Annotated in this window: 46 protein-coding genes and 1 pseudogene (1 of these 47 only partly in view); 29 read left to right on the forward strand and 18 right to left on the reverse strand. The window is 44.9% G+C overall.

Annotated features, from left to right (window positions below; genetic code table 11):
- The 3 genes from AAA939_RS08750 to AAA939_RS08760 form a co-directional block, all read right to left on the reverse strand.
- A protein-coding gene (locus tag AAA939_RS08750) for a hypothetical protein (protein WP_338209637.1) crosses the window boundary here: on the reverse strand, positions 1–361 show its 5' portion. Its footprint begins 296 nt before the window's first position; 361 of the gene's 657 nt are visible here — the first part of the coding sequence; its start codon is at positions 359–361; its stop codon lies off the left edge, out of view.
- A gap of 199 nt (positions 362–560) precedes the next feature.
- Complete coding sequence (locus AAA939_RS08755) at positions 561–1,217, reverse strand: hypothetical protein (RefSeq protein WP_338230844.1); 657 nt, start codon at positions 1,215–1,217, stop codon at positions 561–563.
- Between the two features lie 89 nt (positions 1,218–1,306).
- Positions 1,307–1,960, reverse strand: a complete 654-nt coding sequence (locus tag AAA939_RS08760) for a hypothetical protein (RefSeq protein WP_338209641.1) — start codon at positions 1,958–1,960, stop codon at positions 1,307–1,309.
- A gap of 144 nt (positions 1,961–2,104) precedes the next feature.
- On the opposite strand from AAA939_RS08760, the gene AAA939_RS08765 reads away from it, so the two are divergent.
- Positions 2,105–2,296: a hypothetical protein gene (locus AAA939_RS08765; RefSeq protein WP_338230845.1), complete on the forward strand. Its 192-nt coding sequence runs from the start codon at positions 2,105–2,107 to the stop codon at positions 2,294–2,296.
- 82 nt (positions 2,297–2,378) lie between these two features.
- Here AAA939_RS08765 and AAA939_RS08770 read toward each other — a convergent pair whose 3' ends face one another.
- Complete coding sequence (locus tag AAA939_RS08770; RefSeq protein WP_338209644.1) at positions 2,379–3,794, reverse strand: C69 family dipeptidase; 1,416 nt, start codon at positions 3,792–3,794, stop codon at positions 2,379–2,381.
- 372 nt (positions 3,795–4,166) lie between these two features.
- Here AAA939_RS08770 and AAA939_RS08775 point away from each other — a divergent pair, with 372 nt between their 5' ends.
- The 4 genes from AAA939_RS08775 to AAA939_RS08790 are packed head-to-tail and all read left to right on the forward strand — an operon-like array spanning position 4,167 to position 9,743.
- Entirely contained in the window at positions 4,167–6,008 is a 1,842-nt protein-coding gene (locus AAA939_RS08775; RefSeq protein ID WP_338209646.1) for a PTS mannitol transporter subunit IIBC, read from the forward strand.
- Positions 6,009–6,044: 36 nt separating this feature from the next.
- The gene (locus tag AAA939_RS08780; RefSeq protein ID WP_338209648.1) at positions 6,045–8,120 is read left to right on the forward strand and encodes a BglG family transcription antiterminator; all 2,076 of its coding nucleotides are present in this window, start codon (positions 6,045–6,047) and stop codon (positions 8,118–8,120) included.
- 14 nt (positions 8,121–8,134) lie between these two features.
- Positions 8,135–8,584: a PTS mannitol transporter subunit IIA gene (locus AAA939_RS08785; RefSeq protein ID WP_057706266.1), complete on the forward strand. Its 450-nt coding sequence runs from the start codon at positions 8,135–8,137 to the stop codon at positions 8,582–8,584.
- 1 nt (position 8,585) lies between these two features.
- The gene (locus tag AAA939_RS08790) at positions 8,586–9,743 is read left to right on the forward strand and encodes a mannitol-1-phosphate 5-dehydrogenase (RefSeq protein ID WP_338209651.1); all 1,158 of its coding nucleotides are present in this window, start codon (positions 8,586–8,588) and stop codon (positions 9,741–9,743) included.
- 373 nt (positions 9,744–10,116) lie between these two features.
- Here AAA939_RS08790 and AAA939_RS08795 read toward each other — a convergent pair whose 3' ends face one another.
- Positions 10,117–10,632, reverse strand: a complete 516-nt coding sequence (locus tag AAA939_RS08795; RefSeq protein ID WP_338209655.1) for a MerR family transcriptional regulator — start codon at positions 10,630–10,632, stop codon at positions 10,117–10,119.
- A 176-nt stretch (positions 10,633–10,808) separates the two neighbouring features.
- Here AAA939_RS08795 and trxA point away from each other — a divergent pair, with 176 nt between their 5' ends.
- The 4 genes and pseudogenes from trxA (at position 10,809) to AAA939_RS08815 (ending at position 14,809) form a co-directional block, all read left to right on the forward strand.
- Positions 10,809–11,144 (forward strand): thioredoxin, encoded by a 336-nt coding sequence (trxA, locus tag AAA939_RS08800; RefSeq protein WP_338209657.1) that lies wholly within the window; start codon positions 10,809–10,811, stop codon positions 11,142–11,144.
- A gap of 153 nt (positions 11,145–11,297) precedes the next feature.
- On the forward strand, positions 11,298–11,528 hold the full coding sequence (locus AAA939_RS08805) for a hypothetical protein (RefSeq protein WP_338209659.1): 231 nt from the start codon (positions 11,298–11,300) through the stop codon (positions 11,526–11,528).
- Between the two features lie 12 nt (positions 11,529–11,540).
- Positions 11,541–12,731 (forward strand): annotated as a pseudogene (locus AAA939_RS08810) (glycoside hydrolase domain-containing protein); the annotation flags it as partial.
- Positions 12,732–14,062: 1,331 nt separating this feature from the next.
- Positions 14,063–14,809: a hypothetical protein gene (locus AAA939_RS08815; RefSeq protein WP_338209661.1), complete on the forward strand. Its 747-nt coding sequence runs from the start codon at positions 14,063–14,065 to the stop codon at positions 14,807–14,809.
- A gap of 143 nt (positions 14,810–14,952) precedes the next feature.
- Here the strand turns inward: AAA939_RS08815 and AAA939_RS08820 are convergent, their stop codons facing one another.
- Positions 14,953–15,495 carry a hypothetical protein gene (locus AAA939_RS08820; RefSeq protein WP_338209663.1) on the reverse strand — a complete coding sequence of 181 codons (543 nt, stop codon included), beginning with the start codon at positions 15,493–15,495 and terminating at the stop codon, positions 14,953–14,955.
- A gap of 788 nt (positions 15,496–16,283) precedes the next feature.
- Here AAA939_RS08820 and AAA939_RS08825 point away from each other — a divergent pair.
- On the forward strand, positions 16,284–16,520 hold the full coding sequence (locus AAA939_RS08825; RefSeq protein ID WP_338209665.1) for a hypothetical protein: 237 nt from the start codon (positions 16,284–16,286) through the stop codon (positions 16,518–16,520).
- Positions 16,521–16,589: 69 nt separating this feature from the next.
- Here AAA939_RS08825 and AAA939_RS08830 read toward each other — a convergent pair whose 3' ends face one another.
- Together AAA939_RS08830 and ndk are read right to left on the reverse strand one after the other, a co-directional pair.
- Positions 16,590–16,976: a hypothetical protein gene (locus AAA939_RS08830; RefSeq protein ID WP_338209667.1), complete on the reverse strand. Its 387-nt coding sequence runs from the start codon at positions 16,974–16,976 to the stop codon at positions 16,590–16,592.
- A 167-nt stretch (positions 16,977–17,143) separates the two neighbouring features.
- Positions 17,144–17,599, reverse strand: coding sequence for a nucleoside-diphosphate kinase (ndk, locus tag AAA939_RS08835; RefSeq protein ID WP_338209669.1), 456 nt, complete (start codon positions 17,597–17,599; stop codon positions 17,144–17,146).
- Positions 17,600–17,796: 197 nt separating this feature from the next.
- Between ndk and AAA939_RS08840 the strand changes: the two genes are divergently transcribed.
- Both AAA939_RS08840 and AAA939_RS08845 read left to right on the forward strand, forming a co-directional pair.
- Positions 17,797–19,146, forward strand: coding sequence for a DUF2252 domain-containing protein (locus AAA939_RS08840; protein ID WP_338209670.1), 1,350 nt, complete (start codon positions 17,797–17,799; stop codon positions 19,144–19,146).
- 137 nt (positions 19,147–19,283) lie between these two features.
- Positions 19,284–19,832, forward strand: a complete 549-nt coding sequence (locus AAA939_RS08845; protein ID WP_338209672.1) for an NADPH-dependent FMN reductase — start codon at positions 19,284–19,286, stop codon at positions 19,830–19,832.
- A gap of 132 nt (positions 19,833–19,964) precedes the next feature.
- Here AAA939_RS08845 and map read toward each other — a convergent pair whose 3' ends face one another.
- Entirely contained in the window at positions 19,965–20,756 is a 792-nt protein-coding gene (gene map, locus AAA939_RS08850) for a type I methionyl aminopeptidase (protein WP_338209673.1), read from the reverse strand.
- A 387-nt stretch (positions 20,757–21,143) separates the two neighbouring features.
- Between map and pnuC the strand changes: the two genes are divergently transcribed.
- From pnuC to AAA939_RS08870, 4 genes are all read left to right on the forward strand, one after another.
- Positions 21,144–21,932, forward strand: a complete 789-nt coding sequence (gene pnuC, locus AAA939_RS08855; protein ID WP_338209675.1) for a nicotinamide riboside transporter PnuC — start codon at positions 21,144–21,146, stop codon at positions 21,930–21,932.
- Between the two features lie 201 nt (positions 21,933–22,133).
- The gene (gene treR, locus AAA939_RS08860) at positions 22,134–22,859 is read left to right on the forward strand and encodes a trehalose operon repressor (protein ID WP_338209723.1); all 726 of its coding nucleotides are present in this window, start codon (positions 22,134–22,136) and stop codon (positions 22,857–22,859) included.
- 24 nt (positions 22,860–22,883) lie between these two features.
- The gene (treC, locus tag AAA939_RS08865; protein ID WP_338209676.1) at positions 22,884–24,527 is read left to right on the forward strand and encodes an alpha,alpha-phosphotrehalase; all 1,644 of its coding nucleotides are present in this window, start codon (positions 22,884–22,886) and stop codon (positions 24,525–24,527) included.
- Between the two features lie 17 nt (positions 24,528–24,544).
- Positions 24,545–26,548 (forward strand): PTS sugar transporter subunit IIABC, encoded by a 2,004-nt coding sequence (locus AAA939_RS08870; protein WP_338230846.1) that lies wholly within the window; start codon positions 24,545–24,547, stop codon positions 26,546–26,548.
- A 97-nt stretch (positions 26,549–26,645) separates the two neighbouring features.
- On the opposite strand, the gene AAA939_RS08875 is transcribed toward AAA939_RS08870, so the two are convergent.
- Positions 26,646–27,428, reverse strand: coding sequence for a hypothetical protein (locus tag AAA939_RS08875; RefSeq protein ID WP_338209680.1), 783 nt, complete (start codon positions 27,426–27,428; stop codon positions 26,646–26,648).
- A 192-nt stretch (positions 27,429–27,620) separates the two neighbouring features.
- Here AAA939_RS08875 and AAA939_RS08880 point away from each other — a divergent pair, with 192 nt between their 5' ends.
- The 3 genes from AAA939_RS08880 (at position 27,621) to lpdD (ending at position 29,554) form a co-directional block, all read left to right on the forward strand.
- The gene (locus AAA939_RS08880) at positions 27,621–28,433 is read left to right on the forward strand and encodes a chitosanase (RefSeq protein WP_338209682.1); all 813 of its coding nucleotides are present in this window, start codon (positions 27,621–27,623) and stop codon (positions 28,431–28,433) included.
- A gap of 144 nt (positions 28,434–28,577) precedes the next feature.
- Positions 28,578–29,141 (forward strand): UbiX family flavin prenyltransferase, encoded by a 564-nt coding sequence (locus AAA939_RS08885; protein WP_338209683.1) that lies wholly within the window; start codon positions 28,578–28,580, stop codon positions 29,139–29,141.
- A 2-nt stretch (positions 29,142–29,143) separates the two neighbouring features.
- Positions 29,144–29,554 (forward strand): prenylated flavin chaperone LpdD, encoded by a 411-nt coding sequence (gene lpdD, locus AAA939_RS08890; protein WP_338209685.1) that lies wholly within the window; start codon positions 29,144–29,146, stop codon positions 29,552–29,554.
- Between the two features lie 101 nt (positions 29,555–29,655).
- Here the strand turns inward: lpdD and AAA939_RS08895 are convergent, their stop codons facing one another.
- Positions 29,656–30,099: an Rrf2 family transcriptional regulator gene (locus AAA939_RS08895; RefSeq protein ID WP_338209687.1), complete on the reverse strand. Its 444-nt coding sequence runs from the start codon at positions 30,097–30,099 to the stop codon at positions 29,656–29,658.
- A 183-nt stretch (positions 30,100–30,282) separates the two neighbouring features.
- Between AAA939_RS08895 and AAA939_RS08900 the strand changes: the two genes are divergently transcribed.
- A complete protein-coding gene (locus AAA939_RS08900) occupies positions 30,283–30,972 on the forward strand; it encodes a TetR/AcrR family transcriptional regulator (RefSeq protein WP_338209689.1) in 690 nt (229 codons plus the stop codon).
- 200 nt (positions 30,973–31,172) lie between these two features.
- On the forward strand, positions 31,173–32,534 hold the full coding sequence (locus AAA939_RS08905) for an Nramp family divalent metal transporter (RefSeq protein ID WP_338209725.1): 1,362 nt from the start codon (positions 31,173–31,175) through the stop codon (positions 32,532–32,534).
- Between the two features lie 36 nt (positions 32,535–32,570).
- On the opposite strand, the gene AAA939_RS08910 is transcribed toward AAA939_RS08905, so the two are convergent.
- The 5 genes from AAA939_RS08910 to AAA939_RS08930 all read right to left on the reverse strand — a co-directional run bounded on the left by AAA939_RS08910 (position 32,571) and on the right by AAA939_RS08930 (position 36,609).
- On the reverse strand, positions 32,571–33,212 hold the full coding sequence (locus tag AAA939_RS08910) for a hypothetical protein (protein ID WP_338230847.1): 642 nt from the start codon (positions 33,210–33,212) through the stop codon (positions 32,571–32,573).
- A gap of 19 nt (positions 33,213–33,231) precedes the next feature.
- Positions 33,232–33,522 carry a hypothetical protein gene (locus tag AAA939_RS08915; RefSeq protein WP_338209694.1) on the reverse strand — a complete coding sequence of 97 codons (291 nt, stop codon included), beginning with the start codon at positions 33,520–33,522 and terminating at the stop codon, positions 33,232–33,234.
- 41 nt (positions 33,523–33,563) lie between these two features.
- Positions 33,564–33,815, reverse strand: a complete 252-nt coding sequence (locus tag AAA939_RS08920) for a hypothetical protein (protein WP_338209696.1) — start codon at positions 33,813–33,815, stop codon at positions 33,564–33,566.
- 723 nt (positions 33,816–34,538) lie between these two features.
- Positions 34,539–35,918 (reverse strand): sensor histidine kinase, encoded by a 1,380-nt coding sequence (locus tag AAA939_RS08925; protein WP_338230848.1) that lies wholly within the window; start codon positions 35,916–35,918, stop codon positions 34,539–34,541.
- Positions 35,911–36,609: a response regulator transcription factor gene (locus AAA939_RS08930; RefSeq protein WP_338209699.1), complete on the reverse strand. Its 699-nt coding sequence runs from the start codon at positions 36,607–36,609 to the stop codon at positions 35,911–35,913. The genes AAA939_RS08925 and AAA939_RS08930 overlap by 8 nt, the downstream gene beginning before the upstream one ends.
- 165 nt (positions 36,610–36,774) lie before the next feature.
- On the opposite strand from AAA939_RS08930, the gene AAA939_RS08935 reads away from it, so the two are divergent.
- The 4 genes from AAA939_RS08935 to AAA939_RS08950 all read left to right on the forward strand — a co-directional run bounded on the left by AAA939_RS08935 (position 36,775) and on the right by AAA939_RS08950 (position 40,125).
- The gene (locus AAA939_RS08935; RefSeq protein WP_338209701.1) at positions 36,775–37,062 is read left to right on the forward strand and encodes a hypothetical protein; all 288 of its coding nucleotides are present in this window, start codon (positions 36,775–36,777) and stop codon (positions 37,060–37,062) included.
- Positions 37,063–37,142: 80 nt separating this feature from the next.
- On the forward strand, positions 37,143–37,874 hold the full coding sequence (locus AAA939_RS08940) for a MurR/RpiR family transcriptional regulator (protein WP_338209702.1): 732 nt from the start codon (positions 37,143–37,145) through the stop codon (positions 37,872–37,874).
- 323 nt (positions 37,875–38,197) lie between these two features.
- Positions 38,198–39,520, forward strand: coding sequence for a PTS cellobiose transporter subunit IIC (gene celB, locus AAA939_RS08945; RefSeq protein ID WP_338230849.1), 1,323 nt, complete (start codon positions 38,198–38,200; stop codon positions 39,518–39,520).
- A gap of 143 nt (positions 39,521–39,663) precedes the next feature.
- The gene (locus AAA939_RS08950) at positions 39,664–40,125 is read left to right on the forward strand and encodes a phage tail protein (protein ID WP_338209704.1); all 462 of its coding nucleotides are present in this window, start codon (positions 39,664–39,666) and stop codon (positions 40,123–40,125) included.
- A gap of 220 nt (positions 40,126–40,345) precedes the next feature.
- Here the strand turns inward: AAA939_RS08950 and AAA939_RS08955 are convergent, their stop codons facing one another.
- A complete protein-coding gene (locus tag AAA939_RS08955) occupies positions 40,346–40,657 on the reverse strand; it encodes a hypothetical protein (protein WP_338209708.1) in 312 nt (103 codons plus the stop codon).
- A 234-nt stretch (positions 40,658–40,891) separates the two neighbouring features.
- Here AAA939_RS08955 and AAA939_RS08960 point away from each other — a divergent pair, with 234 nt between their 5' ends.
- The gene (locus AAA939_RS08960; RefSeq protein ID WP_338209710.1) at positions 40,892–41,146 is read left to right on the forward strand and encodes a hypothetical protein; all 255 of its coding nucleotides are present in this window, start codon (positions 40,892–40,894) and stop codon (positions 41,144–41,146) included.
- A 377-nt stretch (positions 41,147–41,523) separates the two neighbouring features.
- Here the strand turns inward: AAA939_RS08960 and AAA939_RS08965 are convergent, their stop codons facing one another.
- Positions 41,524–42,552 (reverse strand): LCP family protein, encoded by a 1,029-nt coding sequence (locus tag AAA939_RS08965; RefSeq protein ID WP_338209712.1) that lies wholly within the window; start codon positions 42,550–42,552, stop codon positions 41,524–41,526.
- A 251-nt stretch (positions 42,553–42,803) separates the two neighbouring features.
- Here AAA939_RS08965 and AAA939_RS08970 point away from each other — a divergent pair, with 251 nt between their 5' ends.
- The 3 genes from AAA939_RS08970 to AAA939_RS08980 all read left to right on the forward strand — a co-directional run bounded on the left by AAA939_RS08970 (position 42,804) and on the right by AAA939_RS08980 (position 45,318).
- Positions 42,804–44,198 carry an FAD-binding oxidoreductase gene (locus AAA939_RS08970; protein ID WP_338230850.1) on the forward strand — a complete coding sequence of 465 codons (1,395 nt, stop codon included), beginning with the start codon at positions 42,804–42,806 and terminating at the stop codon, positions 44,196–44,198.
- 92 nt (positions 44,199–44,290) lie between these two features.
- Entirely contained in the window at positions 44,291–44,578 is a 288-nt protein-coding gene (locus tag AAA939_RS08975; protein ID WP_338209715.1) for a hypothetical protein, read from the forward strand.
- A gap of 47 nt (positions 44,579–44,625) precedes the next feature.
- Positions 44,626–45,318, forward strand: a complete 693-nt coding sequence (locus AAA939_RS08980; RefSeq protein ID WP_338209717.1) for a GTP pyrophosphokinase — start codon at positions 44,626–44,628, stop codon at positions 45,316–45,318.
- The last annotated feature ends 185 nt before the right edge of the window (positions 45,319–45,503 follow it).

A 45,503-nucleotide genomic window follows, 5' to 3' on the forward strand; every position in this document is an offset into this window, starting at 1 on the left:
GATGTTTAACCGTAGTTTGGCGAACGGTTTGGCCACCGCTGCCATTGACTAAGTATAAGGTATTAGACTTAGCACCGGTGACTTTATAAGGAGTGAAATATTGTTCACTGCTATAAGTGTAACTGTTTTTATTGCGCGTATGTCGATACTTAGAGGTACCAAATTTTTTGGCAGATACCTTAATCTTAGATGTCTTCCCCTTGATGGTTTGATACCAAGTGCCCCGAAATTTCTTTGGTATACTTTTCAGCTTGTGAGTTTTAACTGCGGCTTGTGCTGAGATTGGCTGTTGGCTAAGGCCAATAACGCCAACTCCCATGAGCGCAGTCGTAAGAGCGAGTTCTTTAACAAGTTTGTGCATGTGATCCCCTCCAATATAAATAACATTATAATTATAACTCTAAAAGTTATGTTTACATCATTAACTTCTAATGAGTTAACGTCATTGGATGGTGGCTTGATAGTTGATGAATCAGTTATAGGTAAGCTCAGAACAGAATACTACCCCGTAACTGCAAAAAAATGCCAGAAAACTTTTACAAGTTTCCTGGACAATTTGTTTATTTTAATTTCATCGGGTCTTTGATGAAAGTGTAATAAGTTACATTGATGTGTTTATATGGACCGTTCCCATGCATGGACTTTTTCTTAACGACTTTGCCAAAGTATTTTTTGATATACGGATTGATCTTAGCAAAATCGCGACGGTTCTGTTTAGCGGTTTTAACGCTAGTAACGCTCATTCCGTATGGGTTCCCAGCGCCCCAAGACTTTTGAACGGAACTCTTTTTGGATTTAGTCAAAGTATATACGGAGTTGCCGTGTTCCTGTTCATTGTAATAAATTAAAGCCTTATGGTGCTTAATCGTAGTTTGCCGCACCGTTTTACCACCAACGCCGTTGACTAAGTATAAGGTATTAGACTTAGCGCCAGTAACTTTATAAGGCGTGAAGTATTGTTCACTGCTATAAGCCGCACTATTTTTATCGCGAGTATGTCGGTATTTAGAAATACCAAAGCGCTTAGCTGACACTTTGAGCTTGTACGTTTTTCCCTTAGAAGTTTGATACCAAGTTCCCCGAAACCTTTTTGGTATACTTTTCAGCTTGTGAGTCTTAACTGCGGCTTGTGCTGAGATTGGCTGTTGACTAAGGCTAATAACGCCAACTCCCATGAGTGCAGTTGTAAGAGCGAGTTCTTTAACAAGTTTGTGCATGTGATCCCCTCCAATTATAAATAACTTTATAATTATAGCGCTAAATGTCGAATTAAAAATTAATTACTTGGGAAGGTGATCTAGCTTAGTTATCTGATATAAGAATCGTATTTAATGATATTGTAATACGTAATTTTAACGTGCTTCATTTTTCCGGATCCACGCAGAACTTTCTTTTTGACGGCTTTGCCAAAGTATTTCTTAATGTAGGGGTTGACCTTGGCGTATGAATTTCGGTTTTTCTTCATAACTTTTACGCTGTACATTAATCCACCAGGGCTAGCAGTAGCCCATGACTTTTGAGCGGAACTCTTCTTAGCCCTTGTCCATGTATTCAGCTGATAACCATGTTCTTGCTGGTCATACTCAATTAAAACTTTATGATGTTTAATTGTCGTTTGGCGAAGGGCTTGGGCACCTGAAAAGTTTATTAGGTAAAGGGTATTTGGTTTAGCGTGAGTGACTTTGAGTGGTGTAAAGTACCGCTCACTTCCGGCAACATCACCGTCTGGAACTTGAGCATGTCGGTACTTGGAAATACCAAAGCGTTTAGCTGACACTTTGAGTTTATACGTCTTCCCCTTGACGGTCTGATACCAAGTTCCCCGAAACTTCTTAGGTATACTTTTCACTTTATGGGTCTTAACTGCGGCTTGTGCCGATACTGGCTGTTGGTTAAGACCAACAACGCCGACTCCCATGAGCGCCGTTGTTAGTGCGAGTTCTTTCACCAATTGATGCATGTGATCCCCTCCAAATATTAATATCATTATAATTATAGTTCTAATTATCAACGCCGAATCATTAATTTACGCATAAATACCCATCGTCTGTCTTGCTAAATGCCGTGCGTAACCGCTAAAATTAAAGTAGCAAAAGAAGTCGGGGTGGGGAACATCGGAGTAACAGGCATACTATTAATATTGATTGTGGCACTGATTGCTATCGGGGGACTTGGTATTCGACGTCATCAGCCTCAATTGATCATCATTGCGAGCTTAGGGTTAGCTCTAATTGTGATTGGCATGATCTGGTTTATTTTGACACCAGATCCCAATGGCGCAGCAATCATGTTATAAAAGTAAAGACACCAATTAGATGGTACTAAAAAAGAAGCATTGCAGGAATTCTGCAGTGCTTCTTTGATTTTTAAAATGTGTTCTACAGGTTCTGGCCCTTTTCCCAAGTCGTTGCGGAAAGGAGTAGTCCTTGCTTAACCAGTTGGTCGAACAAGGTGTGAGTCCGTTTGGAAATTTCGCCGGCTGTTGCAGCGTTGGCTTTAGTCAAAAAGTCGGTCGCATCGCCAGTAATTGTGGCGTCGGCTTTGGCAACTTGTTCGCGGGCGAAGGATTGGCAACCGTCTTTGTAAGCGTTGACGGTTTCAGCAAATTCGTGCCAGTGGGGTTCGATGAGCACTGACAAGGTCTTGGACAACCAGTAAACGTTGTTAACGTCGACGTTAGCCGTTGTATTTTGGTAATCAAGCGGTGTGTCCTTGATATTAGTAAAGAATGGAACGTATGGTGCGTAGGCAAAGAAGCCCATGGCAACCCATTGAATCGCAGCTTGTTCTGCGGGAACGTCGTTGCGAATTTGCAAAATCGATGAACACTGGTTACGGTCCATTGCGATTGAACGGTAACGTTTTTGTTCCCGTTGATCACCAGAAGCAAAGGTGCCGAATGGATCGTACGGGGTGCCGTTGTAATGGGATGACAAGAAGAACTGAACGTCTTCAATCGCAAGCTTTTTGCTAGGTTGCCGGAACATTGGCATGTCTTGGTCGGTTGGTTGTTGTTCAATTTCAGGATTGAACAACTTTTGACCGTACCATGTCCGGGGCGTGTTGTAATAGGCGTCGGCTTCACTCTGCGTACCGAAAATTTCGCGGAAGTTAAAGTGGCCGGGATTAGGGTTTAAATGGTTCTTTTCGACGAATTCAGCTAAATCACTGGCCCCAAGAAAGTTATCAGTATCACTCAGGTCCATTTCTTGAACAACGGTTTGGTTAGGAACGATGGCGTAAGTGTCATCGGGAACGCGCACGGCGCCCCAACGGTGACCACCGGCCGTTTCGAGGATCCAGATATCATTCTGGTCGTTGAAGGCGATACTGTTGCTTTCGCCCGTACCGTATTTTTCAAGGAGGGCCCCTAAACGCTGAACACCTTCCTTAGCACTTTTAATGTAGGGTAATACTAAAGTGACCATGGCTTCTTCGTCCACACCGTCGTGGACTAACGGGTCGTAGCCGAGTACGCGGACGTTCGTTGCCGTAGTTTCAGTGGCACTCATGCCGACGTTTAGTTCGTTGATTCCGGCTTCTTCATATTGGCCGTCACTTTGATCTGCTTGTGGCGTTGCCGTGTAACGATAAGCGTGGTCTGGTAGTGGCACCGTCACACCGGTCGTTACGGAATGGTAGGTCGCGTTGGACTGGTCCTTAGCGGCGTGAACCACGAATTTAATGGGGTTGATCGGACCGTAACCATCTTCATTACGAGCAACGATCGTTGAACCGTCCATGCTGGCGGCTTTCCCGACTAATATTTCAGTACAATCAGAATCTTTCTTCATTGGATAATTCCCCCTTGGTAATTCCAGTATAGGAGTCTGAAAATGAATTTCAACGGCAAAACGGGGGGGTGACATCAGGGATGGACGTGGCGGGACTAACGCAGTAAGTGAAAAATAACAGCAAAATCAGTGATTTTTGTGATAATTCGCTTGTGAAAGCGTAATCATGAGGAACGAAATTTATGAATAATAAGGGCTTTCATTACCTATAAAAGGCCATTCTTACATTTTGTGCCAACTTTGTCACTTGTGAATGGTTGAGTTTAATTGTGGCACAGTTTGGTGTGCCAAGGGTCTGCCTAGAACTTCTTGAAACCGTTTTCCCGTCCCGATATGATAGAGACGTTAAGAAAAAGGAAGGAGCTTTATCAGATGAGTGAAAATGTAAATACAAATGCAACGCCAACCGCTCCCGCTGCAAAGAAAAAAGTGGGTCTCAAGGCGCGCGTTCAAAAATTTGGGAGTGCCTTAAGTAACATGGTTATGCCGAACATCGGGGCCTTCATCGCTTGGGGGCTAATTACCGCGATCTTTATGGCCGGTGGTTGGTGGCCAAACGCTGGATTAGCAAAGATGATTCAGCCAATGGTTCATTATTTATTGCCATTATTAATTGCCTTTACCGGTGGGAGTATGATTGCCGGGCATCGTGGCGGGGTCGTTGGGGCCATCGCAACGATGGGTGTCATCGTTGGTTCAAGCATTCCAATGTTTATCGGTGCCATGATTATGGGTCCTTTAGGTGGCTGGGTCATCAAGAAATGGGATGACGCCGTTTCCGATAAGATCAAGAGTGGTTTCGAAATGTTAGTCAACAACTTCTCAGCTGGGATTATTGGGATGTTGTTAGCAATCGTTGGTTACTTTGCCATCGGTCCAGTGGTTACCGGCGCAAGCGCCTTAATGGCCGCCGGTGTTAACTGGATCATTAAGATGAAGTTATTACCATTAGCAAACGTCTTCATTGAACCAGCTAAGATTTTGTTCTTGAACAACGCGATTAACCAAGGTATCTTGACGCCGCTTGGGATTCAAGCTGCAGCCAGTGCCGGTAAGTCAATCCTGTTCTTACTTGAACCAGATCCAGGTCCAGGTCTTGGAATTCTGTTAGCCTTCGCCTTATTCGGTAAGGGTACTGCCAAGGCTTCCGCACCAAGTGCAATCATCATTCACTTCTTCGGTGGGATTCATGAAATTTACTTCCCATATGTATTAATGAAGCCAGCATTGTTCTTGGCCGTTATCGCCGGTGGTGTTACTGGGACTGCAACCTTCAGTATTTTAAACGTTGGTTTGCGTTCAACCCCATCACCTGGTTCGATTATTTCATTATTATTAATGTCACCAAAGAGTTTACCAAACTATATCGGGTTACTTGTAGGGGTTACCTTAGCAACCTTAGCTTCCTTCATCGTTGCCGCAATCATCTTGAAGCGTGACAAGTCCGGCGCAACCGCTGACTTAGCTACTGCCCAAGGTCAAATGAGCGCAATGAAGAATGGTAATGCCGAAACTGCTGAAGGCAGCAATGCTGAACCAGCTGACGTGATTGCTTCTTATAAAGACGTTGATCACATCATCTTCGCCTGTGATGCTGGGATGGGTTCATCCGCAATGGGTGCTTCCTTACTCCGTGACAAGGTCAAGAAGGCCGGCATCAACATGTCCGTTACCAACACGGCTATCAGTAATTTGAAAGATGAACCAGGCTTATTAGTCATTACACAAAACGAATTAGCTGACCGGGCTACTCAAAAAGCACCACACGCCCTCCGGTTATCCGTTGATAATTTCTTAAGCAGTCCAAAGTACGACCAAATTGTTGTGAACTTAAAAGCGCGTGATCAAGTCAGTGCTGAACCAGCACCAGCTTCTGAAGCGCCCGCAGCGCCGAGTGATGACGCAAGCGATTTACCAGCTGGTTTGAATTTATCAGTTGTTGATGAAATTGTCTTTGTTCACCACGATGGTCATCTTGGTACGGCAACGATGGCAACATCATTGATGAAGGATCGCATTAAGAAAGCCAATAAACAAGTTAATGTTAAGAACTTAGGTATTGATGAATTAGCCGATGCCAACAGTCTGTTAGTTGTTTCTAGCCCAGAAGCTGCTAAGAACTTACGGACTCGTTACACGCAAGTTCAAATACTAGTCACTGATGATCTTTTGAGCTCACCTAAATATGATAAAATAGTATCAGGATTGAAATAAATCGATATAAATACTGTTATTGTATGAGGTGGCTCCATGGTTAAGTTCACGCAGCGTCAAGACGAATTATTACAATTGTTGTTAGCAAATCCCAGTGGCCTTTCAATGGGCCAGATTGAAACCGGTCTCAACAGTAGCCGGCGGACAATTTACCGCGAGTTTAGTAACTTAGAGCTGGTCTTAGAAAATGCCGGCTTGAAGGTAGTTAACGTGACGCACCGGTTTCAACTAACCGGGGCAGAAGCGGCCTTAGCTGAGTTTAAAAGTCAGCTAACGGCGGGACACGAAATTGCACCAGCATTTGATTCGCAGACGCGTCAAAATGCGTTAGCTTGTCGGATTCTCATGTCAGACCGGTCAATGAAATTAAAAGAATTGGCGATTGATTTTGATGTCAGCGTGGCGACCATTTCTAACGATTTGACCACGCTAGGCACACCGTTTGACGATTATGATTTATCAATTGAGCGGTTAAAGTCCCGCGGCATTCAAGTTGCGGGCACGGAAGGTAATATTCGGAATCTGTTTGCCACGATCTTGAATAATGAAATTAATGATTACGAGTTTTTCAAGACAATCGGCAAACTCAATCAGGGCTTGGCTGTATCGGCCAGCGATGAACAATCGTACTTCTTGAACTTATTAGATGCCGGCACGTTATTGATTTGTTACCATGCCGTTCGGGATTTAAAAAAGAAGTACTTTGCGTCGGTACCGGATGGTCAGTTGCAACAACTGATCATTACCTTGACGACCGGGGTCATGCGGTTGAAGAGTCATAAGCGCGTCACGTATTTACGGGGCATCAATCGCGATGACTTTCTCAAATATCAGCGCATTGCGCTTGCCATCATGACTCAGTTGCCAGCGGACGTTAAAGCCGTTATCACGGGTGCGGAAATTGATTTTCTAGCCCAGCAGATTAAGGGATTAACGTTCCGTATTGACCAAGACGCTTCGTTATCGAACTACGATTTGCAACTCACTTATCGGGTAAAGAAGTTAATCGACGCGGTTGCCCATCACTTTAATTGGTCGTTTGGGACCGATGATCGGTTACTGAATAACCTGACGGCGCACATGCAAATTGCGTTGCAACGTAACGGTGTTAATGGTCCGGTGCCACCAAGTCCAGAACTGCAAGAAGTTCGCGAACAGTACCCGAAGCTATATTCGGCGGTCGTGCGGAGTTTTGCCAGCACGTTCCCGGATCAAGATTTTAAAGCGGATGAATTAACGTACTTGTTGATTCACTTCGCCAGTACGTATGAACAACAATTAAGTCACCAAGCCTTAAAGGTGTTGGTACTCTGTCCGAATGGGATGACGACCGCCCGGATCTTAAAGACCCGTTTGGCACGCTTAGTCCCAGAGATTACCACCATTGAAGTCGCTCGAATTGGGAACCTTGGTCAAATCAACTTACAAGGATTTGACATGATTCTCTCGACGACGACGCTGCCCGGGTTCAAGTTGAACTACCGGGTGGTCAGCCCGTTGTTACTTGAAAATGAAGTCAGTTCGCTACGTGAATACATCCACCAGTATTATCCAAGTACGCTGGCGGTTGAAGCACCGGCCGTTGATGAGACGACGACGAATCTGGACTTTGATACCGTGTATCAACGAATGACAATCGCTAAACAAATTCTGAATCGGTTTACGATCACCCCCATTAGAAACGATCGTGAAACCATTGCGGAGACCTTAGTTAAGATCACCAAGCATATCGATTCGAATTTGATACACGACCCCCTAGAAGTTGCGGGGCGGTTGTTACATCGTTTGAGTAGAGCACCGGTTGGTATCCCTAACACCAACCTGGCGCTAGTGCACACGTTAAGTCAACAGGTGACCGCTCCGTATTGTGCCATCTTTGAACTGGATCAGCCAATCACCTTTAAGAGTATGGATCAAAGCGAGATTCGGCTTCAACGAATTGTGTTGATGCTCGGTCCCGAAAACATCAGCGACTTTGAAAATCGTTTGATGGGTAAGTTGAGTGCGTTAGTCATTGAGAGTTTGGATAACACCCAGACTTTTATGACCGGTGATCGCCAACAACTATATCAGTTAATTAGCAAAGCCTTTTTGAACGAACTAACGAAATAGAGTAGGTGAATAGAATGGAAGCTTTAGATAAAAAAATGATTGCGTTGAACCAACAAGTAGCAACGCAAGAAGAAGGCATCCGCTTAGCCGGTCAACTTTTGGTCGATGGCGGCTGTGTCGAGCCTGAATATATTGACGCGATGCAAGCGCGTAACAAGGATGTTTCTGTTTATATGGGTAATTTCATTGCCATCCCCCATGGTACTGAAGATGGCATGAAACACATTAAAAAGACCGGTATTTCAGTGGTCCAAGTACCAATGGGTGTTAGCTGGGGAGACCCAGGCAATAACGATGATGACAAGACCGTCACAGTTATCTTCGGAATTGCCGGGTTGAACGGTGAACACTTGAACCTCTTATCTCAGATTGCCATATACTGCAGCGATGTCGCCAACGTGGCGAAATTAGCGGACGCTCAATCTGAAGATGAAATCATAAATCTATTAAAGGAAGTTGATTAGAATGTTAGACGTACATTTTGGCGCAGGTAATATTGGTCGGGGCTTCATTGGCGAAACCTTGGCTGACAACGGCTTTAAGATCACTTTCGTTGACGTTAACGAAACTTTGATCGATGAATTAAATAAACGCAATGGTTACACCATTGAATTGGCTGCAGAAGGTCAAAAGCATATTGAAGTTCACGATGTAAAGGGGATTAACAACGGCAAAGATCCTAAGGCAGTTGCTGAAGAAATTGCCCAAGCTGACATGGTTACGACCGCGATTGGGCCAAAGATCTTGAAGTTCATCGCGCCACTCATTGCCGACGGGTTAAAGTTACGGCATGCTAACAACAATACGACTCCAATTGACATTATTGCGTGTGAAAACATGATTGGTGGGAGCCAATCATTGAAGAAGTCAGTTTACGAATCCTTAGACGATAGCGAACAAGCTTGGGCCGACGAAAACGCCGGGTTCCCAAACGCCGCTGTTGACCGGATCGTGCCACTTCAAAAGCATGACGATCCATTGTTTGTTTCCGTTGAACCATTCAAAGAATGGGTTATCGACAAGTCACAAATGAAGAACCCTAAGATTCAATTGAAAGGTGTCGACTATGCGGACGATTTGGAACCATATATCGAACGTAAGTTATTCTCCGTTAACACTGGTCACGCCACCGTTGCTTACACTGGTAACATCAAGGGCTACAAGACCATTGGTGAAGCCGTTAAAGACGACAGCGTGGTTGACCAAGCTAAGCGCGTCTTAGGCGAAACTGGGGACTTGTTGATTCAAAAGTGGGGCTTCGATCCTGAAGTTCACCACGCTTACCAAAAGAAGATTTTGAGCCGGTTTGAAAACCCATATATCTCAGATGATATCGAACGGGTTGGCCGGACCCCAATTCGGAAACTTGGTTATGACGAACGCTTCATCCGCCCAATTCGCGAATTGAAGGACCGTGGTCGCGACTACAGTGCCCTCATTGATACGGTTGGTGAAATGTTCTTCTTCAACTACCCTAACGATAGTGAAAGCGTTAAGTTACAAGAAATGTTGAAAGACGAACCAATCGAACAAGTTATCCGCGAAACGACTGGTTTAAAGGATGACGACTTAATTAATGAAATTAAAGCTTCTTACGAAAAGCATTTAGCTGCAACTAAGTAGCGTAAAAAAATAAAGTACCGGGATCACAAACCGCCATAGTGATCCGGTACTTTATTTTTTTGTCTAAAAGTTGAAAATGAAATTTGGGATTAATTACGGTTATATTAATATCTGGATTAATACAAATTAATAGTCCGGTTGCCACTGATGACATGCGGTCGTGGGACCGGGCCTAGCCTGGAAAGCGGTCTAGGCCCTCGCCCGGAACACTTGCAAAAGACGCAATTGTCCCGGACCGTCCGTGGCCTAAGACCGGAAAATCACCGGTTAAGGCCACCTTCACGACCGATATCATCAGTGACAACCTCCGATTATCCGATAGTAATAACAATAGTAAGTCCGTTTTGAGCAGAGTCGGATAATTAAGGAATAATTAGTTCCAGAATTGCCACCACGGTTTAGCGGCCCGTTGCTTGGCCGCCTGATCGTCTAGGCGGTCCAACACGAGGTTGAGCCGGTAGTTGAGGGAATCTAATCGGCGAATGATAATTTCTTGTTGCTTGGCCAGTTCGGCGTTACTTGGACCACTTGGTTGGGTCGCTGCGGGTTGTTCAGGCTTAGTGGGTTTTGCGGCAGGGGTCACCGTTTCTTCTATGGTAGCTTCGCTGACTGGTTGCGTTCCGTGTTCGTTGAAGGTTTGGTCTAAAGCGTTGGCTAGCGTTGCACCTTGTTCAGTGAGTTCAATAGCTGCCTTAAAGGTTGCGAGGTCTGCCTGGTTGTACAGGCGGTGACTGCTATCAGTTGTTCTGAAACGGGTCTCATCATTGAGCTGTTTTTCGACTAACGTACTGTATTTGCGCAAGGTGACTGCCTTGATGCCAAGTTGTTTAGCAGCAACCGAGGCCACTAGTTTCGTTTCTTGTTCGGAATTAATTGTTTGTTCAGACAAAATAAGCACTTCCTTAAGATATATCGTTTCTATAACGCTATTATATCGAATTTTTGAATGAACGAACACCGTTATGCGCTTTATTAGTGACCGGGGTTCAGGCTTTTAGAACGTGATGAGTGGTCAAAACATGCTATGATAAGACGTAAAATTAATTGAAGTGAGGATCTTTAAATATGATTGAACCAGTAGACGCGACCACCTTTGAAACGGTGGCCGACGGGACGGCGTTAACGGTGGTTGATTTCTGGGCGGATTGGTGTGGCCCTTGCAAGATGCAGACGCCAGCCTTAGAAGCGCTAGATGAAGACTATGACGGAAAAATTAAATTCGCCTCCCTGGACGTTGACCAGTACCAGGAAATTGCGGAAAAGTTTGAAATCATGAGTATTCCGGCCCTCGTTGTTTTTAAGAATGGTAAGCCGGCTGAAAAGGTCGTCGGTTTCCATCCACAAGCAGCGTTAAAAAAATATTTAGATCAAAAATTGGCTGAAGTGACAACGGCCGAATAAAAAGACGTCTGTTAAGGCGTCTTTTTTATTTGCTGTTACTGTGCCCAATTAACACGTCGCTTGTAAAAGCGGAATCCCGTTTTGATTGCCTTTTTTTTGTTACATGGACATCGTTGATTAATTTTAGTTTTTATATAGCATTGATGGTCAAGGATGCCGGTATTTTACCAAGATGGTGACTTTTCCGCGGCCGTTGCAAGTGAGATTGAAAAGCTTCGTAAGTTTATGGTTTTACCAGCGGGTAGCCTTGGTAGCAATGATTATCCAAGCACTGTTGACCTGCGTGTCATTAAAGGATTACTAACGAGTAATGGTGATACGACTCGCGATTCTATCGCGTTTGATACTGCTACTCAGTTGACTGATTCAGCAATGATTAAGTGACTATATAATTCGGGATTTTCGATTGTTGGACGTTATCTGACAGGCACGGTGGGTGATCCAAGTAAACATAACAACAAATTTTTGACAGATGACGAGATTGAAAAACTAACGGATGCAGGCTTTTCTATCGTTCCAATTTATGAGGATGGTGGTTCTGAGGAATCGTATTTTACCGAAGAAAATGGGAGAAAAGATGCGTACTATGCGGCAAATGCAGCTCGACGTCTTGGTTTCCCAACGGGCACACCAATCTATTTCGCTGCGGACCTAGATCTTCAGGATGGAGATATTGAAGGAACCGTTATTGCCTATTTACAAGCAGTACGGGCCGCTTTAGATGATTTAGGATATAAAACGGGGTTATATGGTACTCGTAATATGTGTCGCCATGCAGCAGAGGGAATGGGTATTGATTATTTCTACGTTGCCAGTATGTCGTATGGGTGGAGCGGGAATCTAGGATTTCCAATGCCAAAGCACTGGTGCTTTGACCAGTTCATTGAATATACTACTGGGTCAGGTGTGGGAATTGACCAAGTCGCCTCTTCTGGTCGTGACACGGGAGTTGGTAAAGGCGAATTTGTCAAAACAGCACAAGTTGATGCAAATGATGCCTTGGAATACATTTTTAATAATACTAACCTGACGATGGACGGCAGATACGTTCAGGACCTTGGACGCGTAAAAATGATCTATAAAGCTACACATGAACTTGCTAATAAGAATAGTAATTCAGTTCTTACTATTTCAAATGGGAAAGTTCCAGAGGCCGACTTCACAGAGCTGTTAAATGTACAAGGTGGGTTTCCAGAAAACATTGGTCATTTGACTTTATCAGGGTTGGATCAGTGGGGAATTACTGAAAAAATCAAACGCGGAAATGTTGAAATTGACTTTAATGGTTATAAAGATGGTGGCGTAGGCTTTACAATGAAGTTTTACGTTTACAAAATTGATATTGGAGATTTGGATGAGACTCTTACCATTGAAATTGAATCTGTTTTTAGAAGTGAACCCAAGGATAACTTTCCAAAGCCTAAGCCCAAACCGGAACCAGTACTTACTTTGTCATGGGAATTTACAATTGGAATGTGTTTTGCTTTGGCAATCATTATCTTAGTTGGTGAATTTTATGCTCTTGGGGCTGCTGCGTTGGCTGGCCTTGTAGAGGAAGCAGAAAAAATATTTCAAAGCTTATCTTAAAGATTCTTGATGTTTTAATATATAACAATATGATAAATTTCAGTAATGATTTGGAAAGTTGAGAATGTATTAAAATAAGTTACCTTCGTGCCTGCTAGGTATACAAGGCAATTCTATAGTTCTTGCAAAGACCTTTTATATCAACGAAGAAGTAAATAAAAGACTAAAAAAGCAAGAATATAAAGAATAAAAGTCAATTGAAGCCAGTATCTTTGTATTCGCTTATAGTCCATTTGATTAGGTAACAGGAATTGTTGCTTGTCTACTGGTTGCTCTTTCCAAATAGGCTGTGATTTCCAAAAGGAATATAATTGAGATTGCAATAGTATTGCGAATGGAAAGAAAGTAATGAGTACACCGATACAAATCACTAGCCATACCCGGTCAAGATGAAAGAATAAATTGATTAAAAATAATACTATGCCGCCGCCATTGCAAATTATAATGATAATAAGCTCTATCAAACACAGGACTTTATTACGGTGTGAACTATTAGCGAAATCTTGTATTAGTTTCGTTCGAATTTTTGCTCGACTCTTTTTATCTAGACTTTTTTTCATGTATATTCCGAAAAAATACGTTTCATCTTTCATGGTAAAACTTTTTATTTTTAAAAATAGAGATATTGCTAAAAAAGACAAAGCCAAGAATGTAATTACAAAAAATGTAAATATCACTTGTTGTCATCTCCTCAGGTAAGCAAAATTCTCTAAAAGAATTTGCAATCATTATGAACACTCGTAACAACTTTTGATGAATAGGTGTTTGGAATCTACTTACTGGGATTCAAAAAAATTCAGCTCTTAATATTAGTTCATATAACTAATTATTGTTTATCTAAGTATACAGATTGATTTCGTAAAAACTCTATTACACCAAGATATTTTACAGGTTAGCAGTATTGTTTTCAAGATGTATGACATAATGTACATCACTCTAATTGCTTGGGAAATGTATAGGTTCAATGTTTATTATATTTCACATTAACAATAGCGCTTTTTTTACTGTCTGCCAGCCATTAGTAGGGAAAAATGAGGCTTTATGGGAGGATCTGATTGCTGAAATAGTGGATAGGACTATGGTCAGAGAAGCATGGCTGTTCGATTATTATCTACTATTTTTCGTGAATAAACTGGGCCTATAAATGAAATACAAAAATAGCAATCCTGCTACCAACGTTGATAGTCAAAGGGTTCGCTGCTCTTTTATGATCTGATAAATGTTTACAGAACTAATACAATAGATTTACTGGGCTGAAAGAATACTTTGTTAAAGTGTCATTAGAACCGAAAAAACAGTTCCGATGACACTTTAGACGAGGGGGAGAATCCATGAAAAGAATAACTATGGCACTTTTTGTAGTATCTGGGTTTACAACCGTTTCAATTTTGACCAGCTGCAAGCCTAAAATCTTCTTTAAAGCACAGAAAAATAGGACTGCTTCAATAGCTGATCAAGCAACGGTGGCAATTAGAGATACCAAATTGAAACATCGATTCAAGACACTAAAGGCACGTCATTATTTCCCCTACGACGGCAGAGAAATCACAATATTCACAGAATACGGAATAGAAAAACAATATGCCAATGATTGGATGTTCACCGCACCATCCACGGTAACTCTGACAATCAAAGCTGGTACTAGAATGGATGATTTCGATTATCAAGTCAATTCAGTAAGATCCGATGTTTCTGCCGTTTCAGATTATGCCGGGTTCAACGGGCTACGGCAAGACAGCTACTCCAAAGACTATACTCAGTTAAAACGTGGCGGCGTTGATATAGATTCAAAAAAAGATTTCACATCGCGGTTTCACGTAAACGGTATAAACCGAAATAATAATTCTGTCCGAATCGCTACTGGTCACAAAGGTAAGCGAATAACTGAAGATTATTTGCATAAATATATCGAAGGTGGTGAATTACGTACTACCTGGAAACTTCTGATTACTGATAAAAAGTCCGGTAAACAATATATGCAAGAAGTTGTGGATAGCGTTGGACTAGCTTATAAGTTCGGCAATGAAAAAAATAAAAGTCATCAGGAGGCAGATATCATCTCAATCGAGGATGAGTAATGTCCTAACCTAATTAGCTGTTAAAGCCGTGATAGCTTATTAAAAACCGACCAACACCTTTGCACGATACTTGGTGTTGGTCGGTTTTTTAAAAAATATTATTTAGATGAAGTATCAGTGATCATATTAACTAAAGTGAATCATTATATCACAGAAAAATTGTAGTAAATTCCTAAAAAAAGTATCAAATATAGAAGGATCATAATTTGTAACCATAGATTTCTAAGACGCTTATGATCTTTTACATTTGGTAATAAAAAAGGTTGCTCATTTATTGGACGTTCTTGCCAAATAGGTTGAGATTTCCAGAAATCATATAGTTGTTTCGTAAGTATTAAAAGAATGGGACCAGGAAGTGTAAAAGTCAGTAAACAAAACATCCACCAGATTGGTCCTAACAAAAAAATAAAACTTATCACAAACAGAAGAATGCCACCAAAATATCCTATACCAAAGATTGAAAGCTCCAACCAACACAAGATCTTATTGCGTCGTGAACTATTTGCAAACTCGCTTAAAGCAGTAAACTTAATTTTCCACTGAGTTTTTCGCTTGGCCTGTTTCTTTATAAATAAGCCAAAAAAGTAAACTTCATCTTTTTTGATGAACCTTTTTAAATCATTTAAAAGATGTATTAGTATGACGAATAAAATCAATGCAAAAGTGAACAAGACCGTAAATAACATTAGTTTCCACCTCCTCAAATATGAAAAATGGGAATTGTGCTTTCGTTACACAGTAGTCTTTGTAGCTGATTTTAAAGGACTTGACCAAGTGGTGGCATATCAACTGCTATGTGTAATGTTGGCTTTATATTTATGGTGTGGAAAAAATTGTGACACTAAGAGAGGCTCCGAGTAGTTTTTGATGAATGTTTCATTTTCAATTTCGTGACAAGTAGTTAATTTAAGCCAAAACGTTAGTTAACGTGTTGAATTAAAATGATTTTCGTTAGATAGAATTTTAGAAATGAAACGCTGCTTTTACATTCTTGTACAAGAATATTGTACATGTGGCTTGTAATGCTTTCAAGAATTTTTTGCCTGTATACGTCTTGAATGGAATGGATTATTTTTATTTTCATATATTGAATATGTCCTTTGAAACCGGTGCGGATCAGCATGCGAATCCGGTTGCACAGGCACGTATTCTCAGGCTCGCTGTTGTAGCGATATAAATGTTGCAATGACTATTTTTAAACTGATTCTATTAATAAATCGGGTATTAGTACTGCCAGTTATTTACTGCAATGGGTAGTTTGGGAGACAGTTTCAATTTAATTACTTATATTTTTGATAAATCACAACTGATGTCAAATTAAAGTCTACTAAGTTTTCATGAAAACAAGCTGACGAATCGTGCGTGGTTGGAACGGAAAGCTTATTAATAATAAAAGAGTCAGGGGTTTTACAATATAATTAGCGGTATCCGTGTTACATTAAAATGAAATAAATCGTTTTTGGGGGAACGCTTTATGAAAAAAATCGTTTGGTTACTACGTTTGGGAATCGTCGCCTTTGGGGCGTTGTTGGTTTTTGAATCGATCGAAGCACCGAAGCATGAGCCAGCACCAAGTGTTTACGTTGTCAATCCAGCCGTTGAAAACAAAACGGCTCAGCACAATTCCAACGGACAAGTGCGGTTACCGCACGAAGTCCTGCACGCACCACAGACGGTACCCGTAGCGGCGCCGCAATCACTGGCATCGTAATTTTTAATCGAAGAAATAGGAAAGGCCTTAATTACCCACTCGTTGGGTAACTAAGGCCTTTTTGCCTGCTTAGAGCTGATTGTAGATGGTTTCAATTAAATCGTCGCTATTATCAATTAGCTGGCGGTTGAGTGAGATCAAGTACCGGGGTTTCAGTGGATTGACGATGTTATGAAAAGTGTCCTGAATAAGACAACCGGTCAGGGTGAAGGTGTCCCGATGATCTCGGACAATAATGGTGAAGTGACGCAAATCATTAGTCACAATCACGTTGGTACCGATCAAATGGGTCAGGTTCAGGCCTAACGTCGCCGTTGAGTTAGTTAGACCAGTCAGTCCGGTTTGCTTAATTAGTTGAATGGCGCCATCAATTCGTTCTAACGCAGTGTACATCGAAAGCTTAGGTGTTTCAGTGGTATTTGATCGGTGCATATATGGTCCCAGTACTAAGTTCATTACAAGTCCCCCCAACCTTTGTTTATTAACCTAATCATAATAGCCAGGGGGGGATTAGGCGAAGATTGCAACGTGTTTGGACGGTTAGTTGGGTGACTTTGTGGGTTAGCTTCGTTCAATTGCCAAACAAAAAAATTCCCGGTCGTGACCGAGAATTTCAAGGATTATTAATCAGTTTCACCTTTACGTGAGGATACGGCTAGTTCGGGGAACCAGATGGCGATTTCGTGATGCGCATTTTCACGGCTGTCAGAAGTGTGAATAATGTTTCTCAAAATCCCGTCAGGATAATCATGGGCGTAGTCGCCCCGAATCGAACCTGGCTGTGCATCGGATGGCCGCGTATTACCTGCTAAGTGGTGGATGGCCTTTACAACGCTTGCGCCGCTGACGATGATGGCAACTAATGGCCCTTCCATCATGTAGGTCTCGATCTCTTTAAAGTAAGGTTTTCCCACTTTTTCAGCATAGTGGGCTTGAAGTTGTTCGGCAGTTGCGGTGGTGACTTTCAGGGCGGAAATTTGATAGCCCTTTTGTTCTAAACGAGAAATGATATCTCCGATGTGTCCTTCAGCGACCCCATCGGGTTTAACGAGAACTAAAGTTTTTTCTGAATTTGCCATAATACGACCCCTCCTCAAGTTAAGTAAGCGCTTTCATCGCTATTGATTAAATTGTAGATTAATTTGATGAGTGCGTCAACTAGAATCGTGTGGTGGACGTCACAATCTTAAACAGCAGTTAAGGATGATGATAGTTCTTTTTGACCAATGAAATCGTTATAATGGAAATAGTTTAAAATAAAAGGGATTGATACAGCATGCCACCACTTGATTTAACACATATTCGTCAGCACCACACCGTTGCCGAATTAATTGCGCTCGGGAAAGCCCGACGCCAAACCACGTCGTTTGACCAGCTAGGAACGTTTACACCAGTTGAACGTAACGCGGGCGCGTATTTGAAACACGTTCGTGCGATGTTAGTACCGGAATTATTGCCACTGCGCCGTGAGCGCATGTCAGCTTCCGCGTTTGCTTTTTTTCGGGGTTCCGTGGAACTGATGGATTATGATTTGGATTATCAAAAGTCAACGGAGATCCCAGCCGTTGTTTGTGGTGATGCGCATCTAGGTAACTTCGGGTTTTACGCGTCGCCAGAACGGCGGCTCGTCTTTGACCTTAACGACTTTGACGAAGCGGGTGTCCACCCGTGGGAATGGGATTTACGCCGATTGCTCGTCAGCATTATTTTAGCCGCCCGTAACTCGAATTTTAAGCCTAAAAAGGTCGACAAACTCGTCCGGACAGCCAGTGCTAGTTACCGCGAAGCAATTAAACGCATGTTTGACCAAACGACGTTGGATCGTTTCTACCGGGACAATGAAGTCCAGGCCGTTTTGAATTTCGGTGGGCAACCGGAAGACACGGCGAACTTTATTGCGGATTTAGTTAAAAAAGCCCAAAAACGGAATTCTGAACAAGTTGTACGTAAGTTTACTTGGACAAATAGCCGCGGTGAGCGCCAGTTTAAGGACAACGCACCGCGTTCCGTACACATTGATAAGAAGACTTACCGGGGCTTAAAGCATGGGATTCAAGAATATTTGCTCAATGTTCGAACGGACGTCGCTTTACTGTTGTCACAATATGAAGTGACCGATATTATCCGCCACAGTGTTGGTGTGGGGAGTTTTGGGTCGCTGTGTTACTTGGTCTTGCTCACGAGTACGGACGGCAGCCACATGGTCTTACAGATCAAGGAGGCGCTACCGACCCGTAAAGTGGGAAGCCAGTCCCAACAAGCTCTGACGGCAGCCCTCGAACTTTCCGAAGGTCAACGGATCGTCAGTTCGCAACGCATTTTACAGGCCACTTCGGATGTCTTTTTAGGCTACTTCCAAATGGCCAACAAGAGCTTTTACGTGCGTCAATTCCGTGATATGAAAGAGTCAATCGATATTGCGACTTTGGATTGGGGACAATTTTCAGCGTACGCCAATACGTGTGCGATGATTTTAGCACAGGCCCACGCGCAGAGCCCAACTGCGGCGATGATTCGTGGTTACATTGGTAGCACGACGAAGTTTGATGATGCCATGGCTAACTGGTCAGAGGCCTACGTTGAACAAGTCGAAGCGGACTATCAAGACTTTTTAGATAAACCATAAATACGATGATATAAGGGGATTAGCGGATGCTAGTCCTCTTTTTTTAAGTAAAGAAATCAAAATGATTGCACTTTAATGATTTATTGATATACTTACTATTAGTAAGTGAAATTGATTTGAAAGGACTGTTAATAAATATGACAAAATATGGTGTAATTGTAGGTTCCATTCGTAAAAATTCTTATTCTAAAGGGGTGGCTGACGCAATCGTTGCGGGCTTACCAGAAGATGCAGAAGTAACGTACTTAAATATCGCTAAGTTACCACTTTACAATCAAGACTACGATGAGGCTTCACCGGTTGAATATACCGAATTCCGGAATGCCGTTGCGGCGCAGGACGCAATCATCTTCGTGACACCTGAACACAACCGTAGTATTCCAGCTGCTTTGAAGAACGCCTTGGACGTTGCTTCTCGTCCCTGGGGTCAAAGTGTTTGGGGCGGCAAGCCAGCGTTGGTTGCGTCACAATCAATTTCTGGCATCTCTGGCGTTTTAGCACACCACGTCTTACGTCAATCATTGGTATTCTTAGACATGCCAACGATGCAACAGCCTGAATTATATATCGGTAATACAGATAAGTTATCCGACGAAAACGGCCACATCACTAACGAAGGTACACAGTCCTTCTTAGCAGGTGCGGGTAAGCAATTTAGCGAGTTTGCCGCTAAGTTCATCAAGTAGTTACAACTGAAGTTGAGATCCAATTAAAGGTCCGCCAATCAAAGGTTAGTTGATTTTTAGTCCATAAGTCATTAAAACAAGCAAAAAAGCGAGGTCTTCAAAATTTTGAAGGCCTCACTTTTTATATCTAACCTATTTATTCCAAAGGTACTTAGCGTCAAAGTCGTGGTCGTATGAAGATAAGATCTTAGGACCATCGTCCGTAACAACTAAGGTATGTTCGTATTGGCAACTGAGACTACCGTCTAATGTTCGAACGGTCCAGCCATCGTCAGCGGTTTCGCCAGAACGCCAGTCACCGATGTTAACCATTGGTTCGATCGTGATGGTCATACCGGCCTTTAAACGGGTCCCATGGCCAGCTTCGCCGTAGTGAGGAACGTCAGGCTTTTCGTGCATCGTCGGTCCAATACCATGGCCGATGTATTCGCGGACAACGCCGTAACCCATTTCGTTTTCGGCGTAGTTTTGAATGGCCCAGCCAATGGCACCAATTCGGTTACCGACAACGGCTTGGTCAATACCCAAGTAGAGGGCTTTCAAGGTAACGTCCATTAACTTTTTAACTTCGGGTGATGGCGTACCGGCAACGAATGCGTGACATGAGTCACTCAAGTAGCCGTGGTAGTTAATAACGGTGTCGACTTTTAAGAGGTCGCCATCCTTAACTAAAATGTCTTTGCTAGGGCAACCGTGGCAAATCATGTCATTAACGCTGACACAAGTTGAGTACTTGTAGCCTTCAAAGTTTAATTCACCGGGGGTAGCGTCATGGGCGATGATGTATTCGTATGCGAAATGGTCAACGTCCCAAGTAGTTATTCCGGGTTTGATGTAATCTTCCAAGGCGTGGAAGAGGCCGACCATGATGTCGCCGGCTTCTTGCATTCCCTTAATCTCGCGATCTGATTTAAGAGTTATCATGTAATCCTCCAAAAATATTAAATATATTGTAGATAAAATAATGTCCATCCCTAGTATACTGCAACGGCAGATATCCGACAAAAAGCAATGTTCAAGATTGGGCGCACAGTGGGGATTTGAGCAAGCAAATCGCGACATTTAACTGCAATCGTTTTCAGAAAAAAGTCCAAAAAAATTTCCAGTCCAAAAAGGCCTGTGTGGCGGGCTGAATCCGGATTGGTTGTTTACAACGCGTTTAATATTCAAGAATTTGGACTTTTCATCGTCAAAGTTAATGATACAATATATAGTGTTGTTTCGAACAGAAGCACTACATATGGTAGTGAACCGTGACTAGTTGGCCAACTGGACACTAACAACCGCATATTGATAAACGGAAAGAGGAGCATGATTTTGAGTAATTATTTTAAATTCTTATCACACCAATTGAAAGGTTGGCCGCAACAGAACTACTACTTATTCTTCTTTAGCTTAGGCTGTCAGGTGATGACGCTGGTTAACGCGCCAATCACAACGTTATCCATTCTAACATTTATTGGGACAACTTTGGGTGTCCTTTGTGTGTTGGCTATCAACGCCGCCAAGTCGGTGAATGGCTGGCTAGGATTAATTTCCGCAGCTTGCTTTATCGTCGTTGGGTTTTCAGCAAAGAACTACCTTAGCATCGGTGAACAGCTTGCCTACGTTGTGACCCTGGATATTCCAGTGTTATTGAGTGCCGGCTGGAACGTGAACATGGTTTCTAAGATTCGGAAGTTCACGGGCCGGACCTGGGTCGTGGCCATTGTATCGACCTTAGTCGTTTATGGGATTTCAGGTTACTTAATTGGTGCTTTGACCGATGATCCGCGGCCGTGGATCGACGCAATCAGCTTTGCAATCTGCCTGACTGCCGGTGTCATCTGCTTCCTACGTTACAACAACCAGTACTTCTGGTGGGTTGCTTCCGGGTTAGCACAGATGGTGTTATGGTTCATTTCATTCCGTCAAGGATCTGCAACTTTAGCCATGTTCATCAACAGCTCCGTTTACTTGATGAACGACGTGTTAGCTTTCACCGTTTCACCTTGGTATAACAAGCATGAACGGGCCCGTCTGATTGCCGAAGAGCAAGCGGCAGCGGCTAAGAAGACTGATGCAACTAATGAGGATCAATCTTTTAGTTTGAATCATTAAGAATATTAACGAATTAATCGCCTATGACCTAGTCATAGGCGATTTTTTAGTCTTGTCTAGACATCTTATACAAGTTAATTATATATACAAACTCCTATATACGGCTATTTTGGAAGTTTATATTTTTGACGTTGACAGCTTGTCTAAACAAGTATATATTCATAAATGAAAGCGTTAACGGAAAAGAGGACGGTGGTCATGATTAATAAATCGGCACTAGTTTATGACGATTTAATGCAGAAAATCGATGCGGAAGTCTACCAGTTAGGGACTTACTTACCTAGTGAGAACCAGCTGTGCGACCTTTACGGAATTTCCCGGGAGACGGGGCGTAAGGCTTTAGCGACGTTGGCAGAGAACGGTTATATTCAAAAGATTCGGGGCAAGGGCTCACTGGTGATCGAACATCGGCAGTATGAATTCCCAGTCTCAGGAATTGTGAGTTACAAAGAACTTGCACAAAAATTACACATTGCGACCGAAAACGTGGTCTATGGGTATGATCCGAAGGCAACGTTGCCCATTGCCGCGTTTGCTTCGCTGGGCGTTGACCTAACGGAGGAACCGGTGACGGCAATCAAGCGGGTGCGGGTGATTGATGATGAACCAGACATTATTGATAAAGATTATATTTTAAAATCAGTTATTCCAGACGTTCCGCGCAGGGCAGCCGAGGATTCACTCTACGCTTACTTTGAAGATGAGTTGGGGTTAGAAATTGGGTACGCCACGAAGGAAATTACGATGGAACCAGCGAACGCTGAGGACCGGGCGGAACTAAACTTAGATCCCGGCGCCTACATGGCAGTTGTTCGCAGCGTGACCAGTTTGACGGATGCGCGGGCATTCCAATTTACGGAATCGCGACACCGCGCGGATAAGTTCCGTTTCCGCGACTTTGCTCGCCGGCAACGGAAACCAATGTAAGCAAATTAAAAGTGGAGAAGTGCAATGAAATTATCACAACAAGTTATTTACCAGATTTACCCGAAGTCTTTTTATGATAGCGATGGGGATGGTGTCGGTGACCTCCGGGGCATTATCGAAAAAATTCCCTATCTAAAAAAATTGAATATCGACATGATTTGGTTCAATCCATTTTTTGTTTCACCACAAAATGATAATGGCTACGATATCGCTGATTATTACCGGATTGATCCGCAATTTGGAACCATGAGTGATTTTGAAGAATTAGTCGCAAAGTTAAAGGCGGTCCATATCGGCGTCATGCTTGATATGGTCTTCAACCATACGTCGACCCAGCATCCGTGGTTCCAACGTGCACTAGCGGGTGATAAGAAGTATCAAGCGTTCTACTATTTACGCCCAGCAAAAGCGGACGGTAGCTTACCGACTAATTGGGAATCAAAGTTCGGGGGTTCGGCCTGGGCGCCATTTGGGGAGACCAACTTGTATTATCTCCACTTATACGATGAAACGCAGGCGGATCTGGATTGGCATAACCCCGAAGTGCGGGCAGCTTGTGCCGCCGTGGTCAACTTCTGGCGTGACAAGGGCGTGACCGGTTTCCGGTTTGACGTCATCAACGTTACGGGGAAATCCGAACAGTTGGTGGACGCACCCGCGGGCGTAGCGTCCAAAACGCTATATACTGATACGCCAATCGTCCATGACTATTTGAAAGAACTTAATCAGACTAGTTATGGTCAGGATCCGGACAGTGTCACGGTAGGTGAAATGTCATCCACAACTATTCGCAATAGCGTTGGGTATACGAATCCGGCTAACCACGAATTGTCGATGGTCTTTAATTTTCACCACCTTAAGACTGATTACGTTGATGGTCGTAAGTGGTCGCGAATGGCCTTTGATTTTCCCCGGTTGAAACAGTTACTAGATGACTGGGCGACCGGGATGAACGCAGGCGGTGGCTGGCAAGCCCTATTCTGGAATAACCATGACCAACCGCGGGCAATTAACCGTTTTGGGGATGCCGGCAAGTACCGTGTCAAGTCGGCTGAGATGCTCGCGACGGTCATTCATTTACTGCGGGGGACGCCGTTTATTTACATGGGAGAAGAGATCGGGATGACTGATCCGGACTACCCATCAATGGCGGATTACGTTGATATCGAAGCGCTGAATGCTTATCGGGCCCTCATTCGTAGCGGGTATAGTCATGCGGATGCGTTTACCATCGTGAAGACTAAGGCCCGCGACAATTCACGGACACCGATGCAGTGGGATGCCAGTGCGACGGCTGGCTTTACGACTGGGCGGCCATGGTTACGACCAACCAATCAGGATCAGATTAACGTGGCCGATGAATTGGCACACGGGGAACTCTTTAAGTATTACCAAACGTTAATTCGATTACGGAAGACGATGCCAATCATTGCGGATGGTGATTACCAGACGTGGCGCTTAGATGACGAGCAAGTCTTCGGCTACTGGCGCACCCTGGGTTCCCAGCGCCTACTCGTTTTAAATAATTTTTATTCGAACGCAACAGTGGTTGCGCTACCGACTGAGATGGTTGATGCCCAAGTGGTGTTATCCAACTACGATAACGTGGATGTGCAGCCCAAGATGGTCTTGAAGCCATATCAATCGATTATTTTGTCACAGGGTTAGGATTGGAGGAGAGTATTATGGCACACGCACAAACGGTTACAATTTTATCACCGGTTGCCGGTGAGGTAATTCCGTTAGCGGCTGTTAAAGATCCCGTTTTTTCTGCTGGAATGATGGGACTAGGTTTTGGGGTTCAGCCGACTAGTGGAGATATTGTGGCGCCCGTTAGTGGGAAGGTCACAATGATTGCAGAAACGAAACACGCGTTGGGGTTTACGACGCCAGACAACAATTTGGAAGTTTTAGTTCACTTAGGTATTGATACGGTTGATTTAAAGGGGACGCCGTTCAAATTGACGGTGGCGGCTGGCGATGAAGTTAAGGCTGGCGACACCATCGCAACGATGGATCTCGCAATGATTGAAAAGGCTAACCGGCAGACGACAGTCGTCCTAGCCGTGACCAATTCAAGCGATAAATTGGACGGTTTGGATGTGACGACGGGGACGCAAACCGCTGGCGCAGTGGTTGCGACGGGCCGGCTAAATGCGAATACGTTCAACGCTAAGCGTCAGGGACGCCTCCCTAAGGCTGGCAAGTATGATCAGTTAGCAGCCGATATCGTTGAAAATGTCGGTGGTGTGGAAAACATTAGTAGCTTGATTCATTGCATTACCCGGTTGCGGTTCTACTTAAAAGATGAGAGTAAGGCTAACGATGACGTGGTGGCCAACTTGAAGGGTGTCATTGACATCGCCAAAGCTGGCGGTCAATATCAAGTCGTGATTGGGCCAGCTGTTACGGACGTTTACGACGCGGTGATTAAGTTAATTGGACCAGAATTTTCAAATGATTCTGAAACGGCCAAGGCCGTAGCTGAAACGAACGCGGCGGCTAACCGGCCAGATACTGCGTGGGGCCTAGTTAAATGGGGCTTCAGTAATTTGATTGGGGTCATCACGGGGTCCATGATTCCCGTGATTGGACTTTTAGCCGCTTCAGGGATTTTAAAGGGGATCTTGGCACTACTGATTACCTTTAAGGTGGTTAGCACCACGGCCCCAACCTACGTCATTATTAGTGCGATGGGGGATTCCGTCTTCTACTTCCTACCGATTTTTGTTGGTTTTACGGCCGCTAAAAAACTCGGTTCCGATCCCGTCATTATGGGGATTATTGGTGGGGTTTTGACATATCCATCGATTGTTGCGATTGCAACTAAGGGCAAAGTCGTCAGCACGCTATTTGGGATGGGCATCAATGCTAATTTCTTCGGGTTACCATTCCACGTGGCTTCATACACTTACTCAATTTTCCCAATGATTGCCGGTGCCTGGTTGGCTAGCAAGTTGGAACCATGGCTAAAGCGCGTGATTCCAACCGTATTACGGATGATTTTCGTGCCATTATTTGAAGTTGTCATCGTGTCAGGCGCTATTCTGATTTTCCTTGGCCCAGTTATCACGGTCTTCTCTACCGGTTTAGCAAACTTAATCGTTGCAGTTTACAACTTGAGTCCTGCTATTTCTGGATTGATCATCGGGGGCTTCTATCAAGTTCTGGTTATCTTCGGGTTGCACTGGGCCGTTATTCCGATTGTGGCCAACGACATTGCGACCATGGGCCACAGTTATTTGAACGCTATCATTTCTGCAACGATGGTCGCTCAAGGTGGCGCGGTTATGGCGATTGCGCTGAAGTCTAAGTTAGCAAACATTCAAGAACTTGCATGGCCCGCAACGATCTCGGCATTTTGTGGCGTTACTGAACCCGCAATGTACGGGATTAACTTGAAGTACGGCCGCGCTTTCGTAACGGCTAGCATCGGTTCCGCAGTCGGTGGTTTCTTAACCGGTTTGATGCGTGTTAATATGTGGGGCTTTACCGGTTCTCTAATCGGGGTCACTTCCTTTGTTAACCCTCAAAAAGGGATCGACTTTAGCTTTTACGGGTTCCTAATTGCGTCACTTGCAACGATTATCGTTTCCTTCACGTTAACCTGGATGTTTGGGTTTAAGGATGAAGACGCTGAAGCAGTTAAAACTGCCCCAAAGAAGCGGCACTTGGGCCAAACGGCTTAACAATTAGTATTTTATAACTCAAATTCAAAAGGACCGTCACGCAAAATCCAAGCGGGTTTTGCGTGACGGTCCTTTTGTGAACGTACAAATCATCCTGTTATGAACTGATTGCGGCTAAATGCGCCTGTTGTCGGATTGCTTCGACGTAGATGCGGACAAAGTCGGTCCCGTAAGTCGCCGCGAGCTGTTGTTCTAGGCTCGGGGTTGGGGGCAGTTCTTTGAGTAATGGTCGAATCCATTGATTAGTTGGCAATAAGCGGAGTAGCTGATGACTTGTAAATTGTGAAAATAGCAAGTTACGTCCAAAATACTTGCCGACGCGCGCTTGAAAAACTGGTTGCTTAACTGGCACCAGTTGAAGACTACTATTATTCATATTACCTAGTAGCAATTTGGCACTTGGAAAGTCGTCGTGTAAGTCTAAACGGTGGTTCTTATAAGCTTTAGCGATTACTGGTGATAACTGGACTAACCAGATTAACTGGTGTTGTTCTAAGTGCAAAATCAAACGCAAGGTGATGACATCGGTCGTACTAAGATGGTAACTGTAACGTTGAAGCGTTTTGGCGGTTAACCGGCTGCGTAAAGTTTGTTGGACGGCAGCAAAGTTGCCAGCCTCCCAAGTCACGGTCAGTTGATCGTGATTGGTCAGCCACAGTTTGTGGTCGGCAATCCGCAAGGTCAGAAAATTTGGTGTGAGACCGTACGGCTGATCCAGCATGAGCAGCCAGTAGGAGCTGGCGCTGGAACGCGCAAAGTTGCGGGCTAAAACGTGGGCGTTAGTCGGTAGTGCCATTTGAACGGCGAGTTGAAGTCGTCGGCGGTCATCCGCGGCGCTAACAAATTGATGTGGATCATGTGTGATCCGACGTTTGGCCATGGGTATCCCCTCCTAACTGATAAAACACCTTAAGTATAGGTCAAATCACAGCGAACGACACGCCAAAGGTATTTTTTATTGCCGTCGTGACAAATCATCCGCAAATTAGCGACAACAACGCCATTTTGTCACGCTATCCGCCCTTAAATAGGCGTAAACTAAATGATAAATTCTCGAGGGGGCAAACGGGAGATGCGAAAATGGTGGCGGTGGTTAATTGGTCTAGGCGTTATGGTGAGTATTGGAAGTGGGGTCTGGTGGTACACTCAACACCGCACTATTTTGACGGGACAACTACGGGCTGAAACCTTCGCGTTGGTATCCAGCGCTGAAAATTCATCATTGGACTACCAGAAGCAGTATCGGTACGTGGAGGATATCCATGATGGTCGGGGCTACACGGCGGGCATCATCGGGTTTACGTCGGCCACGGGGGACCTTTTAAAGGTTGTTAATCGCTATCAGCAATTGGCACCGCGTAATCGGCTTAGGAAATACCTCCCAGCGCTGCGTAAGGTAAACGGTTCGGCGAGTCATCAGGGACTAGGCTCGGCCTTTGTGCGGGACTGGCATCAGGCCGCTAAAGATCAGCGACTTGTACGGGCCCAAAACGACGTGGTGGAACAGATGTACTTGCGGCCGGCCGTTAAAGCTGCCAAAAAAGACGGGCTCGCTCCGCTTGGCCAGTATATTTATTACGATGCGCTCGTGGTTCACGGCCCGGGGAACGGCGCCGCTAGCTTTGGTGGGATTCGGCGGGCGGCAAAGCTGCGAGCGAAGACCCCGGCGCAGGGTGGCAGCGTTAAGAATTATTTGCGGACCTTCCTCGTTGTGCGGGCTAAAGTGATGCGTCAAGAAACGGCGCATCAGGACTTGTCCCGGTTAAATACCCAGTGGCAGTTTGTGGTCGCGGATAATGAACGACTACGGTTACCGCTAACTTGGAAAATGTATGGTCAATCCTTTACGCTGACTAAGGCGAAACTGCGCCAGATGATGCGTTAATGATTTTTAAGCGTACGCTTATTAGTCCTAAATCGAATATCAACTAGTCCAAACACGATTTGTTAACGTCTTTGAGAAGCCGTAAACTTAAAAAGAAGGCAAAGCGAACATAACGTGATCAAGCTGAAAGAGTGAGGGCTAAAGATGAAACGAATTATTGTTGGAATTACGGGGGCATCCGGGACGATTTATGCCGTTGATTTATTGAAAAAATTACACGAATTGCCCGACGTGGAAGTTCACCTCGTCATGAGTACGTGGGCGAAGAAAAACTTGGCACTGGAAACGGACTACGACTTGAAGCAGTTAACGGCACTGGCTGATAAAACGTATCATATCAATGACCAGGGTGCCACGATTGCCAGTGGGTCGTTTCTAAACGACGGGATGGTCATCGTGCCAGCTAGTATGAAGACGGTGGCGGGGATTGCGGCCGGCTACGGGGATGACTTGATTGCCCGTGCGGCTGATGTCACGATTAAAGAACAGCGTAAATTAGTAATTGTTCCACGTGAAACACCGCTGAGTGTGATTCATTTGGAGAACTTAACGCGTTTGGCTAAGCTAGGCGTACAGATCGTGCCACCAATTCCCGCGTTCTATAATCATCCGCAGACGATTCAAGATCTGGTCAACCACCAAACGATGAAAATTTTGGACGCCTTTCACATTCGTAACGAAACGGATCGCCGTTGGGAAGGGGACTAAGGATGCCAACGTTTAAAACTGAACAAGCGGGGTATGCAATGACCGCGAAGCTCCAGCGAATTGGGTTTGACCTACTCATTGTCGTGACGGGGGGCACGAACCCGCACATCGGGGACGTGACCATGGTGACTGCCACGACTCCTGCGCAAACGGTCAAGTTTCCTAGCCATGACGGCCGGTTCCATAAGGACAACTTTATTTCTGACCGCTTAGCAGCCCAGTTACAACCTTACCTAGCGGGGAGTTGTACGATTACCGCGGGTATTCACGTTAATCAGATTACGAAGGCTCAGATTGCGGCGGCTGCGCCAATGACTGAAGCCCTCGGTCAACAAATTATTGACTGGCTGGCAGCACACCCGGTAAAAGCGGCGCAACCCGTTTATTATCAAAAGAATGAACAACCCAAGTAAGCTTCTAAATATAACAAAAAGGCGCTTCAGCGAAATCAAGCTGGAGCGCCTTTTGCATGGCTACTTTTAGCATTTGGGTTCTGAAAAATGATAGTAAGTGCTCAATTCTGACGAGCTTCTTTTTTAGCTTGTTCGACTAAAATGTTGTCGACAATGTCTTGCAAGCTGGTTCGGGCCAACCGCGCTTCGGCTGCCATCTGTGCGTCTTGGTAGTACTGCTTTAAAACGGTTTGGATATTGCCACCAACGATGCACGCGGGGTTGGTCTTGGGATCAACTGCGAATAGCGGCTTATCCCCCTCCACGGCGTAAAAGACGCTGAGTAGCGAAATGTCAGTGAGGGGTTTTGCCAAGGCTGGTTGGGCCGTCCCGGGTGTTGTGGTGATGAGGCCCGCCTTACGAAGTTTGCTCATTAACCGTCGCACAACGACCGGACTCGTCTCAATACTAGCGGCGATGGCGTCGGAAGACAATTTTGTGTCAGCGTAGATTTTTATATAGGCTAACAAATGGATTGAGTCACTAAAACGAGTAGAAACGCGCATTCGATCACTTCCTGTAACTTTATTAATTACCGATATTATAAACTGTCGGGATTGTAAAAGCAATCATCACTATTTAGCTCGTTTTATATGTAACTTTTGATCGATAATAGTTGTTTCGGTTTGCCGAATCGTTTATGATGAGGTTACCAAAAATTGAGCAGTCACTGCAAAAGGAGCAAAACCATGAGTGAAATTGAAACCATCCAGGCTTACTATGCGGCCTCATTGGGGAAGGATGGTCGAATCACGCGTACTCAGCGCCAAATTTTAGCTGCGGCGCTCGACTTGTTTTCGGAAAAGGGGTACGAAGAAGTCGGCACGCGCGAGATTGCTGAACGCGCCGGGGTAGCGGAAGGCACGCTTTTTCATAATTTTGTGAGTAAGAACGGGATTTTAGAGGCAATCATGCAGCCCATTGTCAAAAGTGTTTTACCAACCATGCTTAATACGTTAGACCAAGCCGTATTGGATCAAAATAGTGATACCTTAGCCAGCTTCGTGGTGGCCCTGGTTCGGGACCGGGTGGCTTTTGTCACGCGTAATCAGGCGTCGCTAGCCGTGATTCTGTCACAGTTTTTCAATAATGCAACGGATCGGGCAGCGGTACTCAGCATGGTTTCACCGACGATTTTAGAGCAAGCTAACCAAGCGATGGATCGGCTGAAAGCGTCAGGGGAGTTGGTTAATTGGCCGAATCGGATTATTTTACAGCTCGTTTTTTCAACGATCGGTGGGTACGTTGTTGAGCGGGTTCTCTATCCGGAAGCCAATCCGGTCAGTCCGCAGCAAGTGACACAGTATCTCAGTGATTTCTTAGTCAACGGATTAAATCCGCGGCGAATCCCCTTACACGTTGATGAGACTAGTTTCTAGATGATTTAGGAATACCAAAGAAATAATTGAAAACATTTGACTAATTTATTGATGATGATATACTACCAATTGGAATTAAAGTGAGCGCTCAATTTGAGCCGCACTGTTGAGGATCACACAGTAGTCCACAACCTGAATTCTAAACCAATAGAAGAGAGGGTTTCATAATGAAATCAGCAAAAACGAAGGACCACGCGACAATGGCTGCCAAGAAGTCAGAAAAGGCAGTTCACTCAACGGGTGCCGATAGTAAGAGCTTGGACGAAGTGAATGGGAGTGTCCGGGTACCAAAGGACGCCAATTTCTGGCGAACTTTGATTGCCTACACCGGACCGGGCGCTCTGGTAGCAGTCGGTTACATGGACCCAGGGAACTGGATCACGTCGATTGCTGGGGGTTCACAGTATAAGTACGCGTTGCTTTCCGTAATCTTACTTTCAAGTTTGATTGCGATGTTGCTACAAGCCATGGCAGCGCGTCTTGGGATTGTTACTGGGAAAGATTTAGCGCAACTCACACGTGAGCGAACTTCCAAATCTATGGGGATTTTCCTGTGGATTGTCACGGAACTGGCCATTATTGCGACCGATATGGCCGAAATTATCGGTTCCGGGATCGCGCTCAAATTATTATTTGGTTTTCCACTGATTGTCGGTATTCTAATTACCACCGCCGACGTCTTACTCCTGTTACTATTAATGAAATTAGGCTTCCGTAAAATTGAAGCCATCGTGGCCACTCTGGTTGCAGTTATTTTATTCGTATTCATGTATGAAGTTATTATTTCACAACCAAACGTCCCTCAAATGTTAAAAGGGTACGTGCCAACGACAGAAATTGTCAGCAATTCTTCCATGTTGTACCTCGCGTTGGGGATTGTCGGTGCGACCGTTATGCCGCATAACTTGTATTTAGGGTCATCAATTTCGCAAACGCGTCAAGTTGATCGCAATGATGAAAAAGAAGTTGCGAAGGCCGTTAAGTTCACGACCATCGATTCCAACATCCAATTATCAGTTGCGTTCGTTGTTAACAGTTTGCTCCTGATTTTAGGTGCGGCACTGTTCTTTGGAACGAAGGGTGACTTAGGCCGTTTCGTTGACCTGTATAATGCATTGGGTGACAGCAAGATCGTTGGGGCAATTGCGAGTCCCGTACTGAGCATGCTGTTTGCCGTTGCGTTACTGTCTTCCGGTCAAAGTTCAACCATTACGGGGACGCTTTCCGGTCAGATTATTATGGAAGGTTTTATCCGGTTACGGATGCCACTTTGGGCCCAACGGTTACTCACACGGTTGATTTCCGTTGCGCCAGTCCTAGCCTTTGCCATTTACTACCACGGCAATGAAGCTAAGATTGAAAGTTTACTAACGTTATCGCAAGTGTTCTTAAGTATCGCCTTACCGTTTGCCATGATTCCACTGGTTAAATTCACGAGTGATGCCAAACTGATGGGGAACTTCAAGAACCGGTTATGGGTCAAATGGACGGCGTGGGTAATTACCGCGATTCTAATTATATTGAACGTCTGGTTGATTCTCCAAACTCTTAGTTTAGTTTAAAAAATCATTTTAAAAAGATAATGCGTGCTTACCAGGTTAGCTTGGTAGGCACGCATTTTTTGTTGGGATAAGGGTAAAGGGCGTTGCGGTCAGGAGATCGGCGAGACAGGGAATCAGGCCGTTTTCTAAATCATAGAGATTCGTCAGGTCCGTTTGTGTGACGTGATGACGGGTGCTAGCCAACAATTCACGTTGGGTGAGTTGGACCTGATTGGCTGGGAGAATCAGGTCGGGTTGGCTTTTCCTAGTAATTGGGAGGGCGTTGTCGTGAACGAGGTAAGTGAACCTTGGCGCGGTATTTAAAATCAGCGTTAGCATACTGATCTCATGGGGATCGAGTTGGGCGGCTAGTTGTTCGGTCTGCAGGGGAGAATAGACCATCGCGGCGTAAGCCTGTGGGGTTAGCTCAGGCAGGTGGTGACTTGGCGGTGTCAGGGTCACCGTCAAGCCGAGTTGCCAGCTGGCTAGGAGCAAAACGGGGATGGTCGCCGCTTGGGTCGGACTAATCAGGATCGTCTGACCAGCGCTGACGTTTTGCTGCTTGAGGCTGGTTCGACAGAGGGTCAGGTCTTCAAGCAGGTCGGCGCCGGTGTATCGACTACCGTTGACATCCGTTAAAACGGGCGTTTGGTAGTGTTGTTGTAATTGTTGTGTAATGAGTTGCGTTAATTGCCGCATGCCCGCACCTTCTTTCAAGCTACTTCGTGTACTTCATTTTATCTAAGCTTTGGCTACCAGTGTCGACGGTTTCTAATATTTGGGATTGTAAAGTCTTGGTTGCTAGTTTAGTGGCACGGGGTGTGAGATTGTGGGCTGGTTTGTTGGTTGTCCCCAGTGCCAAATTGGTTTCGTGATCGACGTGGCTGACGAGGGTGGTCGTAGTGGGGGCGGGCGTGCTGACCGTGTTGGCGGAAGCGGTGGCGGTAGTCGCAAACAGGGTCCCGGCGGCCATTAAAGTAATCGTTAATTTTGTAAATAAGTTTTTCATAATTATCAAACTCCTTTTTGAATGATGAATCGGGTGACTAGTTATTCAGCGGTTGGCATGAGCCAGTCGTTTGAAAGCAACTGATGGAAATGTTTACCAAGCGGAACCCATAATTTAGATTTGTTGATATTGCGAAGTGTGTCCCAGAATAGCGGGTCCTGCATCTGTTCGTCACTGAGTTTGACTTTGACGTATTCGCCGTCTTCAGTTTTAGCAATAACGAGTGGGTACATCACTTTGATAATTTGTGCAGCGTTGATATTTTTAATTTTGGGGTCGGTATCTAATAACATATGCAAAATCTCCTTGCCTGAAATGGCTTGATTGGTTTAATTGAATGACTATAGTTTACCGAGAATCCGGGGGACAAACTATCGAGTTTCAATAAGCTTTATCTAAGAAATTCTTAGACTTGTATTTATAAAACAGCAATTGGCGTAGTGACGCGCTTTAGGGCCGTTGTATCAGACAATAAAACAAGTCCACCACAGGCAATTTTGCGTGTGGTGGACTTGTTTTGAGATTATTAACTAGAGGCTGAACGTTGAAAATGATTGATAGTTAATAGACATAGCATCATTAGGACCAATAAGTTTGTTAAGCTTTCCGCTTCCGGCCGCCCATGATTTCACCTGCCGCGGCGACCGGACTAAGCCTGGGAAGCGGTCTTAGTCCTCGCTTGCAAGCCGCAACCCCACGTCTCGCAAGACGTCGGTGGCGTAAACCGGAAGTACGCCGGTCAACGCCACTTTCGCGGCAGATTCATCATGGTCGACCTCCAGCTAAGGTGATCTTTCTATAAAAATTGATTAGTTTGGGTTAAAACAATTTTAGCGTAGCCGGCAGAAGCAGCGGGCCGTGTCGGCACTGTTAGCTGGCGTTTTTTTGCCAGGTTACAGTGCGGGGCGACTTGAAAGACTCGGTTTTTGAGGCTCTCAAGCGAGGCGGAAGCCCGTACTTTGGCTGTAGCCGACCCCACAGCCCACTGCTTCTGTCCGGCGAAGCGCCGAAAAATGCTACTGTTTTGGCCAACTAACTGTGAAGATACTTCCTTTAGGCTGATTATTGGTGACGGCGATTTGAGCTTGGTTCAGGTTGACTAGTTGTTTAACGATGGCGAGGCCGAGGCCGCTACCTTCGATTTCTTGGGAACGGGACTGATCGACACGGTAGAACCGCTGGAAGATGGCTTCTTTTTGGTCATCAGGGATGCCTTCACCTAAATCCGCTACGGTTAGGTTAATGTGGGTGTCATCCTGACTTAGGCGCAGGGTGATCGGTTGGTCGTGCGGCGAATATTTATGGGCGTTGTCTAGTAGCGCTACCACGATTTGTTGCAACATCTCGGCGTTACCGGCGACGTGAATGTCCGGGTCAATCGCGAGTTTAAGCGGTTGGTCGATTGATGGCTGGTAGTGTTCGCCTAATTGCAGCAGTAGAAACGAAAGGTCCTGGTCAGTGAGTGCTAATTTAGCTCGGTCCGCTCGGGAAAGGTGCAGCAAGTTCTCAATCAGATGCTGCATCCGTAACGATTCTTCATCAATAAATTGAAGGGATTCCGGAATGACTTCGGGATGGGCCTCACCGCGCCGGCGAATCAAACTTAGATTACCCCGAATGGCTGCGATGGGGGTGCGAAGTTCGTGCGAGGCGTCCGAAATAAACTGCCGTTCGTGTTGAAGACGTTCGTTTTGGGCGACTAGTAAGACGTTGAAGGCTTGCCCGAGGTCGTGAATTTCGCGCGGACTATCCGGTACCGTCAAGGTTGGTTGGTCGCTATCCGGATTGTTGGACGTATACTGGGTTTCACGCAACAACGCAATGGTTGGGGCGCTGAGCCGGGTCGCTAACCGGTGGGCCCACCACGCACCGAGGGTAACTGCCCATAAAGTAACGAAGACCATGAGACAAATCAAAATGAGTAGGCTATTGATTAGGCGACGTAGGCTGACCCAGAGTTGGTAAGTGTTGTTACCGCCTTTTTCCGTATATGATAGAAAGAAACCAAATCCCCGAACGTAAACTAAGGGTCCGACGAGGTGGCTCTGTTGCTTGGCGAAGAAGGCTTTGGACGAAGGCGTGGTTAAAATCGTTTGCTTAGTTTTAGTTGCGGTCGTCAACGTTGCCTTTTTAGTCGTGACCCGAATGAAGGCGGGTTGCTTAGTGTTACGGGTGGTCGTATTGTTCCAGTGAATAAAGCTGGGCACGTCCTTGATGTTGGCCTTGTTAAGGCTGTTCATCAGGTCGTGAGCTTCCCTGGTGGTATTGACCGTTTGTTGGGTGCCCACAATGAACAGCGTGATCAGACTGACCATGAGGGTAATGGTCAGCATCAGGCGACGAATCGCCTGGTTGATGAGTTGTTCATAGGTGGGGGTCGTTTGATGATCAGTCATTCGCAATCGGCTCCCTTAATTTATAGCCAACGCCCCGCACCGTTTTGATCAGTGGGTCGCCGTTGGCCGTTTCTAGTTTATTGCGTAAGTAGCCGACGTAAACGTCGACCACGTTTTGCTGGCCTAAAAAGTCCGCACCCCAGACTTGGTCGAGCAAGTCGTCACGGGTAAAGACTTCGTTGGGGTGGGCGAGAAAGAATAGGAGTAAGTCGTATTCACGGTGCGTCAGTTGGACGTCTTCCCCGGCGTTCGTGACGCGGTGGGCTTTCGTATCCAGGACGACTTGGTCGAGTTGGTAAACTTGGTTAGGATCGACTTGATTTTCGGCGCGCCGTTGAATGACCCGAATGCGGGCGAGGAGTTCTTCGATTTCGAAGGGCTTAGTGATGTAATCGTCGGCGCCGTTGTCGAGTCCCGCGACCTTATCGCCAACGTAATCCCGCGCTGTCATGATGATGACCGGTACTTGGTCGTGTTTACGAATCCGGCGCAAGACTTCCATACCGTCTAACTTAGGCAGCATCCAGTCGAGCAGGATCAAGAGCAACTCGTTTTGATGCGCCTGGTACGTCTTCATGGCGGCGAGGCCGTCGTTTGCGACTAGGACGTTAAAGTCTTCAAACTGAAGCTCTTTTGTAAGGTATCCTGACAAACTCAATTCATCTTCAACGATTAAAATCGTGTTCTTCATTTAAAAATCCTCCCAATAACCCAATTTGTGTTCAATTATAACTAATAAATATGACGGAAGACCGATATTTGGATTTATTTTTTGCGATTTTAGCTTCAAAATGAAAGCGCCTCAGGACTTATGATAAACTAAAAGTAATCAAATAACGGAAGGTGAGTGATCCAGATGGGACTTTTTGGCGATGCGATGAATGCGATGTATCACAGTGGACACTACGGTTATAATATCAATGTTCAAAAAACGGCTCCGGCGGTTGATCCAAAGGAAGTGCCCGCAATTGCAGCGTTGGGACGCCTTAACCGCACGCCTAACCTCAAGACGTGGTCGATTGATTCACAATATAAGACGGCGGAATTTACGGCCAAACTCACGGCTGCGGTGGCCACGTGTGACCTTGAAATGAGCGATTTAGAAATCAAACCACAGATTGATGGTCGGTGGGGAGACCGATAATTGGAATTTGTTCCTACAAGTTGCAGTTATGGATATCAATATTTTAATAGACCAATGTAAGAAGGTTGTGAGGTGAGTAGATGTTTTCATATGATCAAGTGCAACAGCTAAACCGGTTGGAAATCGAGATTTATAAGTACATTATGGGGCATCCGGTCGAGGTCAGTACCATGACGATTCGCCAATTGGCCGACCGGAGTCACGTCTCCGCGACGACGATTTTACGGTTTCTCAAGCGGATGGGCTACGACGGTTACGCGGAGTTTAAATTTACGCTTAAAGAACAACTGCGTAAGGACGCTGAACAACCGCTATCCCAGACGATCGTGCCGATGCGAGTCTTCTTTGACCGCATGAACTTGCCCGATGTTACGGCTAAAATCAAACAGGCCACAAAACTGATGCACGATGCTGAGATGGTCGTGTTAGTTGGTTCCGGGACTAGTGCGGGGCTGGCGAGTTATGGGACGCACCTGCTGGCCGATTTTGGGATCTATAGCATGATGCTCAGTAATGTTTTTCAGCCGCATCCCGTGCGGCCACATGACTTGTCGGGGACGGTATTATTGGTATTGTCCGTTTCTGGTGAGACCGATGATGTGATTCAGCAAGGCATCTATTACCAGCAGAGTGGGGCTAAATTAGTGGCCATAACGGCTAGCAGCCATTCAACGCTAGCGGGGATTGCCGACGTTGTCTTAACGTATGATACGCCGGAAGTTCAAGCGATTAGTGGTGGAAGTGTGCTATCGCAGATGCCGGTCGTTTATTACTTGGAACAATTAGCAATGACGGTCCAACCACTGGAATAGACCAATTTTTCGTAATTTTTAGGAACAAATTCCCGAAACGGAACATGTTCTTTTATCAGAAACACTATACTCTTTCTTTTGAAAGGGTATACATTACAGCCACAATAGGTATAATTGGAAATATAGAAAACGCATTCAGTTATGTGGGTGCTCAAAAAACACCGCCATTTTGAAACAAGTTACTTTAAACGGTGACAAATTAATCATGATAATCGGCCATTATCAGGAGTAGGTTAGTTTGTAAACTGACCCGTGATATATCCGGGTCAACTTGTTAACGGGTGTGGTTTTCGGTTTTTTAAATTATTCTAGGGGGTCACGACATGAGCGAAAACAATAAGTCTAGCTTCGTCAACGACCGACTCATTCCATTCTTTGGTAAAATTGCTGGTTCTCGTCACTTAATCGCGTTACGTGATGGGATGACACTAGCCGTACCAATGATTATTATTGGGTCAGTCTTCATGATCATTGCCCAGTTCCCTATTCAAGGTTACCAAAACTTTATGTTAAGTACCTTTGGTAAGAACTGGCAGACAATTGTTCAATATCCAACCAATGCATCATTCCATATCATGGGTTTGATTGCCGTTATTGGGATTTCTTATAACTTGGCTAAGAGTTATAAAGTCGATCCAATTTCTGCTTCAATCGTTTCTTTGAGTGCGTGGATGTTAACCATTCCACTAACTACTGATAAAGCAGGCGCACTCTGGGTTCCATTAACACAACTTGATTCAGCCGGTTTGTTTACAGCCCTTTTAATTGGTTTATTTATTACTGACTTGTATGTGTACATGGTTCACCGCAATTGGACGATTAAGATGCCAGAAAGTGTTCCACCGGCTGTCAGCAACTCGTTTGCTGCCTTAGTTCCTGGTTTCATTATCTTATTCTTGATGTGGTTACTCCGTATGGGTGTTGAAGCAACACCAATGCAAAGTATTCCAAACGTTGTTTCCTTCGCTTTAGCCAAACCATTAGGCCTATTGAGTAACACCTTACCAGGTGCCCTCGTTGCCGAATTCGTTGTATGTATTCTTTGGATTTTCGGTATTCACGGTGCCAACGTTGTTTCTGGTGTTATGCAACCAATCTGGTTGGCTGCGATGCAACAAAACGCCGACGCTTTAAAAGCCGGCAAAGCATTACCAAACGTTGTTACACAACAATTCTTCGATAACTTCGTCCACATGGGTGGTTCTGGTGCGACCTTAGGGTTAGCTTTCATGATTGCCTTTGTTTCACGGAGTGCTGAATTTAAGACTTTAGGTAAATTAATCGTCGGTCCTGCGATCTTTAACATCAACGAACCAATCGTCTTTGGTTTACCAATCGTTATGAACTACCGGATGGCAATTCCATTTATCGCTGCCCCATTAGTTAACGTTACGACGACTTACTTCGCAATGTCGACTGGGTTAGTGGCTCGGACCATGGGTGTCATGGTTCCTTGGACAACGCCGCCAATTATCTCCGGTTTCCTTGCAACTGGTCACGTCTCTGGTGCGGTATTACAAGTTGTTAATATCGTTATCGATGGCGCTATCTACTACTTCTTCTTCAAGGCCTTAGATCGTGATAAGGTTAAGGAAGAAAAGACCTTTGCAGCTAAAAAAGCCGCTGGTGAAGCTGTTAAAGCATAAACTAGTATTTTAAATAAGAAGATGGTATTAGTTGCCGTAAATCGGTAATTAACACCATCTTTTTTTATGAGCGACAATCAGTGACTTGGTTAACAATTCGGGCGTATAATTTTGGTTATTAATCGTGAAGGATGATGTTAATATTGGCCTATAAAGTAGATTTTAAAACAGTTTCGACCGTGGGACTCGAAAGCTCACCAGTGGCACCCGCATTAGCTGGGTTACGTTCAAATGAAGCCCGTTATTTTTGGAATAAGTTTAAGCATGAATTTGTCACGGTGCCGGCAAGTGAAGCGCCTGAGACCTTAAAATGGATTGAAACGGTCTTAGCGGAACGTGACATGCACTTTAGCTACAAGCCGTTAGAGGTGACCGAATTTGTCGTTGAAGGGACTAAGTGGGCCTATGTCTTTTACGAAAATGGACTGGCCGTTAATGTCTTATATAGCCTTGAAGAAGGCGGCAAACGGGCAGTTGGCTTCAAACTGAGTGATGGTATGGAAATCCCCGCTGAATTTGAAGGCAAGTTCAAGTTTGCTCGGCAACGTTCCAAACTCGCTGGAACCATTCGTGGTTCATTCTTTGTTATCAAGGGAACGTACTAAATTTAAAGAGTGGGCCAAAAGGCGGCTAGTTTGCGAGCATTAACATGAAAGTAGTGATTATTCCTGGGTTTGGAATAGTCGCTGCTTTCGGGTTAAGCGGAACAAATTGCCTTTTGGCACACGTTTCGACCATAGCAATAGGAAAAGCCAACCAGAAATTTTCTGATTGGCTTTTTGAGTCTTGTCCCAGACTCGTCGTTTTTGAAATTAATTTAAATTTTTAGCGAGTGTGAAATTGAGGGTGTAACATCTGCGGGTGACCGTGATCATTTCCCCGGTACTGAATCAACCAGTAATCATTCTGGGGTAACCCGTAGCGGGCGATGAGGTGTGTCACGGTGAAGCGGACCGTGTCAGCGTTAGCATTCGTCCATAAACGCCAAGTGGGTAACTTAGCGGAATAAACGCGCTCCCAATCGCCCAAATCTTCTTCGCTAGGGGTGAGTGCGGCTAACAGTTCGGTCTGTTTGTCGCCAGTGAGTTCAATAAGGTAGCAGTATTTTTTTGTGTGAACTGAATCAGCATTGACCATCACGGGGAGCTCCTTCATCTCGGATTTTAACGGCTACAAAAACTACCGTTTAAATGAATTTTCCTATAGACATAGTACAACCGTTTGACTAATTTGACTAGCTTTTTGTAACGCTGTTACCAAAATGTAACAATTAGACTTTCAATTAAAAAAAGATAGGGCCTGTGACTTGACCTGAAACGCGTTTCAGCGGTTATAGTGAGGGCGTTAAGAAAACGAGGGGAAGTAATCCAAATGGCCACCGGAATTGTGAAACAAATTGATTTAACGACAACGCGTGAACGATACTTCTTTGTGGATGCGCAGCGTACTGCGGATCGAATTTGGATTCGCTCGCTGCAAGCCTTTAAACCGTTGGAATTAACGTTTAAGGTGAGTGAATTGCGTGTTAATCCTGACCAGGCTAGCACGGCCCGGGAAAATAAAAAGTATGAATTTAATGATGATACGGGTGGCCTGCTGACCCGCATCAAGACGTGGGTCAGTTAGATATTACAATTATGGACCTAGTCTCTAGTCCGGTTATTGCTGATAACATGCGGTCGTGGGACCGGGTTAAGCCTGAGAAGCGGTCTTAACCCTCGCCCGGAACACTTGCACAATTCGCAATTGTCCCGGACCGTCCGTGGTGTAAGACCGGCAGAAAAAACGCCGCTCTAACACCACCTTCACGGCCGATGCTATCAGCAATAGCCTCCGATGATTCAATGAGTTTTGAGATCATAACAATTCTGACTGGCGGAGCGGCTAATTTAGGCAATCAATCAAAAAGATGGGCTTTAAGGAGTGATAATAATTCCTTAAAGTCCATCTTTTTAGTAATGGCCGGGCACACCAAGGTTATCCGACAGAGCGGCTAATTAAACTTAGTGGGTTCCATCCGTGTAAGTGATGGTATCTAGTCCGTCGGTGTTGTAATTCAGGTTCGTTTTACCGTCGTAAGCCGTATTTTGTGCGTTGAGTTTGGTTTCCATGTTGCTGATTTTAGCTGACTTTAAGCCCAGTTCCTGACGGAGTTGATCAGAGGCACTTTGCAAAGTACTGGTGCTTAAAATTTGGTAGGAACTGGTATTGATCCAAGCGGGTTGGCCAACAATTTGCGTTGATTTAATGCCCTTCAAGTTGGCGCGGTCGTGGGTAGCCAAGCCGACGAGGTCATTGAAACTCAAGTCGGTTTTAAGGTTACCTTTAAGTGAAGCAAGTAACTGGTTATAGCGACTATAGGTGCCGGTCTTGGTCAGCTTGACTAAGACGGCCCGCATCACTTGTTGTTGCCGCAATTGCCGGCCGTAATCGCCCCGGGGATCTTGGTAACGCATCCGGGAGTAGCTAAGGGCTTCCTTACCGTTCAAGTGGTGCGTGCCTTTAGAGATGCTGACACCGTCAAAGTTACTGTTAATGGGACTGGTGATGGTTACCCCACCCACGGCGTTGACGATTTGTTTCAGCCCACCCATATTAAGTGTTGCGTAGTAGTTAATGGGGATGTTGAGCAGCTTTGATACGCTGGCTTTAGCCATGGCTGAGCCACCGATATTATAAGCAGCGTTGAGCTTTTGAACGTTGGTCTTTTGATCACCGACCATTTCTGCTAAGGAGTCCCGCGGAATACTCGTAATAACGGTCTTCTTAGTCTTAGGATTGATGGTGACGACCATGATCGTATCCGAATTGCCTTTGTCGATTCGGCCATCAGCTCCGGTGTCGACGCCTAGTAGTAGGATGCTTAACGGCTTAGTGGTATCGACCCGTTGGCTATTTCCCGTATAAATAGCGGACTGATACCGGGCCTGAGCCTGCCGAATGATCAGGCCAACTGAGATGGCGACCATTAAAACAATTAATCCAGCCGCAATTAAAATTGGACGACCTTTAGATTTTCCCATGTGCTGCATGTTAACGACCTCTCTTAGTGGAACTTCCCCAAAATTATTAAACTCAACTACTAGCATACCTTGAGAAGTGCATGCCAGAAAAATACTTATTTTGAGTGTACGCAATTCAAAAAATAGATACCACTAAACGTACTTAGATTGGAAACTAAGCTAATCGGTTATTTGAGGTTAATGAGACTGTATTGGTGGCGAATCTGAAAACTTGATTTATACTGACCTATGTACTAATTAGACAAAGCGAGGTTTTGACCATGACAGTCTTTAGAGCATTTAGTAATGAAGAAGTTTTGGATGACTTGAAAGCACAAGTCACCGATGGAAAAGTATTTACTGATAAGGAAACGCTGCAACAATATTCATTCAGCACAAAGATGACGGATGAGGATAGCGGCTTAGCATTGGCCTACGTTGAAGCGCATTCAACGCATGACATCCAGGGCACCTTAAAAATTGCCCGGAAGTATCATATCCCGGTTGTACCCCAAGCGCAAACGACCAGCACCGTAGTGGGTTCAGAAGGTATTGAGGGTAGCTTGCTCCTTTCAACGGTAAAAATGAATCGGATTCTAGAAATCAGTAAGGCTGATTCATTAGCCGTGGTTGAACCCGGAGTGATTAATGGCGATTTGGATAAGGCCGCACGGGAGCAGGGCATGTTTTACGCGCCAGATCCTGGTTCACGTCCGATGTCTGGTATTGGTGGCAACGTTGCGACGAATGCCGGTGGGATGAGTACCGTTAAATATGGTGCTACTAAAGATAACGTTCTTGGTGTGAACGTCGTTTTAGCCGATGGGCGCGAAATCAAGTTGGGCGGCCGGACCTTAAAACAAGCGTTTGGCTATGATTTAACACAACTGATGGTCGGTTCTGAAGGCACGTTAGGCATCATTACGAAGGTCATCGTAAAACTATTGCCGATTCCATTAGGGACACCGGTGATGGGTGTGGCTTTCTTCGACAACATGACGGCGTTAGCCAAGGCCGTAACGGCAATCCGGATTTCTGGGGTTTACCCAACAATGTTGGAAGCCTTAGATGCGAACACGGTCGCTGCTTTGGATCGCTATGAGGATACGCATTATGCAGAAGATAACGCTGCAATGTTGATCTTCAAGCTCGACAACGGTGGTGAGGCCAGCATGAACGTCGTTAAAAAGTTGTTAGCGGAATATTCTGCTAGCAACGTGACGGTGACGACTGATCCAGACGAACAAGCTAAGCTGGAACAATTACGGCGTGATATGTTACCAGCCGTCTTTGCAGGACAGAACCATATTATGGAAGATATGGCGGTTCCGTTGTCACAACTGGCACCTTTGATGGATTACATTCAAGACCTTGCAAAACGGTTAGATGTTAAGATTTATACGGCGGGACACGCTGGTGATGGGAACGTCCACCCAACACTAGTTTGGCCAAAGGAAGCAACGGAAGTACCAGAAAACGTGATTATTGCATTACAAGAGATGTTCAAGCAGACATTAGTGTTAGGTGGCACGATTTCTGGTGAACACGCCGTAGGGATGCTCAAAAACCAGTGGAACAATGCCGAACTCGGTGAAGACGTTGACCAACTGCAACATCAAATCAAAGCATTATTTGATCCGATGAACTTGCTTAACCCTAAGCGGAAAATTAACTAAGCTTTTTCCCATTAGTGTTGAGAAGAATCATTGCGGAATGTTCTGATTATGCTTATGATTGAGTTATGACCAATCCATGGAGGGGAAGCCAATTGACACCAAAAAATTCTAACATTCGTTTAGAGTTTGATGCAGAAGTTTTGCGGAATGAAATCTTTGATGTGCATGACTTTGCCACCTTTGAACGGTTTTGGCAACGCTTTGAACACTTTTTGACTGACCGAATGGTAGCTGGTCGCTTAAATGTTTTAGAAGCGCACGGCTTGATTCCGAGTGAGTTTAGGGATGTTGCTGGTCGGCTAGCGTACTCAGCTGGTGATCAGGAATATCAGATCGATTACGATCAAATCGTCCGGGAATGGATGGTTACGACTCAATAGTTACGATACATGAGAGCGTTAAGAGTTTATAATTGGAGCGGATTTTAGTGAGCACAGCAAATTCTCAACCAGTCGCAAATGATGATCAATTTTTACCAGCCCCGCCGGAGTTATTGCAGGCGGTCGACCAGCTGAAGGCCTACTCGCTGCGTTACGAGGTGGCCATGAAGTTGGTCTTAGACAAGCTGGATTACATTAGCCGGGAGTATGAGTTACGCTACGGCTATGCCTTGATCGATAGCAAGCAGTCACGAATCAAGTCACCAGAAAGTATCGTGGGTAAGTTAAAACGCAAGCACCTGCCGCTGACCTTTGACGCGGTGTTTAGTAACTTACACGATATTGCTGGGATTCGACTGATTGTTCGATTTTTGAGCGATGTCAAAACGGTGGAAGATCTATTAGCGACGCAAGCTGATATTAAAGTTCTAAAAGAGAAGGATTACATCCATCATCCAAAACCGAATGGCTATCAAAGTTTACATTTGATTCTTGGGGTGCCAGTCTACACGGTTGATGGTCCGAGTATCATTGAAGTTGAGTTACAGATTCGAACGATTGCGATGAATTTTTGGGCGTCGTTAGAGCATGAACTGAACTATAAAAAGAACGTGCCCCATCAAGCTGCGTTACGGCAGTCGTTGACCAAAAAGGCACAATTAATTACCGAATTAGATCAAGAAATGGATGACATCAAGCAACGGATGTACGATCCCGAACGACCACCGAAGAAATTTTAAAAGAGTGTGACAAAAGGCGGTCAGTTTGTGAGCATTAACGTGAAAGAAGCGATTATTCGGCTCTTTGTCAACGGCTGTTGATGAGGAACTTTATGAGGAAACCAATTCATTTTCGAATTGGTTTCCTTTTTTTGTTCTGAATTGTAAATTCAATCCGAATTCGTGTGTAAAAACGCGACCAATTT

The sequence above is a fragment of the Lactiplantibacillus paraxiangfangensis genome (genome assembly GCF_036246185.1).
In the GTDB taxonomy this organism is placed as follows: Bacteria; Bacillota; Bacilli; order Lactobacillales; family Lactobacillaceae; genus Lactiplantibacillus; species Lactiplantibacillus paraxiangfangensis.

Excerpts from the sequence above, each read along its gene's own strand:
- AAA939_RS08755 (WP_338230844.1), bottom strand. The coding sequence starts at position 1,217 with ATGCACAAACTTGTTAAAGAACTCGCTCTTACAACTGCACTCATGGGA.
- AAA939_RS08760 (WP_338209641.1), bottom strand. The coding sequence starts at position 1,960 with ATGCATCAATTGGTGAAAGAACTCGCACTAACAACGGCGCTCATGGGA.
- AAA939_RS08770 (WP_338209644.1), bottom strand. The coding sequence starts at position 3,794 with ATGAAGAAAGATTCTGATTGTACTGAAATATTAGTCGGGAAAGCCGCC.
- AAA939_RS08775 (WP_338209646.1), top strand. The coding sequence starts at position 4,167 with ATGAGTGAAAATGTAAATACAAATGCAACGCCAACCGCTCCCGCTGCA.
- AAA939_RS08780 (WP_338209648.1), top strand. The coding sequence starts at position 6,045 with ATGGTTAAGTTCACGCAGCGTCAAGACGAATTATTACAATTGTTGTTA.
- AAA939_RS08785 (WP_057706266.1), top strand. The coding sequence starts at position 8,135 with ATGGAAGCTTTAGATAAAAAAATGATTGCGTTGAACCAACAAGTAGCA.
- AAA939_RS08790 (WP_338209651.1), top strand. The coding sequence starts at position 8,586 with ATGTTAGACGTACATTTTGGCGCAGGTAATATTGGTCGGGGCTTCATT.
- trxA (WP_338209657.1), top strand. The coding sequence starts at position 10,809 with ATGATTGAACCAGTAGACGCGACCACCTTTGAAACGGTGGCCGACGGG.
- AAA939_RS08805 (WP_338209659.1), top strand. The coding sequence starts at position 11,298 with ATGCCGGTATTTTACCAAGATGGTGACTTTTCCGCGGCCGTTGCAAGT.
- AAA939_RS08815 (WP_338209661.1), top strand. The coding sequence starts at position 14,063 with ATGAAAAGAATAACTATGGCACTTTTTGTAGTATCTGGGTTTACAACC.
- AAA939_RS08820 (WP_338209663.1), bottom strand. The coding sequence starts at position 15,495 with ATGTTATTTACGGTCTTGTTCACTTTTGCATTGATTTTATTCGTCATA.
- AAA939_RS08825 (WP_338209665.1), top strand. The coding sequence starts at position 16,284 with ATGAAAAAAATCGTTTGGTTACTACGTTTGGGAATCGTCGCCTTTGGG.
- AAA939_RS08830 (WP_338209667.1), bottom strand. The coding sequence starts at position 16,976 with ATGAACTTAGTACTGGGACCATATATGCACCGATCAAATACCACTGAA.
- ndk (WP_338209669.1), bottom strand. The coding sequence starts at position 17,599 with ATGGCAAATTCAGAAAAAACTTTAGTTCTCGTTAAACCCGATGGGGTC.
- AAA939_RS08840 (WP_338209670.1), top strand. The coding sequence starts at position 17,797 with ATGCCACCACTTGATTTAACACATATTCGTCAGCACCACACCGTTGCC.
- AAA939_RS08845 (WP_338209672.1), top strand. The coding sequence starts at position 19,284 with ATGACAAAATATGGTGTAATTGTAGGTTCCATTCGTAAAAATTCTTAT.
- map (WP_338209673.1), bottom strand. The coding sequence starts at position 20,756 with ATGATAACTCTTAAATCAGATCGCGAGATTAAGGGAATGCAAGAAGCC.
- pnuC (WP_338209675.1), top strand. The coding sequence starts at position 21,144 with ATGATTTTGAGTAATTATTTTAAATTCTTATCACACCAATTGAAAGGT.
- treC (WP_338209676.1), top strand. The coding sequence starts at position 22,884 with ATGAAATTATCACAACAAGTTATTTACCAGATTTACCCGAAGTCTTTT.
- AAA939_RS08870 (WP_338230846.1), top strand. The coding sequence starts at position 24,545 with ATGGCACACGCACAAACGGTTACAATTTTATCACCGGTTGCCGGTGAG.
- AAA939_RS08875 (WP_338209680.1), bottom strand. The coding sequence starts at position 27,428 with ATGGCCAAACGTCGGATCACACATGATCCACATCAATTTGTTAGCGCC.
- AAA939_RS08880 (WP_338209682.1), top strand. The coding sequence starts at position 27,621 with ATGCGAAAATGGTGGCGGTGGTTAATTGGTCTAGGCGTTATGGTGAGT.
- AAA939_RS08885 (WP_338209683.1), top strand. The coding sequence starts at position 28,578 with ATGAAACGAATTATTGTTGGAATTACGGGGGCATCCGGGACGATTTAT.
- lpdD (WP_338209685.1), top strand. The coding sequence starts at position 29,144 with ATGCCAACGTTTAAAACTGAACAAGCGGGGTATGCAATGACCGCGAAG.
- AAA939_RS08895 (WP_338209687.1), bottom strand. The coding sequence starts at position 30,099 with ATGCGCGTTTCTACTCGTTTTAGTGACTCAATCCATTTGTTAGCCTAT.
- AAA939_RS08900 (WP_338209689.1), top strand. The coding sequence starts at position 30,283 with ATGAGTGAAATTGAAACCATCCAGGCTTACTATGCGGCCTCATTGGGG.
- AAA939_RS08905 (WP_338209725.1), top strand. The coding sequence starts at position 31,173 with ATGGCTGCCAAGAAGTCAGAAAAGGCAGTTCACTCAACGGGTGCCGAT.
- AAA939_RS08910 (WP_338230847.1), bottom strand. The coding sequence starts at position 33,212 with ATGCGGCAATTAACGCAACTCATTACACAACAATTACAACAACACTAC.
- AAA939_RS08915 (WP_338209694.1), bottom strand. The coding sequence starts at position 33,522 with ATGAAAAACTTATTTACAAAATTAACGATTACTTTAATGGCCGCCGGG.
- AAA939_RS08920 (WP_338209696.1), bottom strand. The coding sequence starts at position 33,815 with ATGTTATTAGATACCGACCCCAAAATTAAAAATATCAACGCTGCACAA.
- AAA939_RS08925 (WP_338230848.1), bottom strand. The coding sequence starts at position 35,918 with ATGACTGATCATCAAACGACCCCCACCTATGAACAACTCATCAACCAG.
- AAA939_RS08930 (WP_338209699.1), bottom strand. The coding sequence starts at position 36,609 with ATGAAGAACACGATTTTAATCGTTGAAGATGAATTGAGTTTGTCAGGA.
- AAA939_RS08935 (WP_338209701.1), top strand. The coding sequence starts at position 36,775 with ATGGGACTTTTTGGCGATGCGATGAATGCGATGTATCACAGTGGACAC.
- AAA939_RS08940 (WP_338209702.1), top strand. The coding sequence starts at position 37,143 with ATGTTTTCATATGATCAAGTGCAACAGCTAAACCGGTTGGAAATCGAG.
- celB (WP_338230849.1), top strand. The coding sequence starts at position 38,198 with ATGAGCGAAAACAATAAGTCTAGCTTCGTCAACGACCGACTCATTCCA.
- AAA939_RS08955 (WP_338209708.1), bottom strand. The coding sequence starts at position 40,657 with ATGGTCAATGCTGATTCAGTTCACACAAAAAAATACTGCTACCTTATT.
- AAA939_RS08960 (WP_338209710.1), top strand. The coding sequence starts at position 40,892 with ATGGCCACCGGAATTGTGAAACAAATTGATTTAACGACAACGCGTGAA.
- AAA939_RS08965 (WP_338209712.1), bottom strand. The coding sequence starts at position 42,552 with ATGCAGCACATGGGAAAATCTAAAGGTCGTCCAATTTTAATTGCGGCT.
- AAA939_RS08970 (WP_338230850.1), top strand. The coding sequence starts at position 42,804 with ATGACAGTCTTTAGAGCATTTAGTAATGAAGAAGTTTTGGATGACTTG.